Source organism: Martinezella rhizogenes (assembly GCF_000799715.1).
Lineage (GTDB): Bacteria > Pseudomonadota > Alphaproteobacteria > Rhizobiales > Rhizobiaceae > Rhizobium > Rhizobium rhizogenes_C.
Map to the genome: position 1 here is coordinate 975209 of NZ_JUHG01000013.1, position 56511 is coordinate 1031719.

55 protein-coding genes (2 of these 55 only partly in view) are annotated in these 56511 nt (G+C 60.0%); 27 read left to right on the forward strand and 28 right to left on the reverse strand.

What is annotated here, in order from left to right; translation table 11 throughout:
- A protein-coding gene (locus tag EX00_RS16400; protein WP_080761260.1) for a peptidoglycan L,D-endopeptidase MepK crosses the window boundary here: on the forward strand, positions 1–243 show its 3' portion. It extends 1095 nt beyond the left edge of the window; 243 of the gene's 1338 nt are visible here — the last part of the coding sequence; its start codon lies beyond the left edge, outside the window; the stop codon is at positions 241–243.
- A 266-nt stretch (positions 244–509) separates the two neighbouring features.
- Here EX00_RS16400 and EX00_RS30820 read toward each other — a convergent pair whose 3' ends face one another.
- The 4 genes from EX00_RS30820 to EX00_RS16420 all read right to left on the reverse strand — a co-directional run bounded on the left by EX00_RS30820 (position 510) and on the right by EX00_RS16420 (position 4384).
- Positions 510–1280, reverse strand: a complete 771-nt coding sequence (locus tag EX00_RS30820) for a helix-turn-helix transcriptional regulator (protein WP_162184544.1) — start codon at positions 1278–1280, stop codon at positions 510–512.
- A 255-nt stretch (positions 1281–1535) separates the two neighbouring features.
- Positions 1536–2135, reverse strand: a complete 600-nt coding sequence (locus EX00_RS16410; protein WP_047459750.1) for an acyl-homoserine-lactone synthase — start codon at positions 2133–2135, stop codon at positions 1536–1538.
- A 72-nt stretch (positions 2136–2207) separates the two neighbouring features.
- On the reverse strand, positions 2208–2903 hold the full coding sequence (locus EX00_RS16415; protein WP_162184545.1) for a helix-turn-helix transcriptional regulator: 696 nt from the start codon (positions 2901–2903) through the stop codon (positions 2208–2210).
- Positions 2904–3490: 587 nt separating this feature from the next.
- A complete protein-coding gene (locus EX00_RS16420) occupies positions 3491–4384 on the reverse strand; it encodes a GntR family transcriptional regulator (RefSeq protein WP_047459757.1) in 894 nt (297 codons plus the stop codon).
- Between the two features lie 327 nt (positions 4385–4711).
- Here EX00_RS16420 and EX00_RS16425 point away from each other — a divergent pair, with 327 nt between their 5' ends.
- The 10 genes from EX00_RS16425 to EX00_RS16470 are packed head-to-tail and all read left to right on the forward strand — an operon-like array spanning position 4712 to position 14032.
- On the forward strand, positions 4712–5506 hold the full coding sequence (locus tag EX00_RS16425; RefSeq protein WP_234709027.1) for an ABC transporter substrate-binding protein: 795 nt from the start codon (positions 4712–4714) through the stop codon (positions 5504–5506).
- Between the two features lie 33 nt (positions 5507–5539).
- Entirely contained in the window at positions 5540–6256 is a 717-nt protein-coding gene (locus EX00_RS16430) for an amino acid ABC transporter permease (protein ID WP_047459761.1), read from the forward strand.
- Positions 6257–6267: 11 nt separating this feature from the next.
- Positions 6268–7017 carry an amino acid ABC transporter ATP-binding protein gene (locus EX00_RS16435; RefSeq protein ID WP_047459764.1) on the forward strand — a complete coding sequence of 250 codons (750 nt, stop codon included), beginning with the start codon at positions 6268–6270 and terminating at the stop codon, positions 7015–7017.
- A gap of 15 nt (positions 7018–7032) precedes the next feature.
- Positions 7033–8190: a M20 family metallopeptidase gene (locus EX00_RS16440; RefSeq protein ID WP_047459765.1), complete on the forward strand. Its 1158-nt coding sequence runs from the start codon at positions 7033–7035 to the stop codon at positions 8188–8190.
- Positions 8191–8193: 3 nt separating this feature from the next.
- A complete protein-coding gene (locus EX00_RS16445; RefSeq protein ID WP_047459768.1) occupies positions 8194–9291 on the forward strand; it encodes a mandelate racemase/muconate lactonizing enzyme family protein in 1098 nt (365 codons plus the stop codon).
- Positions 9288–10457, forward strand: a complete 1170-nt coding sequence (locus EX00_RS16450) for a M24 family metallopeptidase (RefSeq protein WP_047459770.1) — start codon at positions 9288–9290, stop codon at positions 10455–10457. Before EX00_RS16445 ends, EX00_RS16450 begins: the two co-directional genes overlap by 4 nt.
- A 22-nt stretch (positions 10458–10479) precedes the next feature.
- Positions 10480–11706, forward strand: coding sequence for a glutamine amidotransferase-related protein (locus EX00_RS16455; protein ID WP_047459773.1), 1227 nt, complete (start codon positions 10480–10482; stop codon positions 11704–11706).
- 36 nt (positions 11707–11742) lie between these two features.
- Positions 11743–12156, forward strand: a complete 414-nt coding sequence (locus tag EX00_RS16460) for a VOC family protein (protein ID WP_047459775.1) — start codon at positions 11743–11745, stop codon at positions 12154–12156.
- 22 nt (positions 12157–12178) lie between these two features.
- Complete coding sequence (locus tag EX00_RS16465) at positions 12179–13114, forward strand: 2-hydroxyacid dehydrogenase (RefSeq protein ID WP_047459779.1); 936 nt, start codon at positions 12179–12181, stop codon at positions 13112–13114.
- 45 nt (positions 13115–13159) lie between these two features.
- The gene (locus EX00_RS16470; protein WP_047459782.1) at positions 13160–14032 is read left to right on the forward strand and encodes a D-amino-acid transaminase; all 873 of its coding nucleotides are present in this window, start codon (positions 13160–13162) and stop codon (positions 14030–14032) included.
- Between the two features lie 148 nt (positions 14033–14180).
- On the opposite strand, the gene EX00_RS16475 is transcribed toward EX00_RS16470, so the two are convergent.
- From EX00_RS16475 to EX00_RS32140, 4 genes are all read right to left on the reverse strand, one after another.
- Positions 14181–16325, reverse strand: coding sequence for a methyl-accepting chemotaxis protein (locus EX00_RS16475; protein ID WP_047459785.1), 2145 nt, complete (start codon positions 16323–16325; stop codon positions 14181–14183).
- Positions 16326–16341: 16 nt separating this feature from the next.
- Positions 16342–17271, reverse strand: coding sequence for a substrate-binding domain-containing protein (locus tag EX00_RS16480; RefSeq protein WP_047459788.1), 930 nt, complete (start codon positions 17269–17271; stop codon positions 16342–16344).
- 339 nt (positions 17272–17610) lie between these two features.
- The gene (locus EX00_RS16485; RefSeq protein WP_047460453.1) at positions 17611–18630 is read right to left on the reverse strand and encodes a LacI family DNA-binding transcriptional regulator; all 1020 of its coding nucleotides are present in this window, start codon (positions 18628–18630) and stop codon (positions 17611–17613) included.
- A 121-nt stretch (positions 18631–18751) separates the two neighbouring features.
- Positions 18752–18877 carry a hypothetical protein gene (locus EX00_RS32140; RefSeq protein ID WP_267884743.1) on the reverse strand — a complete coding sequence of 42 codons (126 nt, stop codon included), beginning with the start codon at positions 18875–18877 and terminating at the stop codon, positions 18752–18754.
- A 318-nt stretch (positions 18878–19195) separates the two neighbouring features.
- On the opposite strand from EX00_RS32140, the gene EX00_RS16490 reads away from it, so the two are divergent.
- Together EX00_RS16490 and EX00_RS16495 are read left to right on the forward strand one after the other, a co-directional pair.
- Positions 19196–20188: a tagatose kinase gene (locus EX00_RS16490; RefSeq protein WP_047459792.1), complete on the forward strand. Its 993-nt coding sequence runs from the start codon at positions 19196–19198 to the stop codon at positions 20186–20188.
- The gene (locus EX00_RS16495; RefSeq protein WP_047459794.1) at positions 20185–21456 is read left to right on the forward strand and encodes a D-tagatose-bisphosphate aldolase, class II, non-catalytic subunit; all 1272 of its coding nucleotides are present in this window, start codon (positions 20185–20187) and stop codon (positions 21454–21456) included. Before EX00_RS16490 ends, EX00_RS16495 begins: the two co-directional genes overlap by 4 nt.
- A gap of 77 nt (positions 21457–21533) precedes the next feature.
- On the opposite strand, the gene EX00_RS16500 is transcribed toward EX00_RS16495, so the two are convergent.
- Entirely contained in the window at positions 21534–22340 is an 807-nt protein-coding gene (locus EX00_RS16500; protein WP_047459798.1) for an aspartate/glutamate racemase family protein, read from the reverse strand.
- A gap of 97 nt (positions 22341–22437) precedes the next feature.
- On the opposite strand from EX00_RS16500, the gene EX00_RS16505 reads away from it, so the two are divergent.
- Positions 22438–22980 (forward strand): winged helix DNA-binding protein, encoded by a 543-nt coding sequence (locus EX00_RS16505; protein WP_052210756.1) that lies wholly within the window; start codon positions 22438–22440, stop codon positions 22978–22980.
- A gap of 194 nt (positions 22981–23174) precedes the next feature.
- Here the strand turns inward: EX00_RS16505 and EX00_RS16510 are convergent, their stop codons facing one another.
- From EX00_RS16510 to EX00_RS16530, 5 genes are all read right to left on the reverse strand, one after another.
- Positions 23175–23705, reverse strand: a complete 531-nt coding sequence (locus EX00_RS16510) for a Zn-ribbon domain-containing OB-fold protein (protein ID WP_080761263.1) — start codon at positions 23703–23705, stop codon at positions 23175–23177.
- Entirely contained in the window at positions 23702–24883 is a 1182-nt protein-coding gene (locus EX00_RS16515) for a thiolase family protein (RefSeq protein ID WP_047459801.1), read from the reverse strand. Before EX00_RS16515 ends, EX00_RS16510 begins: the two co-directional genes overlap by 4 nt.
- Positions 24880–25308, reverse strand: a complete 429-nt coding sequence (locus tag EX00_RS16520; protein ID WP_047459804.1) for an organic hydroperoxide resistance protein — start codon at positions 25306–25308, stop codon at positions 24880–24882. Before EX00_RS16520 ends, EX00_RS16515 begins: the two co-directional genes overlap by 4 nt.
- A gap of 75 nt (positions 25309–25383) precedes the next feature.
- Positions 25384–27000: an AMP-binding protein gene (locus tag EX00_RS16525; protein WP_047460460.1), complete on the reverse strand. Its 1617-nt coding sequence runs from the start codon at positions 26998–27000 to the stop codon at positions 25384–25386.
- 8 nt (positions 27001–27008) lie between these two features.
- The gene (locus tag EX00_RS16530; RefSeq protein ID WP_234709028.1) at positions 27009–27584 is read right to left on the reverse strand and encodes a hypothetical protein; all 576 of its coding nucleotides are present in this window, start codon (positions 27582–27584) and stop codon (positions 27009–27011) included.
- 288 nt (positions 27585–27872) lie between these two features.
- Here EX00_RS16530 and EX00_RS16535 point away from each other — a divergent pair, with 288 nt between their 5' ends.
- From EX00_RS16535 to EX00_RS16550, 4 genes are all read left to right on the forward strand, one after another.
- Positions 27873–29408: an ABC transporter substrate-binding protein gene (locus EX00_RS16535; RefSeq protein WP_052210758.1), complete on the forward strand. Its 1536-nt coding sequence runs from the start codon at positions 27873–27875 to the stop codon at positions 29406–29408.
- Positions 29409–29485: 77 nt separating this feature from the next.
- The gene (locus EX00_RS16540) at positions 29486–30508 is read left to right on the forward strand and encodes an ABC transporter permease (RefSeq protein ID WP_202903722.1); all 1023 of its coding nucleotides are present in this window, start codon (positions 29486–29488) and stop codon (positions 30506–30508) included.
- A gap of 2 nt (positions 30509–30510) precedes the next feature.
- The gene (locus EX00_RS16545; RefSeq protein ID WP_047459807.1) at positions 30511–31368 is read left to right on the forward strand and encodes an ABC transporter permease; all 858 of its coding nucleotides are present in this window, start codon (positions 30511–30513) and stop codon (positions 31366–31368) included.
- Between the two features lies 1 nt (position 31369).
- Complete coding sequence (locus tag EX00_RS16550) at positions 31370–33226, forward strand: dipeptide ABC transporter ATP-binding protein (protein ID WP_047459809.1); 1857 nt, start codon at positions 31370–31372, stop codon at positions 33224–33226.
- Positions 33227–33238: 12 nt separating this feature from the next.
- Here EX00_RS16550 and EX00_RS16555 read toward each other — a convergent pair whose 3' ends face one another.
- From EX00_RS16555 to EX00_RS16575, 5 genes are all read right to left on the reverse strand, one after another.
- On the reverse strand, positions 33239–34000 hold the full coding sequence (locus EX00_RS16555; protein ID WP_202903723.1) for a hypothetical protein: 762 nt from the start codon (positions 33998–34000) through the stop codon (positions 33239–33241).
- A 69-nt stretch (positions 34001–34069) separates the two neighbouring features.
- Positions 34070–34894 (reverse strand): hypothetical protein, encoded by an 825-nt coding sequence (locus EX00_RS16560; protein ID WP_047459814.1) that lies wholly within the window; start codon positions 34892–34894, stop codon positions 34070–34072.
- 280 nt (positions 34895–35174) lie between these two features.
- Complete coding sequence (locus EX00_RS16565) at positions 35175–36566, reverse strand: FAD-binding oxidoreductase (protein WP_047459817.1); 1392 nt, start codon at positions 36564–36566, stop codon at positions 35175–35177.
- Positions 36567–36680: 114 nt separating this feature from the next.
- A complete protein-coding gene (locus EX00_RS16570) occupies positions 36681–38564 on the reverse strand; it encodes an MFS transporter (protein ID WP_047459820.1) in 1884 nt (627 codons plus the stop codon).
- A gap of 340 nt (positions 38565–38904) precedes the next feature.
- Entirely contained in the window at positions 38905–40107 is a 1203-nt protein-coding gene (locus tag EX00_RS16575; protein WP_047460471.1) for an MFS transporter, read from the reverse strand.
- A 340-nt stretch (positions 40108–40447) separates the two neighbouring features.
- Between EX00_RS16575 and paoA the strand changes: the two genes are divergently transcribed.
- The 4 genes from paoA to EX00_RS16595 are packed head-to-tail and all read left to right on the forward strand — an operon-like array spanning position 40448 to position 44460.
- Complete coding sequence (gene paoA / locus EX00_RS16580; protein WP_202903724.1) at positions 40448–41095, forward strand: aldehyde dehydrogenase iron-sulfur subunit PaoA; 648 nt, start codon at positions 40448–40450, stop codon at positions 41093–41095.
- Positions 41092–42042, forward strand: a complete 951-nt coding sequence (locus tag EX00_RS16585; RefSeq protein ID WP_047459825.1) for an FAD binding domain-containing protein — start codon at positions 41092–41094, stop codon at positions 42040–42042. The genes paoA and EX00_RS16585 overlap by 4 nt, the downstream gene beginning before the upstream one ends.
- Positions 42043–42045: 3 nt before the next feature.
- A complete protein-coding gene (gene paoC, locus EX00_RS16590; RefSeq protein WP_047459828.1) occupies positions 42046–44241 on the forward strand; it encodes an aldehyde oxidoreductase molybdenum-binding subunit PaoC in 2196 nt (731 codons plus the stop codon).
- Positions 44242–44460: a carboxymuconolactone decarboxylase family protein gene (locus tag EX00_RS16595; protein ID WP_047459832.1), complete on the forward strand. Its 219-nt coding sequence runs from the start codon at positions 44242–44244 to the stop codon at positions 44458–44460.
- A gap of 22 nt (positions 44461–44482) precedes the next feature.
- On the opposite strand, the gene EX00_RS16600 is transcribed toward EX00_RS16595, so the two are convergent.
- Positions 44483–45388 carry a LysR family transcriptional regulator gene (locus tag EX00_RS16600; protein WP_047459834.1) on the reverse strand — a complete coding sequence of 302 codons (906 nt, stop codon included), beginning with the start codon at positions 45386–45388 and terminating at the stop codon, positions 44483–44485.
- A 132-nt stretch (positions 45389–45520) separates the two neighbouring features.
- On the opposite strand from EX00_RS16600, the gene EX00_RS16605 reads away from it, so the two are divergent.
- Positions 45521–45910 carry a (R)-mandelonitrile lyase gene (locus EX00_RS16605; RefSeq protein WP_047459837.1) on the forward strand — a complete coding sequence of 130 codons (390 nt, stop codon included), beginning with the start codon at positions 45521–45523 and terminating at the stop codon, positions 45908–45910.
- A 110-nt stretch (positions 45911–46020) separates the two neighbouring features.
- Here EX00_RS16605 and EX00_RS16610 read toward each other — a convergent pair whose 3' ends face one another.
- A complete protein-coding gene (locus EX00_RS16610; protein WP_047459840.1) occupies positions 46021–47295 on the reverse strand; it encodes a multidrug effflux MFS transporter in 1275 nt (424 codons plus the stop codon).
- A 137-nt stretch (positions 47296–47432) separates the two neighbouring features.
- Positions 47433–48428 carry an aldo/keto reductase gene (locus tag EX00_RS16615; protein WP_047459843.1) on the reverse strand — a complete coding sequence of 332 codons (996 nt, stop codon included), beginning with the start codon at positions 48426–48428 and terminating at the stop codon, positions 47433–47435.
- Between the two features lie 261 nt (positions 48429–48689).
- Between EX00_RS16615 and EX00_RS16620 the strand changes: the two genes are divergently transcribed.
- The 3 genes from EX00_RS16620 (at position 48690) to EX00_RS16630 (ending at position 50269) form a co-directional block, all read left to right on the forward strand.
- The gene (locus EX00_RS16620; protein WP_047460474.1) at positions 48690–49466 is read left to right on the forward strand and encodes a transporter substrate-binding domain-containing protein; all 777 of its coding nucleotides are present in this window, start codon (positions 48690–48692) and stop codon (positions 49464–49466) included.
- Between the two features lie 123 nt (positions 49467–49589).
- Positions 49590–49829, forward strand: coding sequence for a FitA-like ribbon-helix-helix domain-containing protein (locus tag EX00_RS16625; protein ID WP_047460477.1), 240 nt, complete (start codon positions 49590–49592; stop codon positions 49827–49829).
- Positions 49826–50269 carry a type II toxin-antitoxin system VapC family toxin gene (locus EX00_RS16630; RefSeq protein ID WP_047459846.1) on the forward strand — a complete coding sequence of 148 codons (444 nt, stop codon included), beginning with the start codon at positions 49826–49828 and terminating at the stop codon, positions 50267–50269. Before EX00_RS16625 ends, EX00_RS16630 begins: the two co-directional genes overlap by 4 nt.
- Positions 50270–50343: 74 nt before the next feature.
- On the opposite strand, the gene EX00_RS16635 is transcribed toward EX00_RS16630, so the two are convergent.
- Positions 50344–51447: a saccharopine dehydrogenase family protein gene (locus tag EX00_RS16635; RefSeq protein ID WP_047459848.1), complete on the reverse strand. Its 1104-nt coding sequence runs from the start codon at positions 51445–51447 to the stop codon at positions 50344–50346.
- A gap of 127 nt (positions 51448–51574) precedes the next feature.
- Between EX00_RS16635 and EX00_RS16640 the strand changes: the two genes are divergently transcribed.
- A complete protein-coding gene (locus EX00_RS16640; RefSeq protein WP_047459850.1) occupies positions 51575–52006 on the forward strand; it encodes an Lrp/AsnC family transcriptional regulator in 432 nt (143 codons plus the stop codon).
- Between the two features lie 10 nt (positions 52007–52016).
- On the opposite strand, the gene EX00_RS16645 is transcribed toward EX00_RS16640, so the two are convergent.
- From EX00_RS16645 to EX00_RS16665, 5 genes are all read right to left on the reverse strand, one after another.
- Complete coding sequence (locus EX00_RS16645) at positions 52017–53291, reverse strand: NAD(P)/FAD-dependent oxidoreductase (protein ID WP_047459851.1); 1275 nt, start codon at positions 53289–53291, stop codon at positions 52017–52019.
- Between the two features lie 134 nt (positions 53292–53425).
- Positions 53426–54214 carry an amino acid ABC transporter ATP-binding protein gene (locus tag EX00_RS16650; protein WP_047459855.1) on the reverse strand — a complete coding sequence of 263 codons (789 nt, stop codon included), beginning with the start codon at positions 54212–54214 and terminating at the stop codon, positions 53426–53428.
- Positions 54215–54238: 24 nt separating this feature from the next.
- Entirely contained in the window at positions 54239–54898 is a 660-nt protein-coding gene (locus EX00_RS16655; protein ID WP_047459857.1) for an amino acid ABC transporter permease, read from the reverse strand.
- A 33-nt stretch (positions 54899–54931) separates the two neighbouring features.
- Entirely contained in the window at positions 54932–55615 is a 684-nt protein-coding gene (locus EX00_RS16660; RefSeq protein WP_047459860.1) for an aspartate/glutamate racemase family protein, read from the reverse strand.
- A gap of 77 nt (positions 55616–55692) precedes the next feature.
- A protein-coding gene (locus EX00_RS16665) for a transporter substrate-binding domain-containing protein (protein WP_047459863.1) crosses the window boundary here: on the reverse strand, positions 55693–56511 show its 3' portion. It continues 30 nt past the right edge of the window; the window shows 819 of its 849 coding nt (coding positions 31–849); its start codon lies off the right edge, out of view; it ends in the stop codon at positions 55693–55695.

Consider the following 56511-nt stretch of genomic DNA (forward strand, 5'->3'; position numbering starts at 1 on the left):
CAGCCCATAGCCACCCTGCCGGCTTCCGCCTCGCGAGAAGTATCAGGCGGCGTCGGCGCCATGTCCACCAAGGCTCTCGTTGCATGGGCCTTGCAGCCCGCGGGCACCACGATCGAAATGACGCTCCCCAGCCTGGTCGGTGCCGCGCTTCCTGTAGAACAAGAGGCAACCGGTGCCGGGAGCAACGCTTCCGAGGTTGTAGAGGATACATTCAATGTCGATAGGTTTGGCTTCGAAGGCTAAAACCCGCTATCGCGTCGCGCATCCATCGAACAAGCCGGGAGCTTCCCCACGCCAGTGATGGCAGTCAGCGGATTGTACGGTTGTTGGCGGCCTGAAATACCTTCTCGCCTTGAAAGGTTCCGAACCTTTGATCACGATTCATCCGACTTCATTTTTGCGATTCCGCATTGCCTTAAAGCCTGCAAATATCAATAAAGCCTGCAAATATCAATCTTCGTTTGCGCCGAGCGGTCGACGGGGAGCCCTCGTCTCTAGAACGTCCATACTTATCGCATGAGGCCGAGACGCATGGCTATCGCTATCGCGTTGGTTGTGTTCTTTGCCTCAAGCTTGCTACGAACCGAACGCAAATGTTTCTCCGCACCGTGATGGGAAATACCCATCCGAATGGCAATCTCATGATCTTTTAAACCATCGGCTGCCAACTGTAGCGCCCGTCGTTCGCGCAGCGTAACGCCCTTCAGGAGCGGAAGCTGATCGAACTCCTTGAGCTGGAGCGCTCGGTCCACGGCAAAGGTCGCCAGCAGTTTCAGCTGATCGCGCTCTTGCTCACTTATCTCGATATGCTCGCCACCGATTGAGAAGCCAATTGCAGTGCCTTCCAATGTTTGCAAAGCGACGGTAAAGCCGTTCCGCAGTCCAAACTCCTTGGCTTCCCCCATGACAAGGCGCGCCACACCGCTCTGCAGCCGTTGCATCTCTATCTCTCGCCAAAGAAACGGCGAATGCTGCTCCCTGACCATCCATATCGTGGGGTCGTGGTGTAGATAATCGTTACTGAAGTAGTGGGACATCCAATCGTTCGGCCACGCGTTGAGAAGAATGTGGCCGACTTGCTGTCGCTTCATCTGCCCGAGTGCTGGCATTGTTCCAGCCAGGACATTCGTCGCACCGAATCGCCCGACATAAACGAGAACTTGCTTCAGGATATCCGCCTCGGTTTGCGCTGCCTCCATGGCAACTATCAAGGCCATGGTTTCCTCAAGCGATTGCGCCGATACCGGCCCGCTGGGAAACGGCGACGTATTCCTATTCATCTGGGTCTCGCGTAGTTTTAAATCGGAACTAATAATATTCAACATAACGCATTTAACATAAAGCCTAAATAGAGCAGAATTGGAAAACATCGAGATCGGCAGGCCAAAAACACAACTCGCCGCCGCAGCGATAATCGGCCGTCCAACACGCGCCTAGTCGGCGGCATGCTGGACAACCAATTTCACGGGAGTTGAAGGTTACAGATTGAACAGGCGAATGTGGTCGTGTCGCCAAAGGACGTTACTGTATTTGGTCTAAGCAGCGCGACGGCGCAGGTCCGTCTTCAGAGATCGAAGCTTCGCCAGTGTGCGGTGATCAAACGCTGCGGTAACCGCCACCACGTCTTCGCCCGAAATCATTTGTGGCAATCCGAGGGCGCTGACCTTGAAATGGAGCTGCAGAAGACGAAGAATCCACAACGGCTGCATCTCGATGATCACGGTGCCGATTTCATTGTCCAGCCCCCACTCCACAAAACCCGAAAGGAGCGTGTTGGAGACCGCACTCAAGGCTCTGCCATGTTCTCTATAGCTGGGCGCGACGCAATAACGTGTCCATTCCCATATATGCGGGCCAACCGGCCTTTCTTCTTCGCAGAGCTGCGGCAGCACGTCGGAAAGCAGATGCGGCTTGGTGGATGGCAACATTCGTTGATATCCAAGGACCTCACCCTGGTCGATGAAAAGCATGTGTATGGCGTCGGCGGTATCAAACTGGTCGATTTCCCGTCCGTCGGCTTGTGCCAGATCACTCCATCCGCGTTCCTCAACGAACACGCGATGCCGCAGACGAAATGCCTGATCCATTTCCTCTCGGTATTCGTGAATATTCTGAGCATTGATGATATGAAGCATTGAGATAATCTCCTTTTTGCAGGACGATTATCCAACCATTTTCTTATTTGGGCAGGTACGGAAAAGCGTACCTCATGAAATCATACCTTTTCGCAGCGCGATTGCGATCGCGTGATTGGTATTAAGCGAACCTAGCTTTTCGCGGCAGGAGCGCATGTACTTGTCGATGGCATGGTCCGTAACGCCCAAGCGCACGGCGATTTGCCGTTCCTTCAAGCCTTCGGCTGCCAGTTGAAGCACCTCACGCTCTCGTCCCGTGAGTTTGAGAATACTGCCATTCTGAAGGGTGTGCCTGATACGCAGGGCGCGATACACTGCAAAACTTGCGACAAGAGCCAGGTTCCTCTTGTTTTCAGGCGATAGTTCAAGGCGCTCGCCGGCAATCGAAAATCCCACATGTTCACGCCCAAGGCTTGGAAGCGTCATGGTAAAACCCTGCGCTAACCCGAACTCCCGGGCCTCTTCCATCACCGTTATTCCCGATCGAACCGCGACGACCTCATCATCATCCCAGAAAAAACTCTCGAGCCCTTCGCGCACCAGTTTTATGGTTGGGTCCTTGAAGAGGTAATTCATTGAAAAATAGCGAGCCGACCAGTCATTCGGCCAAGCATTGATCAAAACATGACCTATTTGCTGACGTTTGGTGGCGCCAATCTGCGGCATGGTGCCGACCAAGACGTTATTGGCGCCAAATGGCTGGACGTAGCGAATGACAACATCGGCCAACTCCTCCTGCGTCGTGCAGGCTTCGAGCTCCGCCAGCAAATATTGTATTTCCTCAAGGGTTCGGAGTGGGAATATCGGATCCCCGGGCAGTATCCAGTGTTTCAACATATCAACCGTCTTTATAGTTGTAATATAGGAGAATAAAAGCATCGCTATGCGAGGCCCGTTGGGCGGTAATGCTTTGGCTAATTTCTCTTGGATATCTCGAATGCTCTGGCTTCTTTCATGAGACCGTTGAGCGGCGATCGCTTCCAGAGACGGATTTGGACGCAATAAGACCAGAAGCATCCGGGCATATTATACATTCCATGCAGCTGATTGACGATCCAATATGACGTGGGCTTTCCGTCAGAGCGAACATTTTCCGGCTGCGCGCCCGGTTTTATTGCCAGCGAGGTCTTGGTCTTGCTGATGAATTCGGGGAAGTGCTGCAAGGAGCTCCCGCTCAACTTGTTAACAACTGGCCCCTTGGCGGCGCAGCGGGGTCAGAGTTCCGAGCTGATGTAGAGTTTGCAAGAGGGCTCGAGCCAGGGCCATGAAGCTAGCAACGCCCAATTGCGCTGGTCAAAATTTCGACCCGCTGGCATTCGCCAGCCTGCGGAGGAGAAGCATTCCGTTGATTGCCGTTATGACGCGCCATATTGCGGAGCAAACGACAAAGCAGCCTGGAGATGCTGGGTCATAAGTTGGGCTCCGCGCTCGCGCTGTCCCGATGCGATCGCATCGAGGATCGCTACGTGTTCCCGGCACCAGTCCTTCACCCGCCTGCGATTGGTGTAGCCTCCGAATTCCAGCAATCGCCGCAGCCTGTTCTGCTGCTGGATGGATTGCAGGAAGAAGACATTGCCGCTGAATTCGGCAATCATTTCATGGAACTGCGCATCCGTATCGAACAATTGCCGCGGATTGACGGAGGTTATGTCGGGATGCGCCTCCAGATAGAGATGCTGAAGACGGCATCGTTCCAAGGCGGCAGGATCATGGCGAAAGGTGCTGAGAAGCAGTCCGGCGGGCTCGATCGTGGCGCGGAAATCGTAGCTGTTACGTAGGGCTACCTGTGTGTCAAGTGTGGGCCGAAAGGTCCAACCCCTGCCGCTGTTTCGCGCCAGCAATCCATCATTGACCAGATGGGTGAGCGTTCGCTGCAAAAGGATGCGGTCTACGTCGAAACGACGAGCGATTTCCGACTGCGTGAAAGTTTCCGGGAGCGCGCCGGAAAGACGGTCTTCCACGATCCGGGAATAGAGATCCTGATCGGCTGTCGCCGGCACCTCCACTTCAACGCGCCGCAGCTCTTCCGGCAATGCCTTCAGGAAAAATCCCTGGTTCCTGCGCGCCTCCACGATACCGCGCTCCGCGAGCAATAGCAGTGCAGCGCGAACCGGTGTTCTCGATACGCCGATCAGATCGCCGAGTTGCTGTTCGCGCAAATGATGCCCCGGCTCGAAGCGTGCATCTCGGGCGAGATCGAGAATCTGATTTGCAAGGCGGTATCGACCTTGACGTGGGAGGCTGGCCATCAGGCTTTCCATTTTTGTACTAAATTATGAAATCAATACAACATGAATACCGGCACGGGCAACACAGGCAATCTCATTAGAGCGTGGAGCTCACGACTTTCATTGCGAAAGCAATCATTTAGGAGCACAGAATCCGTGCGAGTTCTCCCGAAAGGCAAAGCACGCTCAAGAAATCACCCAAAAGTTCATTATTTAGGCAATTTCAAAAATGCCTATTTTTCGCCTTCCGTGCTTGACACTTTCGATGACAACATTGTACCGTTGTAATCAATCAGAGCAATCATAGCTCGATCAAGCAAAAAGGGAACTGCCATGCTTCGATCTTTCATGACCGCATTCGCCCTGCCCCTGTTCCTCGCCCAATCCGTCGTTGCGGCCGATCTTCCAAAATCGGGTCTGGTCGAAAACGGGGCTGTCACCTACGGCGTTGCGGCGACATTCGCGCCGTTTGAATTCCAGAAGGATGGAGTTCTGTCCGGTTTCGATATCGACCTGATCGCGGCGCTGGCGGCCAAACTCAGCGCGAAGCCCGTGCCGATGAACATGGAGTTCAAGGGATTGATCCCGGCGCTTCTCTCCAGCCGGATCGATCTCATCAACTCGGCCATGTACATCAACGACAAGCGTTCCGAGCAGGTCGACTTCATTCCCTATATGAAGATCGGCAATCAGGTGATCGTTCAGGCTGGCAATCCGGCCAAGATCACCGGCCGGGACGATACGCTTTGCGGCAAGACGATCGCCGTCACGCTTGGCGGCATTCAGGAAAATCAGGCGCGTGCCGACGATACGCGTTGCAAGGCCAAGGGGCTGTCAGGCGTGACGGTCCTGACGCTGCCGACGGCACAGGATTCCGCGCTGTCGTTGCGGCAGGGACGTGCGGATGCGGAATATGATTCAACGCCGGGGGCGGTCGTGCTTCAGGCGGCGGTTCCGGGCGTCTATGAGGTCGTTGGTGGCGAGTTTGAGTCCAACACCAGCATCGGCATTGCCACCCGAAAAGGGGATGCCGCTGTTCAAGCCTCCATCAAGGCGGCGCTTGCCGAAATTGTCGCGGATGGCACCTATAAGAGCCTGATCGAGAAGTGGAAGCTGCCGGCCTCCGTGTCGATCTTCAACTGACACCCGACCTGATACCGAAGAGAAGGAGCGGGCATGTCTCTCGAACTCGTTTTCGACTATCTAGAATCGCCCGCTTTTTTCCACGGCGCCGTGCTGACCCTTTTGATCACCATCGTGTCGCTGTTCTTCGGGATCATCGTCGGGCTCGTCATTGCCCTTTTGCAGGAAACGGAACTGCGAGCCGTCAAGGCGGCGACGCTTGTCTATCTCTGGCTGTTCCGGGGCACGCCCGTCCTCTTCCAGATCATCTTTATCTACAATGTGTTGCCAGGTTTCGGCATTCGCCTATCGGCCATTCTCAGTGCGGTCCTCGCTCTGTCGCTGAATGAGGGCGCTTATATGGCGGAGATTCTGCGATCGGGCCTGCATGCGGTGAAAAAGGGGCAGAGGACGGCCGGGCTTGCGCTTGGAATGACACGGGCGAGCGTCATGCGTTTCGTCGTGATGCCGCAGGCTGCCCGCATCGTCCTGCCCGCCGTCGGCAATCAGATGATCGGCATGCTGAAGACCAGCGCGCTTGTTTCCGTCGTCGCGGTGGAGGAATTGCTCCTCGTCGCCAACCAGACCGCCAGCGCGAACTTTCGCTACTTCGAGGCATTGAGCGCCGCCGGCATCTACTATCTGGTGCTGACGACGATCTTCATGGTCTTCCAGTCGCTTCTGGAACGGTCTCTTGACCCGAAACGCGGGCGCCGGGGCAGCATTCGCAAACCCTTGAGCCTCATCGCCCCGAAATCCGAGATCCAGTGAGGAAAGACGATATGGCCGCGCCGGATAACAAGCCGCTCCTGGAAATCATCGGCATCGATAAAAGTTTCGGATCTGCACGGATTCTGAAGACCTGCAGCCTGAACGTTTTCCGCAAGCAGACCGTGGTCGTCATCGGTCCGTCCGGATCGGGAAAGTCGACATTACTGCGATGCGTCAACCTGCTGGAACCGGCGGATGGCGGTAATATCTTCTTCGATGGCGTCGACATTACCCGCGACCTCCGCAACGCCTCGAAAATACGCCGCGATATCGGCATGGTCTTCCAGAATTTCGAGTTGTTCCAGCATCTTTCGGCCGCCGAAAACATCATGCTTGCGCCGATGAAGGTCTCGGGCCTGAGCAAGCTCGACGCGCATGACATAGCAATGCAATTGCTCGAAAAGGTCCGCATCCCCGAGAAGGCCGATTTCTTTCCCGATGAATTATCCGGAGGCCAGCAGCAGCGCGTCGCAATCGCCCGGGCGCTCGCCATGAAGCCCAAGCTGATGCTCTACGACGAGCCGACCTCGGCGCTCGATCCGGAGATGATCCGCGAGGTTCTGGACGTGATGGCCGATCTCAGCGCCGACGGCATGACGAGCGTCGTCGTCACCCATGAGATGGGCTTTGCCAGACGCGCCGCGGATCAGATCGTCTTCATGGAAAACGGCGAGGTGATCGAAAACGCACCGAGCGAACAATTCTTCGGCGGAACGGTCAACGACCGCGCGCGCCTCTTTCTAGGTCAGATATTGCACTAATTGCGGAAGGCAGACATGTCCCACACACCCGATAGCGCGCGCATGAAGCGTGAACTGGCCGAACTGATCGCCATCAGAACGGAAAACCCGCCCGGACAAGAGGCTGACGCCGCCGTTTATGTCCGCGATCTGCTCCTGTCCGCCGGCTTTGCGGTCGATGTCGTGGAGTACAAGCCAGGCCGTTTCAATGTCGAAGCGCGACTGGACAATGGGCCGGGACCGGTCTTCGCCTTCAACACCCACATGGATACGGTGCCCGCAGGGGACGGATGGTCGTCCGATCCTTTCACGCTGCGCGAGGCAGACGGCAGGCTCTATGGTCGCGGCGCCTGCGACTGCAAGGGGCCGCTGATAGCGATGGTGGAAGCCATGCGCATGCTGGCATCCGACCGTGGCGCATGGTCCGGTACCTTGCTCGGTGTTTTCGTCGGTGACGAGGAGATTGCCAGCGAAGGCGCCAAATTCTATACGGCCGGCAAGCCGAAAATCGACTTTGCCGTGGTGGGCGAGCCCACATCCAATACGACCTTTGCCGCGCACAAGGGAAGCCTCCGGCCCGTTGTCCGCGTTCATGGGCAGGCAGCACACTCCGGAACGCCACATCTGGGCGACAACGCCATCTATCGCGCCGGGCAACTCCTGTCGCTGATCGAGACCCATCATAACGAGGTGGTGCGCGAACGGACACATCCGCTGGTCGGAGAGGCGAGCCTGACGGTGACGCGTATTTCCGGCGGGCACGCCGACAATGTCGTGCCCTATGCCTGCGATCTGCTGCTGGACCGCCGGATGGTGCCCGGAGAGAACGAAGAGGCGGTGAAGCAGGAGCTTGCCGACCTGCTGGCGCTCGCTCATACGCATTTCGGCGTTCGGGCTGAAATCATCGACTACAAGGCGACGACCGGCGGCGCGACGGAAACCGCGATCGACAGCGCGATCGTCCAGGTCAGCATGGCTGCCTGCCGCTCTCACGGCATCGCAAATCCCGGCCCCTTCGGCTTTCAGGGCGGCTGCGACCTGGTGCATTTCCGCCAGATTGGCGCACAAGGCACGGTGATCGGGCCGGGGGATTTGTCCGTGGCCCACAAGCCAGACGAATTCGTTCCTGTCGACGAATTCGTGACAGCCAGCCTGATTTATCGCGATGTCGCCAAATCGATGCTACAGGCCTGATCGATGCAAGCGTCCTTGCACCGCACCATGCTGAGCTACGAGAACGGCCTGATGCTGCATACGGCATCATCCGGTCCGGTCAGCGGTCTCGATACGCTTTATCTGTGCCTCCGCGACGGCGATATCGTGGCGACCGGCGAGGTCCGCATCAATATCGCCTATCTGAACGGGCTTCAGGCGGATACGGTCCTGGCGGAGGCGCTGTCTCTTTTCGACCGGATCGACTGGTCGCTAGATGCGGCCGATCTGCTTGCGGACGACGCGATCTGGGCAGAGGCGAGCGCCCCGGTGCGGATGCTGCTGGACACCGCGCTTCACGATCTTCTGGCGCGCCAGCAGAACGTGCCGCTTGCGCAATGGCTTGGCGCAGCCCCTGCCACACCCATTTCACATCCGACGAACCAGACATTGTTCATTTCCACGCCGGAGCAATTTCTCGCGCAGGCGGAAAACTACGTCAAACGCGGCTTTTGCGACTTGAAGGTCAGGGTCGGAGCCGGCGCTTTCGAGGACGACCTGTGGCGGCTTTCGCAACTGCGCGAGCGTTTCGGTCAGACCATCAAGCTGGCGGTCGATGCCAATGGCGCATGGGGCCGCGACAACGCGGAAGGTAAGCTCGCACAACTGGCGCAATTCGATCTCGCCTATGTCGAGCAACCCGTTCCCGCCGGCGATTTCGACCTCATGCTAGACCTAGCGCGGAAAAGCCCGGTGCCGCTGATGCTGGATGAAAGTGTCTCCAGTTTGCAAGATGTGGAAGCTATCATTGAGGCGTCCGGCCGCTTGTGGGCGCATCTGAAGCTGGTCAAGCTCGGTGGTATCGCCCCGACGCTGAAGGCAGCAGAGGCGCTTCGCAAAGGCAATATCCCCTTCATGCTCGGGCAGATGAACGAGGGTGCCGTGGCAACGGCTGCGGCCCTGCATCTAGCCTGCGCGACCGGCCCGACATTCGCCGAATTATATGGAGCGGACGGACTGGCCGACGATCCGGCGTCTGGCCTCACCTATGCGCAGGGCCGAGTGACCGGCACCCAGGCTCCCGGCCTCGGACTGACGGTTGATCTATCGAAGACAAGTCTCTTGAAGGAGTTCGCAAGATGACGACGGCAGGCACTATCGTACAGGGGCAGGAATCCGCCTTCCCGAAAGAGGAATATGAGATCCGGGTGGCGCACGCCCGTCAAAATCTCGTCGAGGCGGGCATCGACGCGCTCGTCATCACCGGTCCGGAAAACATCTTCTATCTGACCGGCCAGCAAACCCCGGGCTACTACACGTTCCAGGCGCTGCTTCTTCCGGCCGAAGGTGATCCGGTCTTCGTGATCCGGCAGCTCGAATATTTCAACTTCATCGCCAATACCTTCATCGCCGACGCCGAGGTCTATCAGGACGGCGATGAGCCCGTTTCCTTCCTCATGGCCCTCATCGAGAAACGCGGCCTGAGAGGAAAGCGCGTGGCGATCGACAAACGAGGCTGGTTCCTGCCTATATTTGTCTATGAATCCCTGGTTGAGCGGCTGGGCGTCGTTCATGATGGTGCCGGCGTCATTGAAAAGTTGCGTGCCGTCAAATCTCCGCTGGAAATCGCGAAGCTCGAACGCGCAGCGTCCTATGTTGATGCAGGCATGCAAGCCGGACTTGCGGCCGTCAAGGTCGGTGCCACCGACAACGACCTGGTCGCGGCGATGATGCAGGCGGCGATATCAGCCGGATCGGAATATATGGGAATGGAGCCACTTGTCTCTGTCGGCACACGCACGGGCGTGCCGCACGGCACCTGGCGCCGCGGCAGGATCGAGGACGGTGATCCCGCCTTTCTCGAAATGGCGGCCTGTCACGACCGCTATCACGCCGCCTTGATGCGATCGGCCTGGATCAGGCAGGCGCCCAGCGAGGCAGCGGAAATGATGAAGGTTTGCCAGGAGGCGCTCCAGGTCTCGCTCGACACCATCCGCCCGGGCGTGCCCTGCGAGGTCCCGCATATGGCCTGCCAGCGGGTCATCGATGCGGCGGGCTATACCGATAATTTCCGCAAGCGCCTCGGCTACAGCGTCGGGATCTCCTTCGCGCCGGATTGGGGCGAGGGAGCCATCCTCAGCCTCAATGCCGGGGTCAAGACGGAGCTTCGTCCAGGCATGACCTTCCATTTGCCGCCGGCGCTGCGCATTTACGGCCGCTTCACCGTCGGCGTCAGCGAAACCATCGTTGTCACGGACACGGGATATCGCGCGCTTGGAACCATCAAGCGCGATCTGCTCGAAGTTTGAAAGCGATGAGAGGGAGCGCGCCATGGGGTTGATCCTCGCCGTTCATGATACGCCGCACCCTGCTCTCTATGGCGCGGTGGCTGCCGCAATTGCGGCCTCGCGGCAATGCGGCTTCATGCATGTCGAGGCCCACTTCGATACCAGACTTTATGCCGATGCCGCACAGCATGTGATTGCAAGTGGCGGGCTTGGGCCGAGTGGGCTCTGCTGGTTCGAACGACTGTCGGGCAAGCCGGCGCCCTCCGTCGCCACGCCGGAGACTATTCTTGATGCTGCTCGGGTACAGGACGTCGTGGTGCCGATCCATCCGGCATTTTTGGCGGATCGGGACGCGCGGGCGATACTGTCATCTACTGCGCAAGTCCTTGGGATAGAGGTGAAAGCGATCACCGTTCGCGAGGATTCCAATTGCTTTTTCGACGCGGCGACACAGGAGCCACTTGCCCGACGGGATCGTTTCGGGCGTATTGGGTTGTGTGCGCCTCGTCTATACGGCGCAGATAGCCTGACGATTGGCCTTATCGGCGCGGAAAGCGATCATCGGAATGTCTATCCGGCGGCACTGGCAAGCCTCGCCGATGCGGCGGACAGCCTTTCCATTCCGATCGATGTGCGTTTCATCGATCCGGAACACATCGAGCAGTTTGAAGATCCCGCCGTTTTCGAGGGACTGTCGGGCATTCTGCTTCCCGGTGGGGCGGACATGAAAAATGTTGCCGGCCAGACCGCAGTGGCGGCCTTAAGTCTGGAAACCGGCCTGCCCACGGTTGGACTGTGCCTCGGCATGCAGACCATGGCAACGGCGGTGGCATGGCGTGCCTTCGGTCGCGGCACGGCCAACCTGGCGGAAGCCGATCCGGATGCCAGGATCAAGACCTTCGTACCGATGGCCAGCGCGCGGGATCCGAATGGAACTCCCCTGCCGATCCATAGGACGGGCGATCAGGCGATCGATATCGTCTCCGGTAGCCGGCTTTCAGCCATTATCGGCTCCGAACGTCAGATCCGCTGTAACCACCGCTTCCGATTGAACCCGGCTCTGCTACCAGATCTTGAAGCCGCTGGGCTTCGCGTTGCCGCGTCCAGCTCGTCAGGTGCCATTGTCGATGCCATCGAATTGCCGGCTCACTCCTTCTTCATCGGCATGCAAGGACATCCCGAATTGTCATCCAGTGTCGACATGCCCCATCCTTTGCTCGTGGCATTCCTGGAAGCGGCCGCCAGGTGGCGTTCGGCACCGATCTCATAGTAATACCGTCACTCACACCCAGACAGGAAACCGATCATGCGTTCACTTTTCCATCTCGCCTATCATGTCACCGATCTTGATGAAGCCCGCCGCTTTTACGGTGATGTGCTTGGTTGCGAGGAGGGCCGCAGCACGGACACCTGGGTCGATTTCGATTTCTTCGGCCATCAGATTTCCCTGCATCTCGGCAAGCCGTTCGAAACGACGCGCACCGGCAAGGTCGGCGATCATATGGTGATGATGCCGCATCTCGGTGTCGTCCTTGCGCTCGACGACTGGTTCGCCCTTGCCAAGCGGCTCGAAGACGCCGGCACGGCATTCGACATTCCGCCCGTGGTGCGCTTCGATGGACTGCCCGGCGAGCAACGCACGATGTTCTTTTTCGATCCGAGCGGAAACCCGATTGAAGTCAAGGGCTTCAAGGATTTCGACAGCGTTTTTGCGCACTAAGCGAGAAAAGGAAATCGGTCGAATGATTGCGCTGGTAACGCGTATACCCGATGAGGCGGAGCATCTGTGGCTCGAGGCTCTCTCGCTAAGGATGCCGGATGAAAAGATCGTCTCGTTCCGGCACCTGGATGAAGAAGACCGGGCGGCGGTCGATATTGCCATCGTCGCCAACCCGGATCCGATGGACCTTGCCCGCTTGCCCGGTTTGACGTTGATTCACAGCCTTTGGGCGGGCGTCGAACGTCTGGTCAGCGAACTTGGCGACAGCACTTTGCCCGTCGTGCGTCTGGTCGACCCGCAATTGAGCCGCACCATGGCCGAGGCCGTTCTCGCCTGGACCTATTACCTGTTCCGCGACATGCCGGCCTATGCCCGCTTCCAGCGAGAGCGCAGCTGGCAGCAATTGCCCTATCGACGTCCGGACCAGATCACGGTCGGCCTGCTCGGATTGGGCGCGCTCGGTGAGGCAGCGGCGCATCGTCTGACCGATGCCGGTTTCAAGGTGATTGGATGGAGCCGCTCGGCAAAGGACGTTGAAGGGGTTGAAACCTTCTCCGGCGACGATGGCCTGAATGCGGTCCTCAGCCGATCCGATATCCTGACATGCCTGCTGCCACTGACCTCGGAAACGCGGGGGCTGCTCAACGCCGAGAGGCTTGCCCTTCTACCCGCGAATGCATCGCTGATCAATTTCGCCCGCGGCCCGATCGTCGTGAGCGAGGATCTGTTGCAGGCGCTCGATACCAGCCGCTTGAACCATGCGGTGCTGGATGTCTTTGATGTCGAGCCACTGCCCGTTGATGCGCCCTTTTGGGATCATCCCCGGATCACCGTGCTGCCGCACATCTCGGCCCCGACGGATCGCGAAACGGCGGCCGCGATTGTGGCGGACAATATCCGAAGCTTTCGTCGCACCGCCGCACTTCCATCCATTGTCGATTTCGCGCGCGGATATTAAAGGCGGCACGCCTCCGATGCGCCAAGCAAACCTCTCTAGGAATGAATGAACATGACCTCACCTGAACGCACTGTCTACGTCAACGGCCATTACTGCCCGGAATCGGAAGCCAAGGTCTCGATTTTCGACCGCGGTTATCTTTTCGCGGACGCCATCTATGAAGTCACCTGCGTGCTCGGCGGCAAGCTCGTCGATTTTGACGGTCATATGGCACGACTGCAGCGCTCCTTGCAGGAACTCGACATGACAATGCCGATGTCCATCGACGAGCTCATGGCCATCCACCGCAAACTGGTGGCAGCCAACAATGTCGATGAGGGCCTGATCTACATGCAGATTTCCCGTGGCTCGGCCGATCGGGACTTCAATTTTCCACCCAAGGGCACGCCGCCGGTGGTCGTTATGTTCACCCAGTCCCGGCCGGTTATCGAAAGCCCGCTCGCCAAACGTGGCCTGAAAATCATATCGCTGCCGGACATCCGTTGGGGCCGTCGCGACATCAAGACCGTCCAGCTTCTCTACCCGTCGATGGCGAAGAACGCCGCCTATCAGGCGGGTGCCGACGATGCCTGGCTGGTGCAGGACGGCTATGTCACCGAAGCATCTTCCGCCAATGCCTATATCGTCACGACAGACGACAAGATCGTCACGCGCAAGCTCTCATTCGATATTCTGCATGGCATTACCCGAGCCGCCGTTCTCCGGTTGGCTGCTGAATCCGGATACACATTGGAGGAAAGGTCCTTCACCATCCAGGAAGCATTAGCTGCAAAGGAGGCCTTCATCACCTCCGCCACGTCTTTCGTGACCGCCGTCGTTGAGATCGACGGAAGCACAATCGGCGAAGGGGTCATCGGCCCTGTCAGCAAACGGCTGCGGGAGATCTATATCGAAAAGGCAGTAGCGGCGGCGAAGTAATGCGATCGGGATGATAGCCGGGGACAGGAGGAATTCACCAGCTGGCCCGTTGCAAAAAGGCTATTTGTTATGCCGATAGCGTTGGTGGGGTTGGGTTTGAAACATTTGTCAACCCAACCCTTCGCCGGGATGTCAGCGTCGCCAAACGTCAGGACGCCATTGCATAACGGCGATGCTGGGGCACAGCCGCGCTGCGTGTCCTGAACCGTTGCACCAGGTCGGCGAGATTCTCGGTCTCCTGGGTCAAGCTCTGGGCCGCAGCCGTGGTCTCTTCCACCATCGCCGCGTTCTGTTGAGTGACCTTGTCCATCTGATCGCCGGCAGCCGAAACCTCCCGCAGGCTGGAAGCCTGTTCGCGCGCGGCAATTGCGATTTCCGCGACCGTGGCACTCATCGCGCCAACTTGTTCGACGATCTGCGCGAGCGATGTGCCGGATTCGCCGACGAGTTCCACGCCCGCTTTAACCTGCGCCGAAGATGTGGAGATAAGTGCCTTGATCTCTCTGGCTGCGCTGGCTGACCGCTGAGCGAGTTCGCGCACTTCCTGAGCGACGACGGCAAAGCCTTTTCCCGCCTCGCCAGCGCGCGCCGCTTCCACGCCCGCGTTAAGGGCAAGAAGGTTGGTCTGGAACGCGATTTCATCGATGACGCCGATAATATTGCCGATCTTGGACGAAGAATTTTGAATCTCCGTCATCGCGGCAATCGCGCGGGCGACGATCGCACCGCCATTCTCGGCATTGGTACGCGCCGTCGCCACGGCGCTCTGAGCATGACTTGCTCCTTCCGCCGTACCATTGACACCCCGTGTCACATCGCCCAGCGCAGCCACGGTCTCCTCGAGCGAAGCGGCTTGCTGTTCCGTACGACGAGCAAGATCGTTGGACGCTGTCGAAATTTCCGCAAGGCCGGATTTGATCGTACCGACCGCATGGATAACGGAATCGAGCGTCTCTTCCAGACTGGAAACCGAGTTGTTGAAATGATCCCGGATGCGGACATAACGGCCGTCAACCTCGCCGACACGGACCGTCAGGTCACCCTTCGAAAGCGCATCCAGACCCAGGGAAATCTGCTGGAAGGCATGCTCCATTACCTGGGCATCGGCAAGCCGTTCGGCTTCCTGGCGCAGTCGCTCCTCTTCAGCCGCAAGGCGGGCACGTTCGGCATTGGCTTCCGCCATGACCTTGCCGCGTCCCGTCTCCTGGAAGACCTTCAACGAGCGTGCCATGGCACCGAGTTCGTGACGCTGTTCGGTACCGTCCACCACCATCGTGTCGTCGCCGCGCGCAAGCCGCTCCATCGTCCGCGCCATCTTGCGCACGGCCGAGGAAATCAGTTGTCCAACGAAATAGGCAAGCACGAGGCCAATCACGATCAGAAGGCCACTGATCACGAGCGTCGAGCGGGTGGCAGAGGCGACCGTCGTATCGACCGAGCCATCGAGCGACTTCTGCGCATCCATGACGGTGGCCTGCAGATCCCTGAAGCCCGTCGCGATTTTCGGAGCCAGGACGTTAAGCTCACTCTCGCGGATCTTAGTGGTCGCCAGCAATACATCCCTCACGTCGCCAAGACGGCTCGTGTAGTTCTGCATCAGCTGACCGGCGCCCAAAATGCGCTTACGCTGCAGGTCACCCTTTGCAGCCTTGGCTGCGGCATCGTTCAGAGCCATGGCATCGTTGAGCGCCGACTGAGCGGTGTCATAGGAAGCCAGATCGCCCGCGTGGATGAAGCGCTCCGAGAAATAGAGGCTGCGGTTCAATGCCTCGAGCGTTGCGGCGGTCATGTGCAGCAGCGCCACATCGTTCTGCCGCCAGGCGCTGCGCATGACGTCATTGAGCGCAATGCTGGTCCAAGGGCCGAACTCGGTGACCTTGGAGATCAAGGCATCGCGCCTTGCATGCAGGGATACGACCTGCTCGAAAGCCTTGCCATAGGCGGCAATGTCCTGACGGATGGCTGCCATTCCAGTCTGGAGGGTACTATTGCCCGCAAAGCGCTGGTCGTCGGCGTCAAATGCCTTCACGCCGGCGCGAAAACGGTTCACGACATCCTGTGTCGGGCTGGATCGAAACGCTTCCACCGACATCTGGATTTCGTTCAGCTGGTCGCTGTAGCCGGAAATGGCGAGGCTCTGGCCGGCGGTGCCGCGGTAAGAGGAGAAGATGGACGAGAGTCCTCCCATGCCGGAGATCGCATTGACCGAGAGCAGGCTCATAAGCAGGATCAGCGGCAGGAAGCCCGCCGTAATCTGCGCGCGGATGCCTAGTTTATTCCAAAAGCGCAACATGATGATCCCCTTATGCTCACTGAGTCTTCGGCAGGTATTGGGCGATATTTTGTGGCGTCACGAGCTCGAAGGGCACGTTGTTTTCTCGCGGCACCTTCTGCCCGTTGATGAGCTTGATTGCGGCATCGACTGATGTCGCACCCTGCCCGGTGGCGCTCTGAAGAATGGTGACGTCCAGATCGCCGGCCTGCATCGCCGCAAGGGCATCGTCGGTCGCGTCAACGCCTGCAACGACGACGTCCTTCATCGACATGCCGTTCCTCTTCATGGCGCGGATCGCACCGACCGCCATCTCGTCATTATTGGCAATGACCGCGTCGAACTTCACCCCTGCCGACAGCCATTCCTGCATCTGCTGATCGGCATAATCGCTCGACCAATAGGCCGCCTGGCGCTCCACAATCTGGAGACCCTTGCATTCAGGCGTGGCAATGACATTGTCGATGTCCTGCGTGCGGGCGCGGGCGGCCGCATGGAAGGGTTCGCCTATCAGCACCACGACGCGCCCCTTGCCCTTCAGAAGCGAGCAGACTTCCTTCGTCTGCAAGGTTCCCGATTCTGCTTCATCGGAGGCGACCACGACCTGGTTTTCCGGCAGATCCGACAGGTTCGAGGGGAGGTTGTTGATATAGATCAGCGGAATGTTCGCATCGGCGGCAAGCTTGGTCATCTGCGGACCGAGGTCGCCATCGGAGACGGCCAGGATAATGGCATCGACCTTATCCGCGATAAATTGCTGAACCTGCTTCTTCTGAAGCTCATTGTCACTTTTGGCGTTCTGCGTGACAAGTTTCAGCCCCGAAATCGTCTTTCCGTGCGAAAGGATTCCGTTGAGCAATGCGGTCCTGAACTTATCCAGATCGGACATCGACACGCCGATCGTCTGTGCACTTGCAGCCGAGGCGGATATCGCCATCACGAAAGCAGCCAGTATGGTCTTTCTCATTATTCACCTCCGCAAGATATTTATCGAGCTGAGGTTTTATAAGGAGAGTTTGGTTAATATTTTACTGTTCGATATTCGATATAAATTAGAAATACATTGAATACTTAATAACAAACTCTTCAATAAACCGAAATTTATCAATAGTTTTACGTTAACTACAGTAGTGAAGCCAATTATTGCCCATTTTTATGAAGCAATACTTACTGTCTCGACCCATTTCAGCTTTGAAAGCTTCCCCGCTTCACTCTGGCCACCCGGAACCGCGCAGCTCCAGAAGAGCAAGCTAGAACGAAGCCAGAGCGTGGTAAGCAGGCCAGCGTGCCCTTTACTCCGGAGTTTTCAAGCGGAGTCGCGGAGCATCAGATCACCGCTCAGGAGCACCCGCTCATCGGCATCAACCGATGCCGCGGCGCTCGTGATCTCGCCGAGTCTGGACAGCAGCATCTCGATCGCGCGCTTTCCGATCTGATCGTAGTTCTGCGCAACCGTCGTGATGGGAGGGCAGGCATATCTTGAAAGTGGATGGTCGTCATGGCCCGCGATGCGGAGCTGAAAGTCCGCACCATGGCCGACGCGCAGGCCATGACGGTAAGCCGCGGAAATGGCTCCGAATGCCACCCGATCGTTGGCACATAAAACCGTTCGGGTCGGAAAACCCGGTTTCGAACTCAAGATTTTAGCGGTCTCATCGTAACCAAATTTCTCAAAGTCCCAGGTCTTGACGCTCGTGACCGGTACGACGTGTGGTGTCATGCCCAGGCGCTTCATCGCATCGACGTAAGCCTGCTCTCTCGTCAGCGCATTGGTGTTGACATGAGGCATTCCCAAATAACAAGGCGGCTCGCCCGACCGGCAAAGGTAATCGACGATGAGACCGAAACTTTGTCGATTGTCGGTACCGACGAAGGCAGATGTTTCATCCAGCGGCGAGTCGATGTAAATCAGAGGAACACTTCGACCGAAATCCTCCAATGTACGCCGATGGGATTCAACTCCGAGCGGCGCGATGACCGCGCCGGCGACATTCATCGATTTCAGCGTCCTGATCGCCCGGTCTTCCATCTCAGCCCGGCCATCCGACGACAGGACGAGAGCGAAGAATCCAGCTTCGCTGGCGAGTGATTCGATGCGCCGCGTGAGTGCCATGTAGAACGGGTCCGTCGAATTCGGAATGATAATGCCGAGAATGTTGGTGCGCCGACGGTTAAGGTTGACCGCGAAGACGTTAGGACGAAACCCCGACTTCTTGAGCGCAATTTCAATGGTGTCTCGCGTCTTTCTTCGGACCGAGTTCGGATCGTTAAAATACTTGGAAACGGTGGGACGAGAGAGGCCGACGAATTCGGAAAAGTCCTCCATCGTTTTGATCATCTTTCCCACCATCTGATCTCCTGACGTGCCGCTTCTTGTTGTGTAGATGACTCATGGCCCTTCGAAAAGGCGAAACGAGAGGCACGCTCAACCGGCTGGGTCGTGAAGTCTACTCGGCCACAAATTGAACCTTCACGGTTGTCGGATCGCTACCGCTTTCGGTGAAGTAGGGCATGATCTCGGCCAACGACAAGCCGATCACCGATGATGAAAGTGCGTACAGAATTTTCCTCATAATTCCGTCCTCCTCCTTAACGGCTGCACGCATATAAAATTACATGCGTAAAGTTTAAATCCGATGTTTCTGGCCTCGCTGTCAAGCGCCTTCATCCCCGAAGGGTGTTGGATTTTCCACTGAAACATATAGATAATTGAAAAATCATAAATAATATTTATGACTCACTTCGACTGCGTCAAAACCATGGGAATGGATTTGACGCGAAAAATTAATTATCGCGCGTAAAGTTTGTGTTGACATAATCGCTCTTGCAAATTAGCTGATTGCCAAGATGCTATGGCGTGAGCGTAATGTCTGGGAAGACGGAGATTTCCATTGGCCGCATATGAAAAAAGCGGGATAGCGCCGGAGGCGCTGGGTCCGACGATCACGGTTGGCGAAATTCTGGTTGAGGTCATGGCCACCACGATCGGCTCGGGATTTCTTGAGGCACAGCCTTTGACCGGTCCCTATCCCAGTGGCGCACCGGCAATATTCATTGATCAGGTTGCGCGCCTGGGGGGGAAAGCCGGGATCGTCGCCAGTGTCGGCAACGATGACTTCGGACGGCTCAACCTTGATCGGCTGCGGCGCGATGGTGTCGACGTATCAGCGGTTTCAATTTCAGACGACTTGCCCACCGGAAGCGCTTTTGTCCGTTACAGGGCGGATGGCGGACGGGATTTCGTGTTCAATATCAGGCATTCAGCGGCCGGGCGCATCGAGATGACGGCGGCGGTCGAGGATCTTATCAAGACTGCTGGACACGTTCATGTCATGGGCTCGGCTTTCGTCATTCCTGGAGCAGCCGACGTTATTGAAGCAGCGATCCATACCGTGCGCTCCCGCGGCGGGTCGGTGTCACTTGATCCAAATGTCCGCAAGGAGCTTCTCGACAGCGATGACATCTCCGGACACTTCGGCTCCGTCCTGAAAGTTGCGGACCTCTTGCTGCCATCGGGAGAAGAGCTTTTCGCGACTACAGGCTTGGATGACGAGCCATCCGCCGTGGCAAAGCTTTTGGAGCTTGGTGTCAGCGAAGTCGTATTGAAACGCGGAAAGGATGGAGCTTCGTTCTTCGGTCGCGATGCCGCGCGGATCGACTGCAACGCGTTTGTCGTCGAGGAAATCGATCCGACCGGAGCCGGAGACTGCTTCGGCGCGGCCTATCTCACCTCCAGGCGCTTCGGTCTTTCACCGCGGGAAGCGCTTGTCAGAGCCAGCGCGGCCGGCGCTCGCAATGTCACGCGACAAGGGCCGATGGAGGGGGTATCGACGCCGTCCGAGCTCGCAGCCTTCATCGCCGCAACACTCCGGAGACAATCATGAATGAGAGACTGAGGGAACTTGCTCCGGCACGGCGCGGCGGTAAGCCATTCGGAATAACGTCAGTCTGTTCGGCTCATCCGCTGGTACTGCGCTCCGCGCTGCGCCGCGCAGCGCAGGAAGGCGGCGACGTGCTCATAGAAGCGACGTGCAATCAGGTGAACCATCTCGGCGGCTATACCGGCATGACGCCGCAAGCCTTTGTCCAGCTTGTTGGCAACATCGCGTCTGAAGAGGGCTTGGACAAGCCACGGATCATCTTTGGCGGAGATCATCTGGGTCCCAATCCGTGGCGGAAGGAAGATGCGACCGTGGCGATGGCAAAGGCCGAAGCGATGGTTGCGGCGTATATCAAAGCTGGTTTCACCAAGATTCACCTGGATGCGTCAATGGGCTGCGCCGGTGAACCGGCCGCCCTGGACGATGAGCTGATCGCCGCTCGTGCGGCGCGTCTTGCCAAAATCGCCGAGGAGACGGCGCGCGAAATCGGTGGAGCCCTGCCGCTTTATGTCCTGGGAACGGAAGTACCCATTCCAGGCGGTGCCGATCATATTCTTGACGCTGTCGAGCCGACGTCGGCAAAGGCGGCCCGTTCGACGATCGCCATTCACCGTGATGTTTTCATCCGTGACGGATTGGAAGGCGCCTTTTCGCGCACGATCGCGTTCGTGGTTCAGCCGGGTGTCGAGTTTGGCAGCGAAAACGTTATTGCTTACAGGCCGGAAAAGGCGCGCGCGCTGACCGCGCTGCTGGATCAGGAGCCGCAATTCGTATTCGAAGCACACTCCACCGATTATCAGACTGTCGGCGCCCTTTCCTCGCTTGTCCGTGACGGCTTTCCGATCCTGAAGGTCGGACCAGAGCTCACATTCGCGCTTCGGGAAGCCCTCTACGGTCTCGACCTCATTGCCTCCGAACTTAGCGAGGATTACGGCTGCCGCACCCTTGCCACGACGATGGAAAAGATCATGCTCGACGATCCTTCCAATTGGCTGGGCCACTATCACGGCAACAAAGATGCCTTACGCCTGCAACGGCACTACAGCTACAGCGATCGCGTAAGATACTACTGGGTGAAAGCCGAGGCGCGGGCTGCCGTGAACCATCTGGAGGAGACCCTCAGAGGACGCTCTATTCCAAAGACATTGCTGCGACAATTTTTGCCGCGGCTTGAAGAGCGAGAGATCCGGACGATGTCCATGGCGGAAATCGCCATGGGTGCTGTCGATGACGTATTGCAGAAATATAGTTTGGCATGTCGCCAAAACTGATCCCGCCGAGGCGCAACGGCTGATGGAAGCAGGCGCCATCGCGAGGACATCTGGTGCTGCCGATCGGATGAGAGCGTTCAGACGTCGTCTGGAAACAACGGCGCCTGCCGGCCATGGGCGATGAAGCTGCGGAAATCCTTGACCGCTTCCGGCGTCGCAAGCGAGCAGAAGGGGCCACGGCTCACGTCGATGCCGTTGAGTTTGCGCAGGCGCACATCCATTTCGGCGCTCTTCAAAGTCACGGCAGCGGTATTGACCACCGGCGCATGCAGCACCTTGAAGCCATATTCGCCGCCGACCAGCAGGCCGGGCAGGATGCCGGCCGGCACCACGACATCGGCACCATCGCGCACCAGTGGTTCGGCGCAGGCGGCGAAGGCCGCGAGCATGCGCGTGCGCGCCTCATCGTCGCCGGCAAAGGCGGCGCTGAAATCGGATGGCGCGCAATTCATCCCCGCCACATGCTTCACCCGGCCTCCCAGCCCATAAAGGTCAGCCTGTTCGTAGTGCCAGGTCTGAAAGACGTCATCAAGGGTCACAAGCGCGATGCGCCGGCCGAAGCGGGCGGCGTAATGCATCGAGACCTCGCCCGCGCCAATCACCGGGATGCTCACAGCCGATTTAAGTTCGTAAAGACCCGGGTCCTGGAAATGGCCGAGAACGATTGCGTCATAACCGCGCTTTTCAGCCTCCAGCCCATTGTCTATCGCGATCGCCGCGCAGCGGAATTCCGCTAGCCGCCCGAAGTGCCGATCCGGCGGCCTGATACCGAAAACCTCGACCGTCGTGCCGGGTTCGGCGATGCCGTTCAGATAGTCCGAAAGCTTTAGCATGTAGGCGGCGCTGGCCGTGGCATCGATGAAGCTTTGCCAGAATATGCGCATTGTTCCCTCGCCCTGTTCGTTTTCGCGCGTCGTTTTGCTCTCGTCAAAACGGGAATTTAAGGCTTTAATCGTAGCCATATCCACCCTGGAGAGCCAAATGAATTCGCCTGCAGCACCCGAAAATCCACTCGAAGAGACGGCGACGGAAGTGTCGGAAGCGGCGCTGACCGAATTCGAATGGTCGCTGTGGCGGATTTCCGCGGCCTTCGTGCGCTGGCAGTCGGAATGTGCCAGCGAGCTTGCCGGATCAAGCCTTAGCGGCCTCGACACCGCCGTCCTCCATACGATCCGCTACCGCAACAAGCCGAAGGGCCTTGCCGAAATCTCCCGGCTGCTCGGCCGTGACGATACCGCCAACATTCAATATGCGATCAAGAAATTGCAGGCCCTGCAGCTGATCGAACGGGTCAAGGGCCGGTCGCGCAAGGACACGCTGTATGTGCTGACGCGCAAGGGCAGCAAGCTGACACAGGACTACCGCACCCTGCGCCGGCATTTGCTGATCTCGCTGATCCAGAAGATGGACCACGCGGAAAAGGGGCTCGGCGACGCAACCGAAATGCTGGAGCTTTTAACGAGCTTCTACGACACCGCCGCCCGACGCGTGGCAATCGGCCCTCACCCCGTCGATCGCGGCTAAAGCAGTTTGTGAGTTGGGCGTGCGCTGCTTGCGGGTCAACCGGCGCAATGCGGCGCCAAAGCAGCCTCTGTTGGCTCAGGCCCTAGAAAAGGGCCAGCCTGTCCCGCCTCCCGTTCGGCGGCCTTTGGATTGTCGAAAAATCGCTCATGCAATTGCCTGGCGACGTCGCAGACATGAACATCTTCGAGCCCGCGTCAGCCCGACGGTAATTGCCGCCGATGTTTCGGGTCGGCGACTATTTCACGCCACTGAGGATCATCTTCCATCTGCGACGTCTCCGAAGCGGGTTTGGCAAAGAAAACGGCCTGGCCGCTTTTGTCGAGTTGCAACGAGAGCGTCACCCGGCTGCCGGCTCCGGTGCAATCACCGTGCAGATGCGTGACCACGCTCGGTCCGCAATCGAGCTGAACGAGCCCTATCCGCCAGGGCATATGCTCGCGAAAATAGGGATCGCTGGTGACTTCGATGGAGGTCTCCGACAAGAGCATGCCGCCAGACGGCGCATCGATGAAAGGAAGTGCGGCGGACAGGCAGCGCGGGCAGGCGTCACGCGGCGGATAGGCATATGTCCCGCATTCGGCGCAGCATTGCAGCATGAAACGGCCGCTGGCGGCTGCAAGCGTCAGCCCTTGCGCCTTGTCGCTGCGAGCCGATGGCGGCTGCAAGGGCACCGCGGCGCGGGAAAGCGGGGGCTTGCGTGGCGATTTTGTGAGTGGACGGGTCATGCCGATTGCCTCGCCAGGATCGCGGCCGCCGATGCCAGGCCACGGTCGTAATTGATCATGCCGAAGCCGGACACGAGGCCGATCTTTGCGTCCGTCACCTGTGTGCCCTCGGCGGTGCCCAGAAGCTGGCGCATGGCCTCGACGATGCCGAGATGGCCGCCGGCGGCACCCGCCTGGCCAACCGACAGCTGCCCACCCGAGGTATTGTGCGGAAAGGAGCCATCCGTTGTGAACGTATGCTGGCGCACGAAATCCGGCCCCTCGCCCTTGTCGCAAAAGCCGAGATCCTCGAACTGCATCATGGAGATGACCGGGTAATCGTCATAGGTCTGCACGAAGTCGATATCACCGGGCGTCAACCCGGCCATGCCATAGAGCTCGTGACGATCCATAACCCAGCCGCCACGCGTCTGCACGGCATCGTCGGGGAAAGCATTGTGTCGTTCGATCGCCGAAAGCAGCCGCACGAAAGGAAGGCCGAGCGACACGGCGGTTTCCTCGCGCATCATCAAAAACGCCTCGGCGCCGGCGCAGGGCATGACGCAATCGAAGAGATGAAACGGCTCGGCAATGGGCCGCGCCGACATGTACTGTTCCAAAGTCAGCGGCTTCTTCATCAGCGCATGCGGATAGCGCAGCGCATTGTCGCGTTGCGCGACGCAGAGCTTGCCGAAATCCTCGCGTGTTGCGCCGTAGCGACCCATGTAGGCCCGGGCGATCAGCGCGAAACTGGCATTGGGTCCGCCAGCCCCATAGGGATAGGAGGCATCCTGAGCAAAGCGGGAGAAATTGGCGAGCGTCTTGCGAAACGTGTCGACCTGGTTGGTGTCGGCGGCAACACAGGCAACGATATCCGCGTCACCCGCCTGCACGGCGCGCGCCGCGCGCCGGATCGAGACGATACCCGCTGCCCCTCCCATCGGCACATGATCCAGCCAGCGCGGCGTCAGCCCGAAATGCTGCGTCAATGCAATCGCCGTGTCCGGCCCCATGGTGAAGCTCGATACCGCAAAGCCGTCGAACTTCTGATGGTCGACGCCCGCTCCGTCTGCCAGCGCCCTGAGCGCCCGGCCGATCCACCAATGCGCGCTCTCGATCGAGTAGCGCTCATAGGGCACCGTCACCGGCACCGCCAGCACCACGCCGTGATAGGATTTGCGGGCGCGCAAAGCCGTCATCCAGCCACCGTCAGAACCACGTCGACATTGCCACGCGTGGCGTTGGAATAAGGGCAACGCTGGTGCGCGTCGGCAACGATCTCTTCGGCCAAAGCTTTCTCGATGCCCGGAAGCGATGCCGTGAGCTCGACCGCGAGCGCATAGCCGACCGGCACCGGGCCGATGCCCACCTTGGCGGTCACCGAGGTGTCGTCGGCAAGCGCTATTTTCCGGGTGCGCGCGACCAGTTTCACTGCGCCGAGGAAACAAGCGGCATAGCCGGCGGCAAACAATTGCTCGGGATTGGTGCCCTCCCCGCCTGGTCCGCCAAGTCCCTTCGGCACGGACAGATCGACGGCAAACCTGCCATCGGCGCTTTGCGCCTTGCCTTCCCGGCCGCCGAAAGCGGTGACGGCGGTTTCATAAAGGATCTTTTCCGGGGTCATACGAATTTCCTTAGAAAAGATTTTAGCTTTGAATTATTGCATAACAGACATGATCGTCTTTCGAAAGACTCTGCGTCAACCACCCTTGCGGATCGCCGCCTTCAGCTTGCGCAGGTCGATCGCCGAGCCATCCTCGACGGCCTTTGCCGCCATGGCCTTGATATCGCCGCGCTGGAGCTTCTGCGTGGAGCTGACGGGTAGTTGGCTGGCAAAGACCACGTAGCCGGGCAGCTTGTGATAGGCGATGTATACGCCGCAGGTCTCGATGATGCGCGAGGCGCGCGCTATCGGATCGCCGGCAGTTGCGGCATCATTTTGGACGATAAAGGCAAAAACCTCTTCGCCACGCAGATCGTCGGGCACGGGCGTCACCGCCGATGCCTTGACGCCGGGACATTTGGCAAGCGCTGCCTCGACTTCCAGCACGGCAATATTCTCGCCGCTGCGGCGCACGATGCTTTTCTTGCGGTCGAAGAAGTAGAGAAGCCCCTTCTCGTCGGCATAGACCACATCGCCGGTGTGGAACCAGCCGCCTTCCCAGGCCTCCTCCGTCGCCTTGCCGTCGTTGAGATAGCCACTGAAGAAGCCGTCTCGCGGATTGTCCCCTTCAGCCCGTACCAGAAGTTCGCCCGGCGTGCCCATGTCGACCGCGTGGCCTGTATCGTCGACGATCCTGTATTCCATGCCGGCGCGGGGCCGGCCGATGCAGCGCAGTCCCGGCGTATAATCGTCGGCCGCCGTGGTGGTAACAGCCCGCCCGCCGGTCTCGGTCATGGCCCAGGCCTCAACAATCGGGATGCGATAGCGCTCCTCGAACTCGACCTTGTGCCGGGCATCGACGCCCGGTCCAAGCGCGAATTTGACCTTGTGCGCGCGTTCGGCCGTAACGGGCGGCATTTGCAGCAGGATGGCCGGTATCACCCCGAGACAATGAATGATGGTCGCGCCGGAATCGGCGATCGAGGCCCACCAGCTCTTGGAATGGAAGCGATCGAGCGGCACGATCGCGCCACCTATCATGATCATGCCGACCGCCGTGCAGCCAAGTGCGTTCATATGGAACATCGGCAGCGGCGTGAGCGCGATCTCGCCGCCCTCCGCCATCTCCGCGACGCCGCCCTGGGTGGTGTACCATTCGGCAAGGCGGATGAAATAGATGTTGGAGAGCATGCAGCCCTTCGGCTTGCCGGTGCTGCCGGAGGTGAACAGCAGCGCGCATTCCGCCTCTGGCCCGCCGGATCGCGCCTCCAGTGCCACGGGTGACGGCGGAATGTCGTCGTTCGTCCCGATCACAGCGACCTTGCCGGGATTGATATCGCCAAGCTCCGCCAGCCGCCCGGCAATCGCGATCAGGAGCGGCGCCTCGGCCGTATCGAGCTGGAAGAGAAGCTCGTCGCGCCGCAGATCCGGATTGATCGGCACGATCGATGCGCCGATCGAATTCAGCGCCAGCCAGAAGGTGAAGAATTCCGGCCGGTTTTCCAGAAGCAAGGCGATCCGCGAGCCAAGACCGTAGCCGGCATCGGCAAACCTTCGGCTGAGCGCGGCGACATCAGCATGCACCTCGCCATAGCTGTGGCGGAACCCCTGCAGCGCGTAGGGGAGCCCGGCGCTGGCCGGTGCGATCAACAGGGTCGCCTCGGGATTGGCGCGTGCCCGGTCTTCAAACAATAGATAGGGAGAATGTGTCATCTTGTCCTTCATTCGCGCTCAAGAAGACCTTTGATCAGGAACATCTCCGCCTCATGGATCGTGCCGAACTGGGTCCATTCCGCGTCACTCTGGGTTTGCAAGCGCCAGGTCAGCAGCGTGACGACGCATGCATCCTGCCCCATTTTCAACAGCTCGCCCGGAATGACGCGCGACATATTGCGGAACTGCATGGCCTCCTTCGACGCGCCGACCTCGTAATCGACCTGCAGACGCGCCCGGTCCACATCGAGGCGGACATAGGTCTCCTTGCCGGAGAAAATCGATGTGCCGCGGAATAGACCCGGTTCGACCTCTTGCCGGTCGAAGCTGCCCCATGCCCAGCGCCCCTGCTTCAGCCCATCCGACATCAATTCGAATGCGATCGCGGCGGGGCGCTCCACCATGATGCTGCTGGAATGGCAATGCGGGTCTAGCATCAACGTCCCCTCTTCGGATTTTACCGGAGCAATAGGCTCAATTCGCTCAAACAACATTTTAAGCATAAAATAACTTGAAAGAGCGTCAATGTTTTTTTCGATCTTGGCCGGATCGGACGCATCCCGACGCCGGGGAAGAAGCGACACCTCGCGCTCATCCCCGCCTGAAACGTCCAATTTCCCGGCTTTTCGCCCGGCATGTCTTTCTCTCGTCGAAATTCGAGCGATCAATAAATTTTAGGCTTGAAGTAATTTTTAGCCCGTTCTACGATCCCCTCAATTGCTAAGGGGAAGCCCACAAAAAGAGGCTAAAATAGCAAAAACCAAAAAGCCCTCGGCAAGATTGCAGGCTTGCGTTCAACAACCGCCGCAGGCTCACCGGCCCCTATCGCTGCGCAAAGCAGAGGGCCCAGTGTGCACACCAGAGGGATCGTGATGACTTTTGAACTAGACCGCAGAAATCTCCTGCAGATGCTCGGCCTTGCTGCAGTCAGCGGCGGCGTGCTTTCCCGAGCAAGCTTCGCCTATGCCGCTGACACCGACAGCGTCTCCATTGGATGGCCGAGCGACGTGCCGTCCTGGGATCCGAACCAGCGCTTCGTCCCGGATGCGCAGCCGATCTTCAAGCTGGTTTTCGACCAGCCGCTCGATCAGTCGCCCGATCTGAAGCTCGTCCCCAATCTCATTACCAAGTGGGATCTTGCCGCCGACGGTCTTTCGATGACGTTCGAGATCCGCAGCGACGTCAAGTTCCACAATGGCGACCCGATGACGATGGAGGACTTTAGCTACACCTTCGTCGATCGCATCAAATCCGGCCTGAAACTCGATATCGCCAATTCCTGGCGCAATCTCACCGCGATCGAGGTGAGGTCGCCGACCAGCGGCGTCATGAAATTCTCAGCGCCGACGCCGACCGCGCCGCAATGGCTGGCCTTCCTCGGCAGTTATCTCGTTCCGAAGAAATACATGGAATCCGTCGGCCAGGATGGCTTCCTGAAAAAGCCTGTCGGCACCGGACCCTATAAGCTCGTCGACTATCAGATGAACTCGCGCATCGTGCTCCAGCGCAATGACGATTATTTCGGCGCAAAGCCGAAGATCAAGAACGTCACCATCGAAATCATCAAGGATCCGTCGGCGCGCACCGCCGCCATCCAGTCCGGCCAGATCGACCTCACCGTCAACATCCCCGTCCGCGAGGCCGAGCGTCTTGGCAAGACGGAGGGGCTCACCGCCGAGATCAATCCGTTCACGCGCATCATCCTGCTGCAGATACGCAATGACATGGGCTTTTCGGACGAGAATGTCCGGCTTGCCGCCCATCACGCCATCGACAAGGCGGCCCTTTCCAAGGCCTTCTATGGTGGCGCGGCCGTTCCGCTCTCGGTTCCCGCAACACCGGGCACGCCCGGTTTCGTGGAGGGTTACAGCTTCAAATACGATCCGGCGCTGTCCAAGGAGCTTCTGGCCAAATCCGGTTTCAGCGCCGACAAACCGGCAACCATCACGCTTGCGGCCACCAACGGCCAGTTCCCCAGTGATTTCGATATCGCCCGCGCCCTGGTGCAGATGTGGGGTAAGGTCGGCATCAAGTGCGAAATCCAGCAGATCGAATACTCGAAATACTTCGAGCTCAATCGCGGCGGCAAGCTGCCGGAAGCGACCCTCTACAGCTTCGACAACGCCACCGGCGATCCCGAGATCTTCTCCGGCTATTTGCTCAACCCGAAAATGCCTTTCGGTGCATGGAAGGGGATGGAGATCGGCCAGAAGGTTCTCAACCTCTTCGCCGAGCCTGTCTATGATAAGCGTGTAGCCGGCTACCGGGATCTCGCCAAGGAGGCCGTCGAAAACGGCGCCACCATTCCGCTCCTGCAGAGCGTCCAGACGCTGGTCCGCAAGAAAAACCTTGCCTACGTCAAATATGGCAATGCCTGGATCCTGGGCAACACCATGTCGTGGTCGTGAGTTTGCGCCGCATCGCTTGAGAGACCATGGGGTCCGGGGTCTCCCCGGACCGCCTTCCTGGCTTCGTAAGACAAGGCATGCGCATGTTCGTGACCATCGCCAAACTGCTGGTAAAACGTCTTCTGACCGCGATACCGATCCTGCTCATCGTGTCGGCACTGCTCTTCTGCATCCTGCGCGTCCTGCCGGTCGATCCGGCGGCGATGTCGATGCCGCCCAGTGCCACGGTCGAGGAGATCGAGGCGATGCGCAAGGAGATGGGGTTCGACCGACCACTTGTCGAACAATACGGCATCTGGCTCGGCAAGCTCCTGCATGGCGATATCGGCCGCTCGATCCATTTTCGCCAGGACGTGACATCGCTGATCGGCTCGACACTGCCCGCCACCATCGAACTCGCCGTCCTTGCCATGGTCGCAGCCACCGTCTTCGGCCTCGCCGGCGGGCTCTTCCTGTTCTATGTGCGCGGAACGCGCGCCGAGGCCGCGATGGATTTCCTGTCCATCCTGCTTCTGTCGCTGCCGGAATTCCTGTGGAGCCTGTTCCTGCTCCTGATCTTCGGTGTCTTCTTCAATCTCCTGCCGTTTACCGGACGCCTGAGCCCCGGCTTCGAGCGCCCGATGGTGACCGGCTTTCTTTTGGTCGATAGCCTCATCACCGGTAACATCGCGATTTTCTGGGACGCGATCAAGCACATGATCCTGCCGAGCCTTGCGCTCGGCATCGCGCTTTCGCCGTCGCTCATGCGCGTGCTGCGATCGAGCCTGCTCGACGCCTATCAGGATGATTATATCCAGCAGGCGCGGCTGCGTGGGCTTTCCGAGAAGCGCATCCTCGTCCGCCATGCCCTCAAAAATGCCATCCTGCCAACGCTCAGCCTGATGGGCGTGCAGTTTGGCTTTCTGTTCGGCGGCACGCTCCTGGTGGAACTCATCTACTCCTATCCCGGCATGGGCAATCTGATGGTCGATGCGATCCGCAACGCCGATTTGCCGATCATTCAGGGTGCGGGGCTCACCTATTGCGTCGCCGTGCTCGTCATCAATACCGCAGTCGACAGTCTCTATCTGATCCTCAACCCGAAACTGACGGCGCGCTGACCATGAAACATCTTCCGCTCTGGTTGAGATCCGGCCGCGTTCAGACAGGCCTCGTCATCATCGCCATTCTGGCGGTCTGCGCGATCTTCGCACCCTGGATTGCGCCCAACGATCCGAACGAACAGAACCTCTTATCCATCCTGGCGCCGCCGGCCTGGGCGGATGGCGGCGACGCGATGTTCCCGCTCGGCACCGACAGCCTTGGCCGTTGCATCCTGTCGCGCCTGATCTTCGGCACGCGCGTTGCGCTCACCGTCGCCTTCACCGCCTCGATCGGAGCCATGATCATCGGCGCGATCCTCGCGCATATCGCCGGCTATTTCGGCGGCTGGGTCGACTGGCTGATCGGGCGCATCGTGGAGATCTGGCTTTCTTTCCCGCCGGTCATCCTGTCGCTGATCCTGATGGTCGGCCTCGGCACCGGCATCCGCAACGTGATCCTCGCCATCGTGCTCGTCGACTGGACGCGCTTTTGCCGGGTGCTGCGCAGCGAGGTGCTGGTGCTGCGACGGCGGGACTATGTCGCTGCCGCCCAGCTCGTCGGTTTTTCCCATTGGCGGACGATCACGCGCGAAATCCTGCCGGGCACGCTGCCGCTGCTGATCACGCTGATGAGCCTGGAAATGGGCGTTGCCGTCATCGTTGAGGCGATCCTGTCCTTCGTCGGCATGAGCGTCGGCGCCGACACGCCCGCCTGGGGCCAGATGATCGCCGACGCCCGGCAGAACATCTACGAGGCACCGCTCAATCTCCTCTGTCCGGTCCTTGCGATCTTCTTCGCGGTCTTCGGCTTCAACATTCTCGGCGACGGCCTGCGCCGATCCCTCGACACCCGCCTGACGCAGACGGAGAGGAGCTGACGTGACCATATTAGCCGCACGCAATCTCTGCGTAGACTCCCTTGGGGGCAAGGAACCCTTCCCCGTCCTGAGCGATCTCAACTTTACGCTGGAGCCGGGCAAGATCCTCGGCCTTGTCGGCGAGTCCGGTGCTGGCAAGTCGATGATCGGCCGCACCATCTCACAGTTCCTGCCAAGCGGGTTTGCCGTCACCAAAGGCACGCTCGAATTCGCCGGCGAAGACCTGGTAACGATGGCGCCTGCGCGCCGCCGCAATCTGCTTGGCCGCGAGATCGCCTTCATTCCGCAAGAACCGCTCTCCGGCCTCAACCCGGTGCTGACAGTCGGCCAGCAGATGAAGGAACATCTCTTGCGAATTGGTCTTGCTCCGCGTGAGAACTGGCGGCAGCGGACGCTTGCCGAATTCGAGGCGGTGCATCTGCCACACGGCGCGGCGCTGCTTGGCAAATACCCGCATCAGCTTTCCGGTGGCATGTGCCAGCGCATCCTGATCGCCATGGCCTTTGCCAGTCGACCACGCCTGTTGATCGCCGACGAACCGACCACGGCGCTCGACGTCACCATCCAGGCCCGTATCGTCAAGCTGATCGCCGAAATGCAGAAGCGCGACGGCACGGCGGTCATCTTCATCACCCATGACCTGCGGCTCGCTTCACAGATCAGCGACGAGATCATGGTGCTCTATGCCGGACGTCCGGCCGAGCGCGGCCCGGCCAGACAACTGTTTTCGGCGCCGGCGCATCCCTATACACGCTGCCTGCAACTCGCCAATCCCACAATCAGCGGGGAGCGCCGCGGTCTCTACATCCTGCCGGAACGCATGCCGGGCCTGCGCGTGTTGAAGGATATCACCGGCTGCCGTTTTGCCTCCCGCTGTCCGAATAGCATTGCCGCCTGTACCGAGGCCGAGCCGCCGCTTGCGGAAATCGCGCCCGGCCATATCGCCGCTTGCATCCGGACTGAAAAGACGCCGGACATCGTGCCGCCACCGCTAGCACCGGCCCGCAACGTTGAAACGGCGAAGAACTATCTGCAAGGCGAGAAGCTGACCAAGGCCTATACGGTCGCCTGGAGCCCCTTCAACAGGAACCCCAAGTTCAGGGCGGTCAGCGGCGTCGATTTCACGCTCAGTGAAGGCGAATTCGTCGGCATCGTCGGGGAAAGCGGCAGCGGCAAGAGTTCGCTCGCCCGCCTCGTCGTCGGGCTGGATACGCCGACCGAAGGCCGCCTGACGCTGGCGGGCCGCGATATCACCGCCAACGGATCATCGGAAAAGGCCTATCGCCGCGACCATATCCAAATGGTGTTTCAGGATCCGCAATCAGCGCTCAATCCGCGCCGCCGGGTCGGCAGCATCGTCACCCAGGCGAACGAGGCAAGTGGTCTCCACGCCAGCAAGCGCGAACGCATGGACCGCGCCGCCGAATTGCTCGCCGAGATTGGCCTGCCGCCAGATGCGGCGATGCGCTTTCCCTCGCAATTGTCCGGCGGCCAGAAGCAACGCGTCAATATCGCCCGCGCCCTTTGCACGGTGCCACGCATTCTGGTCGCCGACGAGATCGTCTCGGGCCTTGATGTCTCGGTTCAGGCACAGCTGCTGGATCTGCTGCTGAAGCTGCGGGACGAACACGGTTTCTCGATGATGTTCATCTCGCACGACCTCTCCGTCGTGCGCTATCTCTGCGACCGCGTGCTGGTGATGTATCGCGGCGAGGTAGTGGAGAGCGGAGCAACCGAGGCGATCTTCGCCAATCCGCAGCATCCCTATACGCAAAGCCTGCTGGCCTCGGTGCCGCCGGACGATGTCCATGCGGAGTGGTCACCGGCATTGGCGGAGACTGGCTATCAGACCGAATAGGTGCGTCTTTGCTTACGGAGTAATGATCCGTGTCGCCATCGGAAAATGCGAATTACCGCCGTCAAAGGGTGGAAGCGTCTTGAAATCCTCGCGCATGGCAATGCGCGCGGGAGACTGTAAAGCGGCCTGCAGAGCGGCCGGACTATCGAACATAACCCGGTTGCGCTGCATATGATTGACGCGTTCCCAGGGCAGGAAGCCGCACCAGTCAACCCGTGACAGAACCTCGATCTGGCGGATGTCCGGAAAGGTGCGCATGACCTGCGGATGATGGCTGACATAGTGGTGCAGCCAGGCGTTCAGATCCTCGGCGGGACCAGGATAATGAACCACATAGCTGCACGGCAATTCGCCCTCACCGGTGCGCAGCCTGCCGTCATCGACCGGAAACGGCCGCACATACATCGCCTGCTGCGTCGCCTTGGCGCCTCTTATGCTTGTGAGAGCATCCGGGACCGCGAGCTGCTGCAGATGGCCTGAGGGACCAACGGCGTTCTCGAGCGCGGTCAGTTCCTCGAAATACAGCTGGAGACCAAGGACCGGTGATCGCTCGACCCTGTTGTACAGGTCGTTGGTCGTTTCGGGCGTATAGAGATTGGCGGAGGCAAGGTCCGGCGTTGTCTTGATAATTGCGGCAACAGTTGCGAGATCCGCTTCGCTGACTGCGAGATCATCGTCGGAGCTTTCGAAAAAGGCAAGATAGGCAAAGGCCATGTCGAACTCTCCGTCCTCGCGACGATACGGTGACGGGCCGAGCCGGTATCCAAGGTCCATCACGGAGTTTTCAATATCGAGTGACGCGACGGAAAAAACAAGTTTAAACTTAAATTATATTGCGGCCGATCAGCTCCACCACGCCTCGCGCCGCCGCCATGACAAATCGCTCTTGCGGCTTTTCCCCGCCGCTTTCCTGTCGCCCTTGAGGTGATCCATATAACCTCCGAGAACGCTGTTGATGAAGACATGGGACTTGGTCCGGTTCGAGCCCAGGAACTTGAAGCTTGCTTCTTTATCCTGCTCCATCTGCTGGACGATCTTCCAGAAGACAAAACTGTCGTGGCTTTCCTTCAGCGCCAGGAAATAGCCCGACGAATAGGTGCTTTCGAAACGCTCGACGAAGGTCAATATTTCGCGATGGCGAAGGTTGTATCCCACCCATCCGCATTCCGGGTATATTTTCCGGTTCAGGTAGGCGGCAAGCTGATTGCCCCTCGGCGCAATTCTATCGATCAGGCTGCGTGGGATCTCGCTATGAGTGACCGTATCGGCATCGAGCCATATCAGCTGATCCGCCTCGGTCCGATATCGCTGGATAGCATCGGTAACGGCAAAGACCTTGTTGGAAAAACGAACAGCATCCCACCGGAAATCACGTTCTACGCTATTCGCAGATGAACGTATTCCTTTGGCCAACGGGTTCTCCGCGAAGGCCTTCCGAAATTCGAGCAAACGCGGGAGGGTTGCATTATGGTCGAGGATCTGGAGCCGGTCGTCCCTCTCTTCGACATGCACATCCTCTGCATAGACCAAAAGCGAGATGTCCTTGGGCCAATATTTGAGAAACGTCTCGATGCATTTCTTCCCATAGTCGCGATAGCCTTTTTCATGAAAGGTCGTCACGACGACATGCTTTAGCTGCTCTTGCCGCCAGAAATTCGGGAAAGGCATTGACGATCAGGCTCCGCAACAAAATTGGTACCAATCGGCCCCGGTTATGGGTGAACCGTGTCGTTTCAGTGGCTCCCGCTCTGAACGACATCTCGATATCTAAATGATGGCGAGCCCCAAATTGTGTCCAAATGCTTCTATCTGATGGCATTTGTGGGAAAAGTTGTTTAGAAATGTTGCGGCGTGGCGGTAGCGATTGGTCCTTCTTTCTATGCCTCCAGCCGCCCCTGGGACGATGCTCGCCGGCATGTCCTCGGCCTGGCTTCAGAGGCCGCCCGGCTCAAATCGACAGCACCTTGCCGGTGTTGAGGATATTATTCGGGTCGATAGCGCGCTTGATGCGCTCCATCAGCGCCAGCTCTTCTGGCGTACGGGAAAGCTTGAGATAGGGCTTCTTCAGGAGACCTATGCCGTGTTCCGCGGAAATCGTACCGCCTGCCCGGCCGACCGCGTCGAAAACGAGTTCGGTGATCTCCTTGTGCGGCTGCGCCTTGCCGAGCGACGGGATATTGCAGACGAAGTGCAGGTTGCTGTCGCCGATATGGCCATAGCTGACGGCAATCGCATCCGGCCAGCGGTTCTTCATCGCCGCCTCTATTTCGCTCACCACGCTGCCGGCGACGCTGGTGGGAAGCCCGACATCAAAGGCCGTCTGCGGCCCCATCAACCGCCCATATTCCGAAACGCTGTCGCGAACCGCCCATAATTCGCGGGCCTCGCGCTCGGAGGACGACAGGACCGCATCGGACACCCGGCCCTCTTCAAGAGCATCGGACAGGACCTGCTCAAGCATCTCCCGGTTTTCGTCCGCATCGCGCCCGCCCGCTTCGATCAGCACGTAGATACCGTGCGGTTCGGACAAGGCGCGGCGCAGCTCGGGCAGATTGCCGGTCATGAAATCGTAAAAGCTCGGCCACATGACCTCGAAAGCGATCAGTGCGGAGCCCATGCGCTGCCGGGCGCTCTTCAGCAACTCCAGCATGGCCGGAAAATCGGGGCAGCCGCAAAAGGCGCTGGCAAGCGCCGCCGGCTTTGCCTGCAGACGCAGCACGGCGCGGGTGATGATGCCGAGCGTCCCCTCGGAACCGATGAAAAGCTGCTTCAGGTCATAGCCTGCATTGTTCTTCAGCATCTTGTTGAGCGAGCGCACGATCGTACCATCGGGCAGGACCACCTCAAGGCCGAGCACATGCTCACGCGCCATGCCGAAGCGGATGACGCGATTACCGCCGGCATTGGTGGAGAGATTGCCGCCGATGACGCAGGAATCGCGGGCGCCGAGATCAAGCCCGAAGAACAACCCCGCGTCCTCCGCCGCCCTCTGGATGACGCCGAGCGGCGTTCCCGCCTGCACCGTCATCGTCGCCATGACCGGATCGATTTCATCGATGCCGTTCATGCGGTCGAGCGACAACGCCACGCCGCCTTCGATCGGGCGAGCACCGCCGGCAAGACCCGTCAATCCACCCTGCGGCACGACCGAGACCTTGAAACGATCGCAAAGCCGGAGCGTCGCGGACACCTGCTCGGTCGTGCGCGGGCGCACCAGGGCCAGTGGCATGACTGATTCAAGCCCTGCCCAGTCATTGTGGAAACGCGCCGGGATGTCCGCGCCGAAAAAAACGTCGGCGCCAAGCTCGTCCCTGAGCGATTGAATGAAGTCTTCTCTCATCAAACCATGGCCTCGAATTGCCTGAAATCTCGGTCAATTCTGATCCCAGATTTGCTAAGGAGTAAACACAAAAAAGCCCGGCGCGATCGCTCGCGCCGAGCTTTTCTTGCGCCATTACTTGATGGCGTTGAGATCGACGCCCTTGGTGTCGCGGATGAAGATGAGGCCGATGACCAGCGTCATCGCCGCAATCGCGATCGGGTACCAGAGGCCATAGTAGATATCACCCTTGGCGGCACTCATCGCAAAGACCGTTGCCGGAAGCAGGCCGCCGAACCAGCCATTGCCGATATGATAAGGCAAGGACATGCCGGTATAGCGGATGCGGGTCGGGAACATCTCGACCAGGATCGCGGCAATCGGGCCATAGACCATGGTCACGTAGATGACGAGAATGGTCAGAATGGCGATGGTAAGCGGCCAGTTGATGGCGGCGGGATCGGCGACCATCTTGAAGGCACCGCCGTTCGGCACCGTATAAACCGGCATGTCGGTTGCCCCGGCGGCCTGTTCCGCCGTGAGCAGCTTCGCCTTGATCAGATCGGCAACCGGAGTGACCGTCTTGTCACCGGCCCGGACGGTTGCCGCATTCAGGCCAAGTTCGGGATTGGCCGCAATGAAGCCATCCAGCTTGGTATCCGGCACCTTCGCCGGATCGCGCGCCAGCGGGAAGCCGGCCTTCTGCAGGGCAAGGTTCAGATCATGCGTGAAGACAGCGCTCTTTGCCGCAGCGGTCGCCCCGGCGGCAACCGCGTCGTAGGAGGTCACGGTCGTGTCGCCGACCTTGACCGTCGCCGGCTGGCCGGCGGGACCATCGACGACCGCGTAAGGGACGGAGCTCTTGGACAGGAACGACGTCGCAATATCGCAGGAGTTGTTGAACTTCGCTGTGCCGACCGGGTTGAACTGGAAGGTGCAATCGCCGGGTGCCGCCGTCACGGTGGCGCGGACCGTTTGCTCGGCTTGAGCGAGCGCCGGATTTGCCGCGTGGGTCAATCCCTTGAACAGCGGGAAATAGGTGAGGATCGCCAGGGCAAGTCCGGCCATGATGATCGGCTTGCGGCCGATCTTGTCGGATAGCCAGCCGAACACCACGAAGAAACCACTGCCGATCAAGAGCGCGATGGCGATCATGATGTTGACCGATTGGCCATCGACCTTCAGCACGTTCTGCAGGAAGAACAGCGAATAGAACTGGCCCGCGTACCAGACGACGGCCTGGCCTGCCGTCAGACCGAGAAGTGCCAGCAGCGCGATCTTGGCATTCTTCCATTGTCCGAAGGCTTCCGACAGCGGCGCCTTGGAGCCTTTGCCTTCTTCCTTCATCTTCTTGAAAGCCGGCGATTCACTGAGAGATAGCCGGATCCAGACGGAAATGCCGAGCAGCACGAAGGACAGGATAAAGGGAATACGCCATCCCCAGGCGGCAAATGCATCCTTGCCGAGCCAATTCTGCACTACCAGGATCACGATCAGCGACAGAAAGAGCCCGAGCGTCGCCGTCGTCTGGATCCAGGATGTGTAAAAGCCGCGCCGGTCGTTGGGCGCATGTTCGGCGACATAGGTCGCCGCACCGCCATATTCGCCGCCAAGCGCCAGGCCCTGCAGCATGCGCAGCGCAATCAGAATGACCGGGGCGGCGAGACCCCAACTGGCCGAGCCGGGCAGGATACCGACCAGGAAGGTCGAGAGGCCCATGATTAGGATGGTGACCAGGAATGTATATTTGCGGCCGACAAGATCGCCGATCCGTCCGAAGACCAGCGCGCCGAATGGGCGAACCAGGAAACCCGCCGCGAAAGCGAGCAGTGCGAAAATATTGCGGGTTGCCTCCGGATACTCGCTGAAAAAGGCCGCGCCGATGAAAGCGGCCAAGGAACCGTAGAGATAGAAGTCATACCATTCGAAAACAGTTCCGAGCGAAGATGCGAAGATCACCTTCTTCTCTTCCCTGGTCATCCCTCGACCAGAAGTCTCATCTACAGACGTGGCTACCATTCCCAATTCCTCCCAATTGCACCTAGGACATGACGGCAGTGCCCGCGTCATGTCCCCCCAACACTTATGTTGCGCATGGGTCTCCCGGCCCTTCTGGCGCGGGAAACCGGCGCCGATGCATGCCCTCCAGATTTCCTCCCCCAGAGGTCCTGCATCCAATGCAGGGGAAGTGTTGGCTAAAAATTGAAAAATGCAATGGCTGCAACTTGCGTCCACCGTCTAAAATTGTGTGTAAGGTGCCAAAAGACGAAGGGATTACCCCGAAGCGGGGCTCAAGCCTCTCCGGCAGCGGCTGAAGGGCGACCTTCCATGTACACTTTTCTGCCTCTGCGTCTCATGCTCACGCCGGCCGAAGCATGAGGCGTTGCATCGGCGGAAAGGCGAGCGCGATGGCCACGGCCCCAAGCCCGACCATGGACGACCCGATGAACAGCCAAGAATAGTTCCCGAACGTATCGAAGATCCAACCACCGGCCAGCGGGCCGAACGCCATGCCGATGCTCGACAGCATCGTCGCCGCGCCAAAGACGGTGCCGATGACGCGGGGGCCGAAATATTCGCGCGCCAGTACCGCATAAAGCGGCATGACCCCGCCATAGGCGCTGCCGAAGATGACGGCGAGTGTATAGAACTCCCCGAGCTGGCTGACGAGAAGATAGGTCGCGAGCGCCACGGCCTGCACCAGGAGCCCGGCGACCAAGACCGGCTTAACGCCGATCCGGTCGGCGAGCGTGCCATAGAGAAGCCGGCCCCCGAGCCCCGCCAGCCCCTCGACGCTGTAGATGCTGACCGCCGCCATCGGCGCGACGCCGCAGATCGTCGCATAGCTCACCATATGGAAGATCGGCCCCGAATGGGCAGCGCAGCAGGCAAAAAAGGTGCCGCCGAGAACAAGGAATTGCGGCGAGCGGAATATCTGTCCAAGCGGCACGCTCGGGCCTTCGGTAGTGGCTACATCGACGGATGGATCGTCTGCGGCAACGGGCGGGCCTCGCACCAGGAGCGCAGCCGGCACCAGCAATATCCAAGCGAGAATGCCAATCAGCATCATCGCCGTCTGCCAGTCATAGGCCGAAATCAGCCAGCGGGCGAAGGGCGAGATCGTCATCGGCGCAACACCCATGCCGGCGGAGACCAGTGAAACGGCGAGACTGCGGTTTTCATCGAACCATGCCGTCGTCGCCGCGATCATCGGCGCGAAGAAGGCACTAGCGGCCAGGCCGACGAGAATGCCGTAGGTCAATTGAAACTGCAGAAGCGATGTTGCCCGGCTTGCGAGCACGAGTGCCAGCCCCAGCAGCACCGCTCCGATCAAGACGACGATGCGAGGCCCGAAACGGTCGCTCGCCGCCCCCCACATGAAACCGCCGAGCCCCATCACCAGGAAGTTGAGTGTCATGGCGCTCGCGATGCCGGCATGCGACCAATTGGTGGCGGCGGCGATCGGCACCTGGAAAATCGCCAGCGAAAACATCGCGCCGAGTGCCACACAGGTCATCAGCGCACCCGCACCCACAATGACCCAACGATAGGAAATGCTCATTCGCTCAACTCCCATATCCACGAGACCAACCCTCGGCGCGGCGATCACCGTACCGACTATGATCCAATGACGTTCGACCCCACCCGATTTCGACATCACCCTTTCATTTTTTCTCGTACGGCCCATCATTTTCGGCCTGCCGTCCATTCATGAACTCAGTTCATAGGCCCTATCGGAAATCGATCCCTAATCCGCGGGCCTGCCGCACCCTACTTCTTAAGTCGGGTGAGTAGTTCGTTCCGGCTCCCTGGACCGAGCGGATGCGCCCGACAAGTGTCGAAGCTGTTGCAACAGCGTTTGCCGCATGGGCCGCGCTTTATGCGCTTCACCTCATCATGACATGGAGCTTGATATGCACAATCCTGTCGACCTGGAAATCTCCCGGCGCGATCTGCTGGTGGCAACTGCCGCGTCCGTGGCGATCACCGCCGCGCCGCCCATGGCCAACGCCCAGACCTCCGAGCCCGAAACGCCCTTCTCCTCCAAGGTCTCCTTCACCGTGAACGGCGAGGTTCGCGACCTCGATATTGACACGCGCACGAGCCTGCTGGACGCCTTGCGAGAACATTTGCACCTCACCGGCACCAAGAAGGGCTGTGACCACGGCCAGTGTGGCGCCTGCACCGTCATCGTCGACGGCCGGCGCATCAACTCCTGTCTGACGCTTGCCGTCATGCATGAGGGCGATACCATCACCACCATTGAGGGGCTGGGTAAACCCGGCAACCTCCATCCGATGCAGGCTGCCTTCGTCAAGCATGACGGCTTCCAGTGCGGCTATTGTACGCCCGGTCAGATCTGTTCGGCCGTCGCGGTGCTGGAGGAAATCAATGCGAACGTGCCGAGCCATGTCACCGGCGACCTGACCGCGGGGGCCACCGTCACCGCCGACGAGATCCGCGAGCGGATGAGCGGCAACATCTGTCGGTGCGGCGCCTATTCCAACATTCTCGATGCCATCAGCGAAGTTGCGGGGAGACAGGCATGAAAGCCTTCAGCTATGAACGCGCCTCCTCGGTGGAGGCAGCCGCAAAGGCCGCGGCAGGTACCAGGGGTGCCAAATTCATCGCCGGCGGCACCAACCTGCTCGATCTGATGAAGTTGCAGATCGAGACGCCGACGCATCTGATCGACGTCAATGACCTGGCGCTCGACAAGATCGAGGCAACGCCCGAGGGCGGGCTTCGTATCGGTGCGCTGGTGCGCAACACCGATCTGGCGTCCGACGAACGGGTGCGCCGCGACTACGGCTTGTTGTCGCGCGCCCTGCTTGCCGGCGCCTCCGGCCAGTTGCGCAACAAGGCGACGACCGCGGGCAATCTACTTCAGCGCACGCGCTGTCCCTATTTCTACGACACCAACCAGCCGTGCAACAAACGCCAGCCCGACAGCGGCTGCGCGGCCATCGGCGGGTTCAGCCGCCAGCATGCGGTGATCGGCGTCAGCGACGCCTGCATCGCCACGCATCCGAGCGACATGGCGATCGCCATGCGCGCGCTGGACGCGACCGTCGAAACCGTGCGGCCCGATGGAACCACACGCCGCATCCCGATCGCCGATTTCCATCGCCTCCCGGGAGACACCCCGCATGTGGAGACGGTGCTCGAACCCGGCGAGCTGATCACGGCCGCGACCCTTCCCAAGCCTGTTGGCGGCAAACAGATCTACCGCAAGGTCCGCGACCGTGCTTCCTACGCTTTCGCGCTGGTTTCGATCGGCGCGATCGTGCAGCCGGATGGGACCGGCCGTGTCGCCGTCGGCGGCATCGCGCATAAGCCCTGGCGCGTCGAGGCGGCCGAAGCCGATCTTCCGAAAGGCGCAAAAGCGGTCACGGAAAAGCTGCTCGCCGGCGCGCATCCCACCGAACAGAATGCCTTCAAGGTTACGCTCGTCGAGCGTACGCTCAGTGCCGTTCTTGCCGAAGCAAGGGGATAAGAGATGAGATTCGACACACCAGCCACCACAAACCCGATCGACCAGCTCAAGGTGGTCGGCCAGCCCATCGAGCGCATCGATGGCCAGCTGAAAACAACGGGCACGGCCCGCTACGCCTATGAACAGCACGACGTCGTGCCCAACCAGGCCTATGGTTATGTCGTCGGCTCGTCCATCGCCAAGGGGCGGATCACATCCTACGATCTCGCCGAAGCGCGCGCGGCACCCGGCGTCATCGCCATCGTGACGGCGGCCAATGCCGGCAAACTCGGCAAGGGCCGTTTCAACACTGCAAAATTGCTGGGCGGCCCTGATATCGAACATTATCATCAGGCCGTTGCTCTCGTCGTTGCCGTGACCTTCGAACAGGCCCGCGCGGCGGCACAGCTCGTCCGCATAGGCTACACAGCCGAAAATGCCTCCTACGTGCTTGCCGGGGCAAAGGACAAGGCAGGAACACCGGACCGGGGCACGCCCGATACCGCCGTCGGCGACTTCGCCGGCGCCTTTGCAGCAGCCCCCGTCAAGCTGGACGAAACCTACACCACACCCGACCACGCGCATGCGATGATGGAGCCGCATGCCTCGATCGCGGCGTGGAACGGCGACGACCTGACGCTGTGGACCTCGAACCAGATGATCGCCTGGAGCAAGGGCGACGTAGCGACGACGCTCGGCATTGCTCCAGACAAGGTTCGCCTGATTTCACCCTTCGTCGGCGGCGGCTTCGGCGGCAAGCTGTTCGTCCGCACGGATGCAATCCTTGCAGCACTCGGCGCGCGTGCCGCCCGCCGGCCGGTCAAGGTGGCGCTGACGCGACCGTTCATGTTCAACAACACCACGCATCGCCCAGCAACGATCCAGCGGATCAGGATCGGCGCAACGTCGGACGGCAAGATCACCGCGATCGGCCATGAGGGCTGGTCCGCCAACCTGGAGGGCGGCGGACCTGAAAATGCCGTGCAGCAGACACGGCTGCTCTATGCCGGCGCCAACCGGATGACGGCGACGCGCCTTTCCATCCTCAATCTTCCGGAAGGCAACGCCATGCGTGCACCAGGCGAGGCACCGGGCCTGATGGCGCTCGAAATCGCCATGGACGAGATGGCGGAGAAACTCGGTCTTGATCCGGTCCAGTTCCGCATCCTCAACGACACGCAGGTCGATCCGGAAAACCCTGAGCGTCCCTTCTCGCAACGTCGGCTTATCGAATGCCTGCAAACCGGCGCCGACCGCTTCGGATGGAACGACCGCAATGCCAGGCCCGGCAGCCGGCGCGACGGACGCTGGCTCATGGGAATGGGCGTCGCCGTCGGTTTCCGCAACAACCTGCTGATGAAGTCCGGCGCACGCGTCCGGCTTGATAGTCGTGGCGTCGTCACCGTCGAGACCGACATGACCGATATCGGCACCGGGACCTACACCATCATCGCCCAGACCGCTGCCGAGATGATGGGGCTACCCATGCACAAGGTCGAGGTCCGGCTGGGAGACTCCTCCTTCCCCATCTCGGCCGGTTCCGGCGGGCAATGGGGCGCCAACAACTCCACCTCGGGCGTCTATGCGGCGTGCGTGAAGCTGCGCGAAGCCGTGGCCCAGAAGCTGGGCTTCAATTCGGCCGATATCGTCTTTGCCGACGAGCAGGTCCGCTCGGGCAACCGATCCGTACCGCTCACAGAAGCCGCCGGCGACGGGCTGGTCGGGGAGGACAGCATCGAATACGGCGATCTCGACAAGACACACCAGCAATCGACCTTCGGCGCCCACTTCGTCGAGGTCGGCGTCGACATGGCGACCGGCGAGACACGCATCCGGCGGATGCTGGCTGTCTGCGCGGCGGGACGCATCCTCAATCCGATCACGGCACGCAGTCAGGTGATCGGCGCGATGACGATGGGCGTCGGCGGGGCGCTGACGGAGGAACTCGCCGTCGACACGACGAGGGGCTTCTTCGTCAACCATGATCTCGCGAGCTACGAGGTGCCTGTCCATGCCGACATCCCGCATCAGGACGTCATCTTCCTCGACGAGACCGACCCGATGTCATCGCCGATGAAGGCCAAGGGCGTCGGCGAACTCGGCCTTTGCGGCGTCGCCGCCGCCATCGCCAACGGCATCTACAATGCAACCGGCGTCAGGGTGCGTCATTATCCCATTACCCTCGACAAGCTCATCCACGACCTACCCGAGATGAGCTGAGTGCTCCCTTTCGGACGGGCGGCGGGAAACCCCGCTGCCCTGGTCGCCATCGGCCGCGTCGCCCAGCTCACGGGCTACACCAATATCGGCATGAACAACGGCCTGACCAAGCAGGAAATTTCCGGCGTGATCACGCATCTGGCCTTCTACTCCGGCTGGCCGAACGCGATGTCGGCGGCACCGGTTGTCAGGAAAGTGTTCGAAGAACGCGGAAGCTGAGCCGGATACCAGATCGTCCGGATCAAGCCGGTCCTCGGTCCCGATAGCGCAGCGCGTCCACCAGCAATGCGAAGGCGGCGGAGGGCTGGCGCCGGCTCGGGTAATAGAGATGATAGCCGGGAAAGGACGGGCACCAGTCCTCCAGCACGCACACCAGGCTGCCGTCGGCAAGCTGCTCTCTGACATGATCTTCCATGATAAAGGCCAGACCGAAGCCGGCGATGGCGGCGCGGACGATCATGTTGGTGTTGTTGAAGGCGAGCTGTCCCTCGACACGCACCCGCACCTCGCGCCCGTCCTTCTCCAATTCCCAAGCATAGAGGCTGCCCGCGCTGAGCAGACGCTGATTGATGCATTTGTGTTCGGACAGATCCTGCGGCACGAGCGGGATTGTTCTCTGTTCGAAATAGGCGGGCGAGCCGACCACGATCATGCGCACAGCGGGGCTGATGCGCGTTGCGATCATATCCTTGGCAAGCGCCTCGCCAAGCCGGACGCCGGCGTCGAAACGCTCGGTCACGATATCGGTGAGTCCGGAATCGATGCTCAGTTCGACATGGATATCCGGATAATCCGGCAGGAATTTCTCGAGCGCCGGCCACAGAACAGTGTTGGCCGCATGTTCGGCGGTGGTGATGCGGATCGTGCCAGCCGGCTTCTCGCGCAATTCACTGAGCGAGGAGAGTTCCGCGCCGATGCTGTCGAGCGCCGGCTTCAAGGTGGCAAGCAGCCGCTCGCCGGCTTCGGTCGGTGCAAGGCTGCGGGTGGTGCGTGTCAACAGGCGCACGCCGACCCGCGCTTCCAGCCGCCGGATCGTATGGCTCAATGCGGATTGGGAGGTGCCGAGCTTCGCGGCCGCACGGGTAAAGCTCCCCTCTTCGGCCACGGTCAGAAAGGCATTGAGATCGACCAGTTCCTCACGTCGCATTCATGAACTCCAGACATGACTACATGCGACTTATAGTGACTAATTGTCAGAATGTCCCACGACTAGATTGGCTTTGCGATTTTTAGAGGCTGGCTGCCATCGACGCGGCCGCCTATTGCAAGGAGACTGAACATGCAGATCAAACATAGCGGCGCACAGCCCTCGCGAAAGGGACCCGAGGACTACTTCACCGGGACGGTACGCGTCGATGCACCATTCAGCGGCAGCGGCAATCTGAGTGGGGGAACCGTCACCTTCGAGCCGGGTGCACGGACCGCCTGGCACACGCATCCGCTCGGCCAGACGCTGCTGGTGGTGTCCGGTCTTGGCCGGGTGCAGCGGGATGGCGGTCCCGTCGAGGACATCCGGCCGGGCGATATCGTCTGGTTCGAGCCCGACGAAAAGCACTGGCATGGCGCAGCACCCGACTGCGCAATGTCGCATGTCGCCATCGCCGAAATGCAAGATGGCAAGGTCGTCGACTGGATGGAGAAAGTCACCGACGAACAATATGGCAGGTGACGGCAACAATCCGGCGAAAGCTGAATGAGATCAGCCGCGGGCGCAGTAGTACCCGCGGCTGATTTTTGCGTATTTGCTCTATCGCAGCGAACGGCGCGGATTGATATCGATCAAACCTTCCGGCCTGGGGCGAGCGACCGTGCGCAAACGAAGCTTCCGATCCCCGCAAGGGCGATCACCCAACCCATCGGCCAGGGCGTGCCGTCGGCAAAGGTGCCGACCAGGGCCGAGCCGAAGATGCCGCTGCCGTAATGAAGCGCACCGACCAGAGCGGACACGGTGCCGGCACGCTCTGGAAAGTCGGTGAGTGCCCCAGCAATGGAGTTGGCGACGATGAAGCCGGTTGCGGAGATGAACAGGAAGAGCGGCACGACCAGGCCCCAGAGCCCGCCCCAGTCCGTCCATGCCGCCACGGCAAGCGCGATGCCGGAAGACGCGGCAGCGGCACTGCCATGGAGCAGCAGGCGGTCGCCGCCGAAGCGGGACACCAGCCGCGAATTCACGATATTGGCGATCATGATCCCGACAATGCCGATGGCGAACAGCAGTCCGTAGAGCCCGGCCGGGACGTGATGATAGGTGATATAGGCGAAGGGCGTGCCCGCAATATAGGCATAGATGCCGCCATAGAGGAAACCACCGGTTCCCGCATAGCCGAGCAGACGGCGATGACGCAGAAGCGTACCATATCCGATAATCGCGCGCCCAAGCGGCTGGAGGTTGCGCCGCTCGACCGGCAATGTCTCCGGCAGCGTGAAGAGCGCCGTAAGGGTCAAAAGCCCGACACCCACCAGTGTCCAGAAAATTGCCCGCCATCCCGCAAGCGCAAGGATCTGTCCGCCCACGACCGGCCCGAGCAAGGGCGCGATCGCCATCACGGTCATCAGCGTCGACATCATCTGCGCCGCACGGCTGCCCTCGTAGAGATCGCGCACCATTGCCCGCGACAGTACGACCCCGGCACAGGCTCCGACCGCCTGCACGATACGCCACCCGATCATCGCCGAGGCGTTGCCGGCCATGGCGCATCCAGCCGAACCGATGACGAACAGCACGAGCCCGATCGCCACCGGCAGGCGCCGCCCGTAACGGTCGCCGACCGGACCCCAGAGAAGCTGCCCGAGGCTGAAGCCGATGAGGAAGCCTGAGATCGTCAACTCGATGGCGCCGGTGTCGGCGCCGAGATCCCGGCCCATCGCCGGCATGGCCGGGAGATAGAGATCCGTCGAGATCGATGCGAAGCCCATCAGCGCGCTCAGGACCGCGAGGACACGCCATCCGTGGCTTGCGGTCCCAACGATCTTTCCCGTCCCTGGAGTATCCGCAAGGGGAGTACCAGCAGTTCCTGCCGTTTGCTTGACTGCGGTTTTCGCCTGATTGGGCATCGGGTTACAGTTCCTGTACGATCGAGCGGAAGCCAGTGCCGTTGATGTTCTCAAACACGGCAAGCTCCAATCTTGAAAAAGATAGAGCCCGCGCGACAAGCGCACGGGCTCGGATCACAATAGGAATTCTTGGCGTCTCAAAGACCGACGGTCTTCAGCAGATGCTCGGGATAGCGCTCACCCTCGATCCCGATCTCGGCGGCCGCGCTCTGAATCCGCGCCAGATCCTCCGGCGTCAGTTCGATGTCGGCGGCGGCGAGGTTTTCTTCCAGCCGGTGCAGCTTGGTGGTGCCGGGGATCGGTACGATCCAGGGTTTTTGCGCCAGGAGCCAGGCAAGGGCGATCTGCGCGGTCGTCGCGCTCTTCGCGTCGGCGATGGTCTTCAGCAGGTCGATCAAGGCCTGGTTCTTCTCCATTGCCTCCGGCGTGAAGCGCGGGAGGAGCTTGCGGAAGTCGTTCTCGCTCAGCTTGGTATCCTTGCCCATCGCACCTGTCAGGAAGCCCTTGCCGAGTGGGCTGTAGGCGACCAGGCCGATGCCGAGCTCTTCGCAGGCCTCAAGGATACCGTTGGTTTCCGGACCGCGCGTCCAGAGCGAATACTCATTCTGCAACGCCGTGATCGGCTGTACGGCATGCGCGCGGCGAACCGTCTGCGCGCCGGGTTCCGACAGGCCGAAATGCTTGACCTTGCCCTCGGCGATCAGCTCCTTGACGGCGCCGGCCACATCCTCGATCGGCACGTTGGGGTCGACGCGATGCTGGTAGAGAAGATCGATGACCTCGACGCCCAGCCGCTTGAGCGAGGCTTCCGCCACCTTGCGGATGTTTTCCGGCCGGCTATCCAGGCCGCTCGACTTCCGGGTCTCAGGATCGATCGCGAAGCCGAATTTCGTTGCGATCACCACCTGATCGCGGACCGGCGCCAGCGCCTCTCCGACCATCTCTTCATTGGTGAAAGGACCATAGATCTCCGCCGTGTCGAAGAAGGTGACGCCGCGCTCAACCGCCTGGCGGATCAGCGTAACGCCTTCCTGCGTGCCCAGTGCGTGACCATAGCCGAAGTTCAAGCCCATGCAGCCGAAGCCGATGGCCGAAACTTCCAGGCCGCTTTTGCCAAGTATACGCGTCTTCATTGCTCTTCCTCTCGCGCCCACCCGTCGTGAGCGCTCAGTTATTGCGATGAAGAGAAAATAGGCCATGCCATGCATACCGATTAGACGGCAGAATCGGCATGAAGCTATGAACATAATTCATGAATGCCTATTGAGAGCTGCACAATCACGGCAACAGGGTAGATTGTCTCGACATCCGACAGCGGGCATCCTCCCGGTTCCCATTCGGAACGATTCTTGCGTCCATTCGACGTGTTCGAGCATGCGAAGAAAGAGAGAACAATGAAGAGATCGTATTTCCTGGCGACCGTATTTGCGGCGGTGAATGTAATGGCGGGCATGGCGCTGGCCGAAGACGGCACGCTGGCGCAGATCCAGAAGGCAGGCGTGATCAAGATTGGCACCACGGGCGACTACAAGCCCTTCAGCTACAAGGGCGCGGACGGTACCCTGACCGGTGCCGATATCGCCATGGGCAAGGATCTGGCCACAAGCCTGAACGTCAAGCCGGAATTCGTGATGACGACATGGAAGACCATGCTGGACGATTTCAAGGCCGGCAAGTTCGACGTCGCGCTGGGCGGCATTACGGTCAACCCCGCACGCGCCGAAGTCGGCGACTTTTCCGTCCCCAACGTCAGCGACGGCAAGCGCCCGATCGCCCGCTGCGAGGACAAGGACAAATATGCGACGCTGGAGGCGATCGACCAGCCTTCGGTCCGCGTGATCGTCAATCCGGGCGGCACCAACGACAAGTTCGCCCATGAGCATTTCTCCAAGGCGCCGATCGAGGAGTTTGCGGACAACAAGGCAATCTTCGATGAGATCGCGGCGGATAAGGCCGATATCATGATCACCGACGGCATAGAGGTGGATATTCAATCCAAGCTGCATCCCGGCGTGCTGTGCCCGGTTGCCGTCAAGGAGCCATTCACCCATTTCGACAATGCCTATCTATTGCGCAAGGACCCGGCGCTAAAGGCAGCCGTGGACGCATTTATGCGCAAGCAGCTAGACAGCGGCGACTGGAAGAAGAAGCTCGACGCCGCGATCCAGTAACGGACGGAGTTCGGACCGGCCAAAGTGGTGTCGCTCAAGCACATCGGCCGGTTCGTTTCGATCACCTTGATATCGATTGTCGAGACCGCTATCTTTGCTCTCAATGAGATCATGGAGAGCATCATGTCCGGCAACCTGCATGTCCGCAATCTCGACGACGAACTGATTGCCAAGCTCAAGATGCGCGCCGCCCGTCACGGTCGTTCAGCGGAGGCCGAGCATCGAGAGATCTTGCGGCAAGTTCTGGAGAGCGAGGTCGAGCCTTCCTTCGACGATCTGGCCGCGCAACTGCGGCAACTGACCGCGAAGCGGAAGCAAACACCCTCTGAGACCCTTCTGCAGGAAGGGCGTGACGAGCGGTGAGCGAAACGCTCGTCATCGACGCCAGCATCGCGGTCAAATGGGTCGTTGAGGAAGACGGGACGCCACTCGCTGTCATGCTGCGGCAAAATCATCGTTTTGCCGCGCCCGATCTGCTGGTGGCGGAATGCGCCAACATCCTATGGAAAAAGACCCAGCGAAACGAATTGACGCCCGCCGAGGCATCCATGGCGGCAAAGCTGCTGGAGCGAAGCAATATCGAACTGTTTGCAATGCGGGGATTGCTCGCCGAAGCCACGGAGATGGCAATCAGCCTTGGCCATCCGGCCTATGACTGCATGTATATTAGCCTCGCCGCCAGCCGCAACTGGCGTTTCGTGACCGCGGATGAACGACTATTGCGAGTCCTGCATCAGAAGGCTCCCGCAAGCATCGCAAACCTTTGCGTGACCATGGCGCAGATCGCAAGCGGTTCGCAGTGAGAAACCAGGCGGGTTCAAGCGAACCCCGCCTGGAAGACTATTGTCCGCGCCTTGCAGGCCTGTAGCCGGTCAAATCAGCTCGCCATCCTTCGCGTATCGGCCGCCTGTTCGTAGAAATGGCCGAACTGGCTCTTCAGGAACAGATCGAGCCCGATGTCCTCCTGACGGACAAAGCCGCGATTGGGCAGGTGTCCGTGGCTGAGCATATCGAGCACGGCGCAAATGCTCGACGCAGTGGTGATCTGGATGGCGCTCATCGGGCGGCCGGCAACCACCGCGCTATAGACCTTGTTCGCATAGGTTTCCTGCACGAGACGGCCGTTTCTCCAGCCGGAAACCGTGACGAAAATGATGACGACGTCCTGCAGGGTAGACGGTAGCGAATGCTCGAGAATGTCCTTCAGGACTTCGCGGCGATGCCGCAGGCCGAGGTCGTTCAGAAGCGCTTTCATGATCGCCGCATGACCAGGATAGCGGATCGTGCGATAGTTGAGCGTCCTGACCTTGCCTTCCAATGTTTCGCAAAGGGTGCCGAGCCCGCCGGATGTGTTGAAGGCCTCGTAAGTAACGCCATCCAGCGAGAATTCTTCCCGTTCTTCCATCGCCGGAACCTGAACGAGTTTCCCCTCGACGATCGCCTCGCATGGCTCGATATATTCGTTGATGACGCCGTCGGTGCTCCAGGTCAGATTATAGTTTAGGGCATTGGACGGGTATTGCGGCAGAGCGCCGACACGCAGGCGGACGCTGTCGAGGCTGTCGAAACGGCTGGCGAGGTCGTTGGCGACGATCGAGATAAATCCCGGCGCCAGCCCGCATTGCGGAATAAAGGCAGTGCTTGCGGTTTGCGCGGTGGCCTTCACCCGTTTGGTCGATGCGACATCCTCGGTCAGGTCGAGATAGTGAACGCCGGCCTTTGCCGCCGCTTCGGCAATGGCGATCGTCAGATGATACGGGGCGGCGCTGAGAACGGCGAAGCTGCCGGAGAGAACAGCCGCGAGCGCCGAGGCATCCGCGATGTCGACTTTGGCCACGCGCAGCGCGGCACCCGTCTCGATTTGCGCAAGGTGTTCCTCGCTGCGGTCGACGACCGTTACATGGTATTCGCCGGAATGAACAAGCAGGCGGGCAATCGTCGATCCGATCTTGCCAGCGCCGATGACAACGATGTTTTTCATATCAGTTCCCAAACAGTGATCGTAATTTTTATACTTTTTTTATTCTCGACAGCTTGGTTGATTCACAGCGCTAAAATGATAGAAATGAACGGGTATTTCATACAAAATGCCGTTGGATTTGATCAGAATGACGTTATCGGAAAAAGACCGGCAGCTCCTGTCCTTCCTCAGCGAAAACGCCCGTATTCCAACCGCCACGCTCGCCCGTAAACTCGGACTGTCGCGCACGACTGTGCAGACGAAAATCGAGCGTCTTGAACGGGATGGTGTGATTGCCGGTTACGGTGTTCGTCTATCGGACGGCTATGAAAGCGGCCTCGTGAAGGCGCATGTACTGATCACATTGACGGCCAAGATGCTCGGCCGCGTGACGCAGGAGCTCCAGGCGATCCCTCACGTCCGCTCGGTCTATTCCGTCAGCGGCAGCTTCGACCTGATCGCGATTATCGCCGCCGCGTCGATCAGCGAACTGGACAAGGTGATCGACAGGATCGGCGAGATGGATGGCGTCGAAAAAACGCTGTCATCGATCATATTGTCGACACGCATCGACCGCTGACGGCGAGACGCTATCGGAAGCGTGACGCCGCAAAAGGCCCGATGTCGATCGGCGGCGACCGTCTGGAAAACGAGGCAGCCACCAGCTCTCCGGTTTTCGGGCCGGCCGCAAGGCCGATATGGCCGTGGCCGAAGGCATGCACGACATCGGCCGTTGCATTCGAACGGGAGATGACGGGCAGGCCATCGGGGGTCGAGGGGCGGTTGCCTTGCCAGCGCAGGATCGTCAGGTCCTCCGGGCTGCTCCCGAGATCCGGATAGGTGCTGAGAAGCTGCCGCAACAGGATATCAGCCCGCTTCCAGTCGGGCGCGGCATCGGCGCTCGCCAACTCCACCTGCCCCGATGCCCGCAGCCGGCCGGGCATCATGGTATTGGCCATCTTGCCGTCGCTCGGCATGATCGGAATGCGCGGGCCTGCCTTCGGATCGACGACCTCGACATGATAACCCCGCTCGCTTTCCAGCGGGATGCGATCGCCGACCATTTGTGCCAGCGCCTTCGACTGGATTCCCGCCGCGATGACGGCGCCGTCACATTCGACCGCGCCAGAATCCGTGTCGACAGCCGTCAGCCGACCGTCCTTGATCCTGAAGCCGCTTGCGCTTGCCTTCACCATGCGAGCGCCTTCGCCAAGGGCGCGCTGCACCAGCAATGCAACGTAAGCGCCGGGGTCCGTGCAATGTCCACCAGCCTCGACCAGCGCGGCAAATGTATAGCGCCGACTGAGGGAGGGGTCGAAAGCATGCAGCTCCTCACCCGGCAGCTCTCGCCACATGACACCGTTGTCACGCCGCAGCCCCCAGGCGAAAGCGTCGGCCTCAAAACTTGCCCGGTCGGGATAGACATAGAGCAGGCCGTCCTGCCGGATCATGTCCGGCTGCCCGCAATCGGCTGCGATGGCGCGATGACGCATCGGTGCATCCGACAGCAACGATGACAGGATTTTCGCCGTTCGCTGCACCTTGGAGAGCGTTGAGCCGGCGCTGAGGAAACGCAGCAGCCATGGCGCGAGGGGCAAAAGATGCTTCCAGCGGATGGTCAACGGCCCCTGGGGATCAAGAAGGTAGCCCGGCACCTTCTTCCAGAGGCCCGGAACGGACATGGGGATGATCGAGGCCGGGCTGAGAAAGGCGCCATTGCCATAGCTCGCCGCCTGCCTGTCACCCGGCTCGCCCGGTTCGATGATCGTCACACGATGCCCATCCTTCAGCAGCGCGAGTGCGCTGCAGGCGCCAACGATGCCACATCCGATGACGGCGATGTGCTTTGGGGCGGTGTTCGGCATTCTGGTCCCTCGAAGGATGGTGGATGATGTTGTCCCATGCGCCGCAGGCGGCGCATGGCAGGAGCGCTGTCCTGCTTCAACCTCAAGCTTTGAATTGATGCCCCGGCCTGTTTGCCGAAACGCGGCAGACGCGGTCAGCTTGGATGCAGCGGGCCTGCAAGCCCGGTATGAAAATGGCTAAGAAAGCTGCGTGTTGCCGGATGGCTCGGATTTTCGATCATCTGCCGGGCGTCACCCTGTTCGACAACGCATCCATCGCGCATGAAGATCACCTGATCGGCGACATCGCGGGCGAAGGCCATTTCGTGCGTCACCAGCAGCATGGTCATGCCTTCGGCGGCCAGCGAGCGCACGACCGCGAGAACCTCGCCAACCAATTCGGGATCGAGCGCCGAGGTCGCCTCGTCAAACAGCATCACTTCCGGCTGCATGGCGAGAGCGCGGGCGATGGCGACGCGTTGCTTCTGCCCACCGGACAGCTGCTCGGGCTTTGATTTGGCCTTGTCCGCCAGCCCGACCTTCTCCAGCAGCGCATGGGCACGCTCGCGAGCCTCGGCCTTGGTCACGCCAAGCACCGTGACCGGCCCCTCCATCACGTTTTCCTCGGCGCTCATATGCGGAAAGAGATTGAAGCTCTGAAAAACCATGCCGGTTCTCGCACGGAAGGCTGCAAGCTCCCTGTCCCGTGGAAGGGCGCTTGAGCGTGAGAAATCCATCGTGTGGTTTCCCACCCGGATATAGCCTTTGTCGGGCACGGTCAGCAGGTTGATGCTGCGCAGCAGCGTGGATTTACCCGAGCCGCTGGGGCCGATCAGTGCCACGACGCTGCCTTTCCCGACGCTCAACGTAATATCCTTGAGAACCTCCACAGGGCCGAAGGACTTCTTGACGCCTACGAGCTCAATCATCTTGTCGTCAGACATGGCTTCATTCCTTCTCGGCGTGCATCATTTTGCCATCCGCGCTTCCAGCCCATGCGCGAGGCGCGTGAGCGGAAACAGGATGATGAAATAGATCACCGCAATCATCGTATAGGTTTCCAGCGGGCGATAACTCGCCGAGGTGATCAGCTGGCCCTGATAGAGAAGATCCGGCACGGCAAGCACCGACAGCAGCGACGTATTCTTCAACTGCAGGACGCTCTGATTGACCAGAGGCGGCAGCATGCGTCTCAGTGCCTGCGGCATGATCACGCGCCGCATGAGCTGATGCCGACGCATGCCGATGGCTCGACCGGCGTCCCATTGTCCGGCATCGACGGAGACGATACCCCCGCGAATGATCTCGCTATAGAACGAAGCGCCGTAGAGCGTCAGCGTGATGAAGGCCGCCACAGCCGGCGTGAGTTCGATGCCCGACAGGATCGGCAGCGCGTAATAACACCAGACAAGCTGGACCAGCACCGGCGTACAGCGGAAAATCTCGATGAATCCGGTCAAGACCACGCTGATAATCTTGAAGTTGGAAAGCCGCGCCAGTGCGATCGCGCAGCCGACGGTAAGGCCCGAGATCACCGTGATAATGGTGAAACCGCAGGTGTAGAGCGCACCGATCCAGATCAGCTTGCTATATTGCAGCAGAAAGCCGAAATCCCATTGATAACCCACTGAGCAATATCCCTCTTTTATTCTATTCTGCGGCTATCCCGCCTGGGTTCCCGCAAACAACCAACGGCCCATCGTCAGAATGTCGAAGACCGGAAGGCCGAAACGTCTGGCAATTACCGCGGAAAACGGCGGCAGGTTGGTGCACTCGAAAACAATCGCACCGATGTTGGCCTCACGCGTGAGCAGTTCCTGCACGGTTTCGGTCAGCTCCCGTTCGAGATTGTCCCGATCATAGGCCTCTCCACGCTCGATCAGGCCGTGAAAATATCCCTCTTTCGGCAAGCCGACCGTCGGTGTGTCGGGATCGGCGCCGGCTTGCGCAAAATGCGCCGGGGTCAGCGAACTGCGCTCGTAGGTCACGACCCCGACACGCTTGCCCGCCGGCAAGCATCGCATGACGAGCGGGATCTGCATCAGGCTCGATGTCGCCACCGGCAGCGATAGCCTGCTTGCCAGCAGCGATTGTCTGAGCACGAGAAAGCCGCAGGAAGTGGTGAGCGCGCGCGCACCCTGCTGCCGCAACGCTTCGCCGGCTTCAACAAAAGCATCGAGGAGGCTTTCGTCCCGTCCCGTCACCACGGTTCTTACGTTAGCACCGGAGACCTTCCGATAAAGAACGGGGAAGGGCCAGCTCTCTGCGTTGCCGACATCACCGACCGGACGTTCGAATGTCGTGTCCAGCATGATGATACCGAGCGCATTCGCAAGCTCAGACATGAATTGGCAACCTTTGTACCAGGAAGCGCCAGGGAGAGTTCGGGCCGGTCATTACCGCACGGCCCGATCCCGCTGCGTCAGAATTGAATCTCGGCGGGGATTTCCTGCTTCTGCACACCGACCAATTCAAGGCTGGAGGTGATCCAGCTGGTCACCACACCGGAGGAGCGGTTATACTCCAGCCAGTTGTCGACGAAGGTGCGAAAGCGGGCGCTGTCCTCGACACGGACGCCGGCGCAGGTCGGCTGGCGGATGAGCGGAGTCGGAACGAAGATCTTGCCGAGATTTGGGATCTTCTTGACCGTCACCAGCGACAGCATGGCCACCTGGATCACCAGGTCGGCGTGGCCGGCCTGAACCGAAAGCGTCGCCTCATCGGCCGACTTCAACGCAACCAGCGTCGCCTGCGGCAAGACGCGGCGCGCAAAAAGATCATGGGTCGAGCCGATATCGACAGCGACGCGGATCTCCGGCTTGTTCAGCTCGTCCCAGGTCTTCGGTTCCAGACCGGGCTTGGCGATGACGGTGAAGGTGTTCTGCATGATCGGGCGGGTGAACTCGACCACCAGCGCCCGGCTCGGCGTCGGGCTGAGACCGAACATGATGTCGATCTTCTTCGACTGCAGGTCGAGCACCGCGTTGCCCCAGGTCGTCTCGCTGATCTCGACCTCAGCTTCCATCGATTTCGCAAGATCGCGCGCCATGCTCATGCAGAAGCCGGACCATTCCCCGGTCGCGATGTCCTTGTGGTAATAGGGCTCGGTCCCGACGATGCCGGCGACGCGCAGCTTCTTGCTGTTGCGGATCCGGTCGAACGTCGATTCATTCGGCGCGGTCTGGGCCACGGCGGGGGTTGATAGCGCTACCGCTGCGGCACCGGTCGCGGCTACCCCGAT

Excerpts from the sequence above, each read along its gene's own strand:
- EX00_RS16605 (WP_047459837.1), top strand. The coding sequence starts at position 45,521 with ATGCAGATCAAACATAGCGGCGCACAGCCCTCGCGAAAGGGACCCGAG.
- EX00_RS16555 (WP_202903723.1), bottom strand. The coding sequence starts at position 34,000 with ATGGACCTTGGATACCGGCTCGGCCCGTCACCGTATCGTCGCGAGGAC.
- EX00_RS16635 (WP_047459848.1), bottom strand. The coding sequence starts at position 51,447 with ATGAAAAACATCGTTGTCATCGGCGCTGGCAAGATCGGATCGACGATT.
- paoA (WP_202903724.1), top strand. The coding sequence starts at position 40,448 with ATGGAGCTTGATATGCACAATCCTGTCGACCTGGAAATCTCCCGGCGC.
- EX00_RS16425 (WP_234709027.1), top strand. The coding sequence starts at position 4,712 with ATGACCGCATTCGCCCTGCCCCTGTTCCTCGCCCAATCCGTCGTTGCG.
- EX00_RS16410 (WP_047459750.1), bottom strand. The coding sequence starts at position 2,135 with ATGCTTCATATCATCAATGCTCAGAATATTCACGAATACCGAGAGGAA.
- EX00_RS16500 (WP_047459798.1), bottom strand. The coding sequence starts at position 22,340 with ATGCGCATATTCTGGCAAAGCTTCATCGATGCCACGGCCAGCGCCGCC.
- EX00_RS16525 (WP_047460460.1), bottom strand. The coding sequence starts at position 27,000 with ATGACACATTCTCCCTATCTATTGTTTGAAGACCGGGCACGCGCCAAT.
- EX00_RS16610 (WP_047459840.1), bottom strand. The coding sequence starts at position 47,295 with ATGCCCAATCAGGCGAAAACCGCAGTCAAGCAAACGGCAGGAACTGCT.
- EX00_RS16585 (WP_047459825.1), top strand. The coding sequence starts at position 41,092 with ATGAAAGCCTTCAGCTATGAACGCGCCTCCTCGGTGGAGGCAGCCGCA.
- EX00_RS16615 (WP_047459843.1), bottom strand. The coding sequence starts at position 48,428 with ATGAAGACGCGTATACTTGGCAAAAGCGGCCTGGAAGTTTCGGCCATC.
- EX00_RS16540 (WP_202903722.1), top strand. The coding sequence starts at position 29,486 with ATGCGCATGTTCGTGACCATCGCCAAACTGCTGGTAAAACGTCTTCTG.
- EX00_RS16485 (WP_047460453.1), bottom strand. The coding sequence starts at position 18,630 with ATGGAGGACTTTTCCGAATTCGTCGGCCTCTCTCGTCCCACCGTTTCC.
- EX00_RS16430 (WP_047459761.1), top strand. The coding sequence starts at position 5,540 with ATGTCTCTCGAACTCGTTTTCGACTATCTAGAATCGCCCGCTTTTTTC.
- EX00_RS16445 (WP_047459768.1), top strand. The coding sequence starts at position 8,194 with ATGCAAGCGTCCTTGCACCGCACCATGCTGAGCTACGAGAACGGCCTG.
- EX00_RS16515 (WP_047459801.1), bottom strand. The coding sequence starts at position 24,883 with ATGACGGCTTTGCGCGCCCGCAAATCCTATCACGGCGTGGTGCTGGCG.
- paoC (WP_047459828.1), top strand. The coding sequence starts at position 42,046 with ATGAGATTCGACACACCAGCCACCACAAACCCGATCGACCAGCTCAAG.
- EX00_RS30820 (WP_162184544.1), bottom strand. The coding sequence starts at position 1,280 with ATGAATAGGAATACGTCGCCGTTTCCCAGCGGGCCGGTATCGGCGCAA.
- EX00_RS16620 (WP_047460474.1), top strand. The coding sequence starts at position 48,690 with ATGAAGAGATCGTATTTCCTGGCGACCGTATTTGCGGCGGTGAATGTA.
- EX00_RS16435 (WP_047459764.1), top strand. The coding sequence starts at position 6,268 with ATGGCCGCGCCGGATAACAAGCCGCTCCTGGAAATCATCGGCATCGAT.
- EX00_RS16495 (WP_047459794.1), top strand. The coding sequence starts at position 20,185 with ATGAATGAGAGACTGAGGGAACTTGCTCCGGCACGGCGCGGCGGTAAG.
- EX00_RS16600 (WP_047459834.1), bottom strand. The coding sequence starts at position 45,388 with ATGCGACGTGAGGAACTGGTCGATCTCAATGCCTTTCTGACCGTGGCC.
- EX00_RS16645 (WP_047459851.1), bottom strand. The coding sequence starts at position 53,291 with ATGCCGAACACCGCCCCAAAGCACATCGCCGTCATCGGATGTGGCATC.
- EX00_RS16440 (WP_047459765.1), top strand. The coding sequence starts at position 7,033 with ATGTCCCACACACCCGATAGCGCGCGCATGAAGCGTGAACTGGCCGAA.
- EX00_RS16545 (WP_047459807.1), top strand. The coding sequence starts at position 30,511 with ATGAAACATCTTCCGCTCTGGTTGAGATCCGGCCGCGTTCAGACAGGC.
- EX00_RS16470 (WP_047459782.1), top strand. The coding sequence starts at position 13,160 with ATGAACATGACCTCACCTGAACGCACTGTCTACGTCAACGGCCATTAC.
- EX00_RS16660 (WP_047459860.1), bottom strand. The coding sequence starts at position 55,615 with ATGTCTGAGCTTGCGAATGCGCTCGGTATCATCATGCTGGACACGACA.
- EX00_RS16420 (WP_047459757.1), bottom strand. The coding sequence starts at position 4,384 with ATGGCCAGCCTCCCACGTCAAGGTCGATACCGCCTTGCAAATCAGATT.
- EX00_RS16625 (WP_047460477.1), top strand. The coding sequence starts at position 49,590 with ATGTCCGGCAACCTGCATGTCCGCAATCTCGACGACGAACTGATTGCC.
- EX00_RS16480 (WP_047459788.1), bottom strand. The coding sequence starts at position 17,271 with ATGAGAAAGACCATACTGGCTGCTTTCGTGATGGCGATATCCGCCTCG.
- EX00_RS16455 (WP_047459773.1), top strand. The coding sequence starts at position 10,480 with ATGGGGTTGATCCTCGCCGTTCATGATACGCCGCACCCTGCTCTCTAT.
- EX00_RS16560 (WP_047459814.1), bottom strand. The coding sequence starts at position 34,894 with ATGCCTTTCCCGAATTTCTGGCGGCAAGAGCAGCTAAAGCATGTCGTC.
- EX00_RS16640 (WP_047459850.1), top strand. The coding sequence starts at position 51,575 with ATGACGTTATCGGAAAAAGACCGGCAGCTCCTGTCCTTCCTCAGCGAA.
- EX00_RS16465 (WP_047459779.1), top strand. The coding sequence starts at position 12,179 with ATGATTGCGCTGGTAACGCGTATACCCGATGAGGCGGAGCATCTGTGG.
- EX00_RS16520 (WP_047459804.1), bottom strand. The coding sequence starts at position 25,308 with ATGACCCCGGAAAAGATCCTTTATGAAACCGCCGTCACCGCTTTCGGC.
- EX00_RS16450 (WP_047459770.1), top strand. The coding sequence starts at position 9,288 with ATGACGACGGCAGGCACTATCGTACAGGGGCAGGAATCCGCCTTCCCG.
- EX00_RS16510 (WP_080761263.1), bottom strand. The coding sequence starts at position 23,705 with ATGACCCGTCCACTCACAAAATCGCCACGCAAGCCCCCGCTTTCCCGC.
- EX00_RS16650 (WP_047459855.1), bottom strand. The coding sequence starts at position 54,214 with ATGTCTGACGACAAGATGATTGAGCTCGTAGGCGTCAAGAAGTCCTTC.
- EX00_RS16535 (WP_052210758.1), top strand. The coding sequence starts at position 27,873 with ATGACTTTTGAACTAGACCGCAGAAATCTCCTGCAGATGCTCGGCCTT.
- EX00_RS16460 (WP_047459775.1), top strand. The coding sequence starts at position 11,743 with ATGCGTTCACTTTTCCATCTCGCCTATCATGTCACCGATCTTGATGAA.
- EX00_RS16475 (WP_047459785.1), bottom strand. The coding sequence starts at position 16,325 with ATGTTGCGCTTTTGGAATAAACTAGGCATCCGCGCGCAGATTACGGCG.
- EX00_RS16565 (WP_047459817.1), bottom strand. The coding sequence starts at position 36,566 with ATGAGAGAAGACTTCATTCAATCGCTCAGGGACGAGCTTGGCGCCGAC.
- EX00_RS16505 (WP_052210756.1), top strand. The coding sequence starts at position 22,438 with ATGAATTCGCCTGCAGCACCCGAAAATCCACTCGAAGAGACGGCGACG.
- EX00_RS16575 (WP_047460471.1), bottom strand. The coding sequence starts at position 40,107 with ATGAGCATTTCCTATCGTTGGGTCATTGTGGGTGCGGGTGCGCTGATG.
- EX00_RS32140 (WP_267884743.1), bottom strand. The coding sequence starts at position 18,877 with ATGAGGAAAATTCTGTACGCACTTTCATCATCGGTGATCGGCTTGTCG.
- EX00_RS16570 (WP_047459820.1), bottom strand. The coding sequence starts at position 38,564 with ATGGTAGCCACGTCTGTAGATGAGACTTCTGGTCGAGGGATGACCAGG.